This is a genomic window from Streptomyces sp. NPDC003038 (genome assembly GCF_040611115.1).
GTDB lineage: Bacteria > Actinomycetota > Actinomycetes > Streptomycetales > Streptomycetaceae > Streptomyces.
Genome location: NZ_JBEXNN010000004.1, coordinates 280,775 through 336,275 on the forward strand (window position 1 = coordinate 280,775; position 55,501 = coordinate 336,275).

At 71.4% G+C, this 55,501-nt stretch carries 52 protein-coding genes, 9 tRNA genes and 1 other RNA gene (1 of these 62 only partly in view); 29 read left to right on the top strand and 33 right to left on the bottom strand.

Going from position 1 to position 55,501, the window contains the following annotated elements:
- Positions 1-927: the 5' portion of an MDR family MFS transporter gene (locus tag ABZX75_RS07880; protein ID WP_355408975.1), read on the bottom strand. It extends 762 nt beyond the left edge of the window; 927 of the gene's 1,689 nt are visible here — the first part of the coding sequence; its start codon is at positions 925-927; its stop codon lies beyond the left edge, outside the window.
- 17 nt (positions 928-944) lie between these two features.
- Positions 945-1,367 carry a MarR family transcriptional regulator gene (locus tag ABZX75_RS07885; protein WP_355408977.1) on the bottom strand — a complete coding sequence of 141 codons (423 nt, stop codon included), beginning with the start codon at positions 1,365-1,367 and terminating at the stop codon, positions 945-947.
- Between the two features lie 176 nt (positions 1,368-1,543).
- On the opposite strand from ABZX75_RS07885, the gene ABZX75_RS07890 reads away from it, so the two are divergent.
- Positions 1,544-1,786, top strand: a complete 243-nt coding sequence (locus ABZX75_RS07890; RefSeq protein ID WP_355408979.1) for a hypothetical protein — start codon at positions 1,544-1,546, stop codon at positions 1,784-1,786.
- Between the two features lie 16 nt (positions 1,787-1,802).
- Here the strand turns inward: ABZX75_RS07890 and ABZX75_RS07895 are convergent, their stop codons facing one another.
- The 10 genes from ABZX75_RS07895 to ABZX75_RS07940 all read right to left on the bottom strand — a co-directional run bounded on the left by ABZX75_RS07895 (position 1,803) and on the right by ABZX75_RS07940 (position 9,022).
- On the bottom strand, positions 1,803-2,567 hold the full coding sequence (locus ABZX75_RS07895; protein WP_355408980.1) for a hypothetical protein: 765 nt from the start codon (positions 2,565-2,567) through the stop codon (positions 1,803-1,805).
- Between the two features lie 64 nt (positions 2,568-2,631).
- Positions 2,632-3,471: an RNA polymerase sigma factor SigF gene (locus ABZX75_RS07900; protein WP_355408982.1), complete on the bottom strand. Its 840-nt coding sequence runs from the start codon at positions 3,469-3,471 to the stop codon at positions 2,632-2,634.
- Between the two features lie 220 nt (positions 3,472-3,691).
- Positions 3,692-4,558: an RNA polymerase sigma factor SigF gene (locus ABZX75_RS07905; protein WP_355408984.1), complete on the bottom strand. Its 867-nt coding sequence runs from the start codon at positions 4,556-4,558 to the stop codon at positions 3,692-3,694.
- A 205-nt stretch (positions 4,559-4,763) separates the two neighbouring features.
- A complete protein-coding gene (locus ABZX75_RS07910; RefSeq protein ID WP_355408986.1) occupies positions 4,764-4,925 on the bottom strand; it encodes a hypothetical protein in 162 nt (53 codons plus the stop codon).
- A gap of 399 nt (positions 4,926-5,324) precedes the next feature.
- On the bottom strand, positions 5,325-5,612 hold the full coding sequence (locus ABZX75_RS07915; protein ID WP_355408988.1) for a hypothetical protein: 288 nt from the start codon (positions 5,610-5,612) through the stop codon (positions 5,325-5,327).
- A gap of 249 nt (positions 5,613-5,861) precedes the next feature.
- Positions 5,862-5,948 (bottom strand) — tRNA-Ser (locus tag ABZX75_RS07920).
- Between the two features lie 60 nt (positions 5,949-6,008).
- Positions 6,009-6,437, bottom strand: a complete 429-nt coding sequence (tadA, locus tag ABZX75_RS07925; protein ID WP_355409100.1) for a tRNA adenosine(34) deaminase TadA — start codon at positions 6,435-6,437, stop codon at positions 6,009-6,011.
- 59 nt (positions 6,438-6,496) lie between these two features.
- A complete protein-coding gene (locus ABZX75_RS07930; RefSeq protein ID WP_355409102.1) occupies positions 6,497-7,048 on the bottom strand; it encodes a hypothetical protein in 552 nt (183 codons plus the stop codon).
- Between the two features lie 636 nt (positions 7,049-7,684).
- A complete protein-coding gene (locus tag ABZX75_RS07935) occupies positions 7,685-7,879 on the bottom strand; it encodes a hypothetical protein (protein ID WP_355408990.1) in 195 nt (64 codons plus the stop codon).
- Between the two features lie 168 nt (positions 7,880-8,047).
- A complete protein-coding gene (locus ABZX75_RS07940) occupies positions 8,048-9,022 on the bottom strand; it encodes a universal stress protein (protein ID WP_355408992.1) in 975 nt (324 codons plus the stop codon).
- A gap of 190 nt (positions 9,023-9,212) precedes the next feature.
- On the opposite strand from ABZX75_RS07940, the gene upp reads away from it, so the two are divergent.
- Positions 9,213-9,848 (top strand): uracil phosphoribosyltransferase, encoded by a 636-nt coding sequence (gene upp, locus ABZX75_RS07945; protein WP_355408994.1) that lies wholly within the window; start codon positions 9,213-9,215, stop codon positions 9,846-9,848.
- Between the two features lie 67 nt (positions 9,849-9,915).
- On the opposite strand, the gene ABZX75_RS07950 is transcribed toward upp, so the two are convergent.
- Both ABZX75_RS07950 and ABZX75_RS07955 read right to left on the bottom strand, forming a co-directional pair.
- Positions 9,916-10,596: a LytR C-terminal domain-containing protein gene (locus ABZX75_RS07950; RefSeq protein WP_355408996.1), complete on the bottom strand. Its 681-nt coding sequence runs from the start codon at positions 10,594-10,596 to the stop codon at positions 9,916-9,918.
- Positions 10,597-10,770: 174 nt separating this feature from the next.
- Positions 10,771-11,067: a type II toxin-antitoxin system VapB family antitoxin gene (locus ABZX75_RS07955; RefSeq protein WP_009067182.1), complete on the bottom strand. Its 297-nt coding sequence runs from the start codon at positions 11,065-11,067 to the stop codon at positions 10,771-10,773.
- 88 nt (positions 11,068-11,155) lie between these two features.
- On the opposite strand from ABZX75_RS07955, the gene ABZX75_RS07960 reads away from it, so the two are divergent.
- Positions 11,156-12,763: a helicase HerA-like domain-containing protein gene (locus tag ABZX75_RS07960; protein WP_355408997.1), complete on the top strand. Its 1,608-nt coding sequence runs from the start codon at positions 11,156-11,158 to the stop codon at positions 12,761-12,763.
- 159 nt (positions 12,764-12,922) lie between these two features.
- Positions 12,923-13,855, top strand: coding sequence for a glucose-6-phosphate dehydrogenase assembly protein OpcA (opcA, locus tag ABZX75_RS07965; protein ID WP_355408999.1), 933 nt, complete (start codon positions 12,923-12,925; stop codon positions 13,853-13,855).
- Here opcA and ABZX75_RS07970 read toward each other — a convergent pair.
- Positions 13,804-14,277, bottom strand: coding sequence for a cupin domain-containing protein (locus ABZX75_RS07970; RefSeq protein WP_355409001.1), 474 nt, complete (start codon positions 14,275-14,277; stop codon positions 13,804-13,806). The genes opcA and ABZX75_RS07970 overlap by 52 nt on opposite strands.
- 77 nt (positions 14,278-14,354) lie before the next feature.
- Positions 14,355-15,065, bottom strand: a complete 711-nt coding sequence (locus ABZX75_RS07975) for an HhH-GPD-type base excision DNA repair protein (protein WP_355409003.1) — start codon at positions 15,063-15,065, stop codon at positions 14,355-14,357.
- A 102-nt stretch (positions 15,066-15,167) separates the two neighbouring features.
- Between ABZX75_RS07975 and ABZX75_RS07980 the strand changes: the two genes are divergently transcribed.
- Positions 15,168-15,986 (top strand): VOC family protein, encoded by an 819-nt coding sequence (locus tag ABZX75_RS07980; RefSeq protein WP_355409005.1) that lies wholly within the window; start codon positions 15,168-15,170, stop codon positions 15,984-15,986.
- An 88-nt stretch (positions 15,987-16,074) separates the two neighbouring features.
- Here ABZX75_RS07980 and ABZX75_RS07985 read toward each other — a convergent pair whose 3' ends face one another.
- Positions 16,075-16,776 (bottom strand): hypothetical protein, encoded by a 702-nt coding sequence (locus ABZX75_RS07985; protein ID WP_355409007.1) that lies wholly within the window; start codon positions 16,774-16,776, stop codon positions 16,075-16,077.
- Positions 16,777-16,854: 78 nt separating this feature from the next.
- Between ABZX75_RS07985 and ABZX75_RS07990 the strand changes: the two genes are divergently transcribed.
- Entirely contained in the window at positions 16,855-17,040 is a 186-nt protein-coding gene (locus ABZX75_RS07990) for a hypothetical protein (protein WP_355409009.1), read from the top strand.
- Between the two features lie 355 nt (positions 17,041-17,395).
- Here ABZX75_RS07990 and ABZX75_RS07995 read toward each other — a convergent pair.
- A tRNA-Ser gene (locus ABZX75_RS07995) sits at positions 17,396-17,483 on the bottom strand.
- A gap of 107 nt (positions 17,484-17,590) precedes the next feature.
- Here ABZX75_RS07995 and ffs point away from each other — a divergent pair.
- The 6 genes from ffs (at position 17,591) to ABZX75_RS08025 (ending at position 26,037) form a co-directional block, all read left to right on the top strand.
- Positions 17,591-17,689: signal recognition particle sRNA small type (ffs, locus tag ABZX75_RS08000), an RNA gene on the top strand.
- 63 nt (positions 17,690-17,752) lie between these two features.
- Positions 17,753-19,930, top strand: coding sequence for a DNA polymerase III subunit gamma and tau (locus tag ABZX75_RS08005; RefSeq protein WP_355409011.1), 2,178 nt, complete (start codon positions 17,753-17,755; stop codon positions 19,928-19,930).
- 60 nt (positions 19,931-19,990) lie between these two features.
- Entirely contained in the window at positions 19,991-21,244 is a 1,254-nt protein-coding gene (purD, locus tag ABZX75_RS08010; protein ID WP_355409013.1) for a phosphoribosylamine--glycine ligase, read from the top strand.
- A 416-nt stretch (positions 21,245-21,660) separates the two neighbouring features.
- Positions 21,661-23,325 (top strand): hypothetical protein, encoded by a 1,665-nt coding sequence (locus ABZX75_RS08015; RefSeq protein ID WP_355409015.1) that lies wholly within the window; start codon positions 21,661-21,663, stop codon positions 23,323-23,325.
- A 204-nt stretch (positions 23,326-23,529) separates the two neighbouring features.
- Entirely contained in the window at positions 23,530-25,017 is a 1,488-nt protein-coding gene (locus ABZX75_RS08020) for a N,N-dimethylformamidase beta subunit family domain-containing protein (RefSeq protein WP_355409017.1), read from the top strand.
- Positions 25,018-25,116: 99 nt separating this feature from the next.
- Positions 25,117-26,037, top strand: coding sequence for a phosphoribosylaminoimidazolesuccinocarboxamide synthase (locus ABZX75_RS08025; RefSeq protein WP_355409019.1), 921 nt, complete (start codon positions 25,117-25,119; stop codon positions 26,035-26,037).
- 112 nt (positions 26,038-26,149) lie between these two features.
- Here ABZX75_RS08025 and ABZX75_RS08030 read toward each other — a convergent pair.
- The 8 genes from ABZX75_RS08030 to ABZX75_RS08065 form a co-directional block, all read right to left on the bottom strand.
- Positions 26,150-26,222, bottom strand: a tRNA-Gly gene (locus ABZX75_RS08030).
- Positions 26,223-26,244: 22 nt separating this feature from the next.
- A complete protein-coding gene (locus tag ABZX75_RS08035; RefSeq protein WP_355409020.1) occupies positions 26,245-26,856 on the bottom strand; it encodes a response regulator transcription factor in 612 nt (203 codons plus the stop codon).
- Complete coding sequence (locus tag ABZX75_RS08040) at positions 26,853-28,214, bottom strand: histidine kinase (protein WP_355409022.1); 1,362 nt, start codon at positions 28,212-28,214, stop codon at positions 26,853-26,855. Before ABZX75_RS08040 ends, ABZX75_RS08035 begins: the two co-directional genes overlap by 4 nt.
- 21 nt (positions 28,215-28,235) lie before the next feature.
- Entirely contained in the window at positions 28,236-29,000 is a 765-nt protein-coding gene (locus tag ABZX75_RS08045) for an ABC transporter permease (RefSeq protein WP_355409023.1), read from the bottom strand.
- On the bottom strand, positions 28,997-30,001 hold the full coding sequence (locus ABZX75_RS08050; RefSeq protein ID WP_355409025.1) for an ABC transporter ATP-binding protein: 1,005 nt from the start codon (positions 29,999-30,001) through the stop codon (positions 28,997-28,999). The genes ABZX75_RS08045 and ABZX75_RS08050 overlap by 4 nt, the downstream gene beginning before the upstream one ends.
- Before the next feature lie 164 nt (positions 30,002-30,165).
- Positions 30,166-30,238, bottom strand: a tRNA-Gly gene (locus ABZX75_RS08055).
- Between the two features lie 68 nt (positions 30,239-30,306).
- Positions 30,307-30,378 (bottom strand) — tRNA-Gly (locus ABZX75_RS08060).
- 88 nt (positions 30,379-30,466) lie between these two features.
- Positions 30,467-30,784: an Lsr2 family protein gene (locus ABZX75_RS08065; RefSeq protein WP_355409027.1), complete on the bottom strand. Its 318-nt coding sequence runs from the start codon at positions 30,782-30,784 to the stop codon at positions 30,467-30,469.
- Between the two features lie 322 nt (positions 30,785-31,106).
- Here ABZX75_RS08065 and purS point away from each other — a divergent pair, with 322 nt between their 5' ends.
- The 8 genes from purS (at position 31,107) to purM (ending at position 40,435) form a co-directional block, all read left to right on the top strand.
- The gene (purS, locus tag ABZX75_RS08070; RefSeq protein WP_008740952.1) at positions 31,107-31,358 is read left to right on the top strand and encodes a phosphoribosylformylglycinamidine synthase subunit PurS; all 252 of its coding nucleotides are present in this window, start codon (positions 31,107-31,109) and stop codon (positions 31,356-31,358) included.
- 2 nt (positions 31,359-31,360) lie between these two features.
- The gene (gene purQ / locus ABZX75_RS08075) at positions 31,361-32,041 is read left to right on the top strand and encodes a phosphoribosylformylglycinamidine synthase subunit PurQ (protein ID WP_355409030.1); all 681 of its coding nucleotides are present in this window, start codon (positions 31,361-31,363) and stop codon (positions 32,039-32,041) included.
- Positions 32,038-34,311, top strand: coding sequence for a phosphoribosylformylglycinamidine synthase subunit PurL (gene purL / locus ABZX75_RS08080; RefSeq protein ID WP_355409032.1), 2,274 nt, complete (start codon positions 32,038-32,040; stop codon positions 34,309-34,311). The genes purQ and purL overlap by 4 nt, the downstream gene beginning before the upstream one ends.
- Before the next feature lie 186 nt (positions 34,312-34,497).
- On the top strand, positions 34,498-35,694 hold the full coding sequence (locus ABZX75_RS08085; RefSeq protein WP_355409033.1) for a hypothetical protein: 1,197 nt from the start codon (positions 34,498-34,500) through the stop codon (positions 35,692-35,694).
- Between the two features lie 10 nt (positions 35,695-35,704).
- Positions 35,705-36,496: a sterol carrier family protein gene (locus ABZX75_RS08090; protein ID WP_355409035.1), complete on the top strand. Its 792-nt coding sequence runs from the start codon at positions 35,705-35,707 to the stop codon at positions 36,494-36,496.
- A 76-nt stretch (positions 36,497-36,572) separates the two neighbouring features.
- The gene (locus ABZX75_RS08095) at positions 36,573-37,400 is read left to right on the top strand and encodes an META domain-containing protein (protein WP_355409036.1); all 828 of its coding nucleotides are present in this window, start codon (positions 36,573-36,575) and stop codon (positions 37,398-37,400) included.
- Between the two features lie 378 nt (positions 37,401-37,778).
- On the top strand, positions 37,779-39,296 hold the full coding sequence (gene purF / locus ABZX75_RS08100; RefSeq protein WP_355409038.1) for an amidophosphoribosyltransferase: 1,518 nt from the start codon (positions 37,779-37,781) through the stop codon (positions 39,294-39,296).
- 68 nt (positions 39,297-39,364) lie between these two features.
- Positions 39,365-40,435, top strand: a complete 1,071-nt coding sequence (gene purM, locus ABZX75_RS08105) for a phosphoribosylformylglycinamidine cyclo-ligase (protein ID WP_355409040.1) — start codon at positions 39,365-39,367, stop codon at positions 40,433-40,435.
- Positions 40,436-40,510: 75 nt separating this feature from the next.
- Here purM and ABZX75_RS08110 read toward each other — a convergent pair whose 3' ends face one another.
- Both ABZX75_RS08110 and ABZX75_RS08115 read right to left on the bottom strand, forming a co-directional pair.
- Positions 40,511-40,771, bottom strand: coding sequence for a DUF3073 domain-containing protein (locus ABZX75_RS08110; protein WP_355409042.1), 261 nt, complete (start codon positions 40,769-40,771; stop codon positions 40,511-40,513).
- 297 nt (positions 40,772-41,068) lie between these two features.
- A complete protein-coding gene (locus ABZX75_RS08115; protein WP_355409044.1) occupies positions 41,069-42,163 on the bottom strand; it encodes a Glu/Leu/Phe/Val dehydrogenase dimerization domain-containing protein in 1,095 nt (364 codons plus the stop codon).
- 231 nt (positions 42,164-42,394) lie between these two features.
- Here ABZX75_RS08115 and ABZX75_RS08120 point away from each other — a divergent pair, with 231 nt between their 5' ends.
- Both ABZX75_RS08120 and bldC read left to right on the top strand, forming a co-directional pair.
- Complete coding sequence (locus ABZX75_RS08120; RefSeq protein WP_355409104.1) at positions 42,395-43,225, top strand: hypothetical protein; 831 nt, start codon at positions 42,395-42,397, stop codon at positions 43,223-43,225.
- Positions 43,226-43,756: 531 nt separating this feature from the next.
- A complete protein-coding gene (gene bldC / locus ABZX75_RS08125) occupies positions 43,757-43,963 on the top strand; it encodes a developmental transcriptional regulator BldC (RefSeq protein ID WP_003949541.1) in 207 nt (68 codons plus the stop codon).
- Between the two features lie 655 nt (positions 43,964-44,618).
- Here the strand turns inward: bldC and ABZX75_RS08130 are convergent.
- Both ABZX75_RS08130 and hrpA read right to left on the bottom strand, forming a co-directional pair.
- Positions 44,619-44,692 (bottom strand) — tRNA-Asp (locus ABZX75_RS08130).
- Positions 44,693-44,761: 69 nt separating this feature from the next.
- Entirely contained in the window at positions 44,762-48,685 is a 3,924-nt protein-coding gene (gene hrpA, locus ABZX75_RS08135; RefSeq protein WP_355409046.1) for an ATP-dependent RNA helicase HrpA, read from the bottom strand.
- A 110-nt stretch (positions 48,686-48,795) separates the two neighbouring features.
- On the opposite strand from hrpA, the gene ABZX75_RS08140 reads away from it, so the two are divergent.
- Genes ABZX75_RS08140 through ABZX75_RS08150 form a run of 3 tightly spaced genes read left to right on the top strand, consistent with a single transcriptional unit; the run spans position 48,796 to position 50,921 of the window.
- Positions 48,796-49,221, top strand: a complete 426-nt coding sequence (locus tag ABZX75_RS08140; protein ID WP_355409048.1) for a hypothetical protein — start codon at positions 48,796-48,798, stop codon at positions 49,219-49,221.
- A gap of 51 nt (positions 49,222-49,272) precedes the next feature.
- On the top strand, positions 49,273-50,049 hold the full coding sequence (locus ABZX75_RS08145; RefSeq protein WP_355409050.1) for a thioredoxin domain-containing protein: 777 nt from the start codon (positions 49,273-49,275) through the stop codon (positions 50,047-50,049).
- Positions 50,046-50,921 carry a cytochrome c biogenesis CcdA family protein gene (locus ABZX75_RS08150; protein WP_355409051.1) on the top strand — a complete coding sequence of 292 codons (876 nt, stop codon included), beginning with the start codon at positions 50,046-50,048 and terminating at the stop codon, positions 50,919-50,921. Before ABZX75_RS08145 ends, ABZX75_RS08150 begins: the two co-directional genes overlap by 4 nt.
- A 36-nt stretch (positions 50,922-50,957) precedes the next feature.
- On the opposite strand, the gene ABZX75_RS08155 is transcribed toward ABZX75_RS08150, so the two are convergent.
- The 3 genes from ABZX75_RS08155 to ABZX75_RS08165 all read right to left on the bottom strand — a co-directional run bounded on the left by ABZX75_RS08155 (position 50,958) and on the right by ABZX75_RS08165 (position 51,272).
- A tRNA-Phe gene (locus ABZX75_RS08155) sits at positions 50,958-51,034 on the bottom strand.
- A gap of 52 nt (positions 51,035-51,086) precedes the next feature.
- A tRNA-Asp gene (locus ABZX75_RS08160) sits at positions 51,087-51,160 on the bottom strand.
- Between the two features lie 39 nt (positions 51,161-51,199).
- Positions 51,200-51,272, bottom strand: a tRNA-Glu gene (locus ABZX75_RS08165).
- A gap of 104 nt (positions 51,273-51,376) precedes the next feature.
- Between ABZX75_RS08165 and ABZX75_RS08170 the strand changes: the two genes are divergently transcribed.
- From ABZX75_RS08170 to ABZX75_RS08185, 4 genes are all read left to right on the top strand, one after another.
- Positions 51,377-51,727 (top strand): metallopeptidase family protein, encoded by a 351-nt coding sequence (locus ABZX75_RS08170; protein WP_355409053.1) that lies wholly within the window; start codon positions 51,377-51,379, stop codon positions 51,725-51,727.
- The gene (locus ABZX75_RS08175; RefSeq protein WP_355409055.1) at positions 51,724-52,188 is read left to right on the top strand and encodes a CrcB family protein; all 465 of its coding nucleotides are present in this window, start codon (positions 51,724-51,726) and stop codon (positions 52,186-52,188) included. The genes ABZX75_RS08170 and ABZX75_RS08175 overlap by 4 nt, the downstream gene beginning before the upstream one ends.
- On the top strand, positions 52,185-52,559 hold the full coding sequence (locus ABZX75_RS08180; RefSeq protein ID WP_355409057.1) for a CrcB family protein: 375 nt from the start codon (positions 52,185-52,187) through the stop codon (positions 52,557-52,559). Before ABZX75_RS08175 ends, ABZX75_RS08180 begins: the two co-directional genes overlap by 4 nt.
- A gap of 1,004 nt (positions 52,560-53,563) precedes the next feature.
- Positions 53,564-55,501 (top strand): DEAD/DEAH box helicase (locus ABZX75_RS08185; protein WP_355409059.1); only part of this gene is annotated, 1,938 nt, incomplete at its 3' end.

Genomic DNA, 55,501 nt, shown 5'->3' on the forward strand with positions numbered 1-55,501 from the left:
GGTCCCCGAGAACATCGCGACGCCTACGAACAGCGAGGCCGCCGAGGCGAGGGTGATGGTCTTGTTGCGGAACAGCCGCAGCGGGATGATCGGGTCGCTCGCACGGGACTCGACGAGGACGAAGAGCAGGCCGAGCGCCACCGAGCCGCCGGTCATCGCCCAGGTCTGCCAGGAGATCCACTCGTAGGAGTCGCCGGCCTGCGTGACCCAGATCAGCAGCAGTGAGACGGCCCCGCTGATCAGGAAGGCGCCCAGCCAGTCGACCTTGACGTCGCGGCGCACGACCGGCAGCCGCAGCGTCTTCTGGAGGACGATCAGGGCGATGACCGCGAAGGGTACGCCGACGTAGAAGCACCAGCGCCACCCCAGCCATTCGGTGTCCGTGATGACTCCGCCCAGCAGGGGGCCGCCGACGGTGGCGACCGCGAAGACCGCGCCGAGGTAGCCGCTGTACCGGCCGCGCTCGCGCGGGGAGATCATCGCGGCCATCACGATCTGGGCGAGTGCGGAGAGGCCGCCGACGCCGATGCCCTGGACCACGCGGCAGGCGATGAGCATGCCGGTGCTCTGCGACATGCCCGCGACCACGGAGCCGAGGACGTAGATCACGAGGGATATCTGGACCAGCAGTTTCTTGCTGAACAGGTCGGACAGCTTGCCCCACAGGGGGGTCGCGGCCGTCATCGACAGCAGGGCCGCGGTGACCACCCAGGTGTACGAGGACTGGGTGCCGCCGAGATCGCTGATGATCTGGGGCAGGGCGTTGGAGACGATCGTGGAGGACAGGATCGCCACGAACATGCCGAGCATCAGCCCGGACAGCGCCTTCATGATCTGCGGGTGGGTCATGGACATGGACGTGCCGTCGGACTTCGTCTCCGACTGGCCGCCGCCTCCCCGCGCGCCGGTGGGCGTGGTCGAAGCCATGTGTTTCCTTTGTCTGTCTAGAAGCTCGATCGGAGTCGGGCCAGCAGGGTGTTGAGTCCATCGATGTCCTCGGCGGACCAGTCGGCCAGCGCCCTTTCCAGTGCGACCGTGTACCGGGCGGCGAGCTCGGTGAGGAGCGTGCGCCCGGCCGGGGTGAGCCGCAGGATCCGGGAGCGGCCGTCGCCCGGATCGGTCTCGCGCTCGATCCAGCCGCGGTCCGCGACGTGGGCGACGTGCCGGCTGGTCACCGACATGTCGATGGCCATGAACTCGGCCAGTCGGCTCAGCCGCATCTCGCCGTGCCGGTCGAGCACGGTGAGGACGGCGGCGGAGCCGGGCGGGCACTCCGGGGGCAGGATCCGGGCGAGGTCGCGCTTGACCGCGCCGATTCCGGTGAGCTGGCGGGCCAGCTCCTCGTACCGAGCAGGAGCCGTTCTCACGGTTCTCGGCGTTCCCTTCGGCGTTCTCGGCGTGGTCGGAGTACTCGGATTGGTCACCGGGCTGCCTCCCCATCTTGTTGCTTAGAGCAACCATAGAAGCGGATGGTTGCTACAAGCAAATGAATCTGGGGGGTGGGGCGGTAAAGGAATGGGAAAACCCGCTAGGGTCCTGACCCATGGCTGCGAACCACAACTCACAGGGCCCCGAGGGCAACTACGACCCCGCGGGCAGCACTCAGATGTTCCGGGCGTTCGTGGAAGAGGCCGCGCCGGCGCGGCAGGCAGGGCCGGGAGCCCGCCAGCAGCGCCGTGCGCAGCAGCAGGAGCAGCAGGCCGGCTCCAAGAAGGGCCTCTGGCTGGGCCTGGCGCTCGGCCTGGTGCTGGTGGTCGGCGCGGTCCTCTGGTTCGCGACGCGCTGAGGCCCGGCGACCGGGCTCAGCTCCAGGTGGCGGTGACCTTCCGCGTCTCGACGTGCATGCCCAGCGGCACCCGCCAGGACTCCACGCACACCGTGTAGGTCTGCGTCCTCGCGCCCCCGCCCGGGATCGGCGCCGGCAGCGGCTGGGTCGTGGTGATCGTGGCCCAGTCGACGCCGAGGGCGCCGATGATGTGGGTCGCGAAGCTGACCGTGCCCGCACGGGCGGCGGTGCTCCCGGTGTTGGTGAAGGTCACGGTGACCCGCTCGCACCAGCGGTCGGCCGCGGCCGCCGTCGAGGGCGCGGACAGGGTCAGCCGCGCCGCCGTGGGCTGAGTGGGCGGGGTGGCCGGGGGTGTCGGCGGCGGAGCGGGGGTCGTCGTGCCGGGCCTGGCGGCCGGGCCAGTGGGTGTGCCGGGTGTGCCGGGCGCGGTGGTGGTGCGCCCGGGTCCCGGCTGGGCGGCGCCGGGGGCGGATACGGAGTCGCCGGGCGCGGTGTTCGTCGCTCCGCCCCGGGCGGAGCCGCCGGGGGCCTTGGATCCCGGAGCGCTGGTCGACGTACTGGACGACGCGGAGGATCCGCCCGTCGCCGACGGGCCGCCGAGCTGCTGGAACTCCACCCGGTCTTGCGGCGCCACGTTCTCCCCCGCGCCCCGTTCGGGGCCCGGGGCCGCGGCGCCCACGGCGGCATAGCCGTCCGGCGCGGGGCCGCCGCAGCCGGTGAGGCCGGCGGCGGCCGTGCAGCACAAGGCAAGGAGGGTGGCCGCTCTCGATCCCTTTCGCATCGCGCCAGTGTTCCTGACGCTTCGTCAATTGGGAAGCGGGAGCGGCGCTTCGGGCGGCCGCCGGTTACTCGCCGATGAGCCCCACGCGCAGTTGTGCCAGGGTGCGGGTGAGCAGCCGGGAGACGTGCATCTGGGAGATGCCGACCTCCTCGCCGATCTGGGACTGCGTCATGTTCGCGAAGAACCGCAGCATGATGATCTGCCGTTCCCGGGGCGGGAGTTTGGCGAGCAGCGGCTTGAGCGACTCGCGGTACTCGACGCCTTCGAGCGCGGTGTCCTCGTAACCCAGGCGGTCCGCGAGCGAGCCCTCGCCGCCCTCGTCCTCGGGGGAGGGCGAATCGAGCGAGGAGGCGGTGTAGGCGTTGCCGACGGCGAGACCGTCGACGACGTCCTCCTCCGAGACCCCGAGCACGGCGGCGAGCTCCGGCACGGTCGGCGAGCGGTCCAGTTTCTGGGCGAGCTCGTCGCTGGCCTTGGTCAGCGCGAGGCGCAGCTCCTGGAGCCTGCGCGGGACGCGGACGGACCAGGAGGTGTCCCGAAAGAATCGTTTGATCTCGCCCACGACGGTAGGCATCGCGAACGTCGGAAACTCGACACCGCGTTCGCAGTCGAACCGGTCGATCGCCTTGATCAGGCCGATCGTGCCGACTTGGACGATGTCCTCCATCGGCTCGTTGCGGCTGCGGAAGCGGGCCGCGGCGTACCGCACGAGGGGCAGGTTCAGCTCGATCAGGGTGTCGCGTACGTACGCCCGGTCGGGGCTGTCCGCATCCAGAGCGGCAAGTCGCTGGAAGAGGGAGCGGGAGAGGGTGCGGGTGTCGATGGCTTCCGAGCGGTCGGACACTGCCGGAGTCGCGCTCGGAACGAGCGTGAGCACCTTGGAGCTGCCCTGGTCTACGGACATGCCACCCCCTTGAGGTCGCGGACGGTCGCGTGCGGCGCGCCCGTCGGAGGAACGCAGCCTCCACCTGAATACCGGAGGCGGGGCTGCGGCAAACGCGGTTCCAGCAGAATGTCACATGTCGGCAACACGCTGTAGCGCCAAGTCGACATATATCTCCAGCGACAGAAGGGGAGGAGTCCGGTCTGTCGGGAAACGCGTGGGCGATCTACACCCGTTCCGGTTACGCCTCGATCCTGTTTGCGGATCGCAGTCGGGCGAAGCTCCGGGCCAGCAGCCGGGAGACATGCATCTGGGAGACGCCGAGCTCGGCGCTGATCTGCGACTGCGTCAGGTTGTTGTAGTACCGCAGGAGCAGGATCCGCTGCTCGCGTTCGGGCAGTTGTACGAGGAGATGGCGGACGAGGTCGCGGTGTTCGACCCCGGCCAGCTCCGGGTCCTCGTAGCCCAGGCGGTCCAGCAGTCCGGGCAGCCCGTCGCCCTCCTGGGCGGCCTCCAGTGAGGTCGCGTGGTAGCTCCGCCCGGCCTCGATGCAGGACAGCACCTCGTCCTCCGAGATCCGCAGCCGCTCTGCGATCTCGGCGGTGGTCGGGGTGCGCCCGTGGAGGGTGGTGAGGTCCTCGGTGGCGGCGTTGACCTGCACCCACAGCTCGTGGAGGCGGCGCGGCACGTGGACGGTGCGGACGTTGTCGCGGAAGTACCGCTTGATCTCGCCCACGACGGTCGGCATCGCGAAGGTCGGGAACTGCACTCCGCGGTCCGGGTCGAACCGGTCGATGGCGTTGATCAGGCCGATGGTGCCGACCTGGACCACGTCCTCCATCGGCTCGTTGCGGCTGCGGAAGCGGGCGGCCGCGTACCGGACGAGCGGGAGGTTGGCCTCGATCAGGGCCCCGCGGACCCGGGTGTGCTCGCTGGTGCCCCGCTCCAGGTCCTTCAGCTGCCCGAAGAGGACCTGGGTGAGGGCCCGGGTGTCCGCGCCGCGGCTCTGTGGTCTCGGCGCGGCCGGTGGCTCCTCCGGGGACTCCTGCTGGGGCGGAACCTGGGGGTCCTGCTGGGGTGGCACCTGAGGCGCAGTACTGGCCGGCACGGTCACGCCACCCCTTCAGTCAACTCATCCGTCAAAAGCGGTCATAGCATCACAAGACATGTGCACTGTGTGCAAGCACCGTATATCGCCGTGTTGAGGGCAAGTTGAGCATTCCGGGGCATTATGGTCGGCGGTGGAGCGCAAAAAACCCCCACCCGTCGGAGTGGGGGGCCGGTAAATCCGGAAGCCGCTTCAGCGTACGGGTTCAGCGCACCAGTTCGGTCATGAACTCGCCGATGCCGGAGGCGGCGTCCGATATGCCTTGGAAGCCTATTTCCACGATCTCGGCCGCCCGCTTCGGCTGGGTGATGATCACGAAGAGGACGAACACGGTGAGTAGACCCGTAATGAGCTTCTTGGTGTCCACGTGCGGTTTCGGCCTCCCCAACCGGTCCTGCAAAGTCGGGTGAGTCTAACCGGTCGGGTTTGGACACTCACCCGGCCTTTAAGGACCAATGACCCGGCACTCCGGGCCCTTTGCCGCTCGGCGGGCGGTCGAGGGGGACGCAGGATGGGGGTGAGCCCGCCGGTTCTGGCAGGAAATCGGCGGGTGAGGGACAGGGCCTCGCTGCGGGGTCCGAGCCGCATTGCTTCCCCCTGACTGCGGCTCGGACGGGCAGGTCCCGTCCGCATCGGGGGAAGTGGCTTGTCCCCCCGAGGCCACTTCCCCCGTCCCCACGGTGAAGGTCCCGACCCCGGTCGGGGCCTTCTTCGCGTGGGCCGGAGGCGGTGGGCGGAGGGCGGAGGGGCGGGTCGAGGGAGGGAGTTACTCGATGGCGCCGGCCAGCCCCAGGATGGGCTGTACGGGGTCGATCACGGGGGACAGCTGGTTCGGCAGGTCCATCAGCTGGTTGAGCTGGTTCAGCTCGGTGAGCTTCGCGCCGATCTCCTGGACGGAAGCCGGCTGGGACCCCGCCGGCATGCCCGGAGCCGCCGTCGGCAGGTCCGGGAGGGTGATGGGGGTGATCGGGGCTGCCGAGGCGGCGGGTGCGGCGAGGCCCGCGGCGGCCCCCGCGAGGGCGAGGGCGGCGAGCATGCGCTGGGTCTTGGTCATGCCGTGACAACGGCCGAAGGGGCGGGCGGTCACGCGGCGCTGCTCCGGAAGAACCGTCCAGGAAGGACCGGCCGAGGAAGCACGGGTCAGGAGGACGGGCCGGAACGCCCGGTGGAAAGGACGGGTGAGAAGGACCGGTCGGAAGGGACGGGTGAGAAGGACCGGTGGGAAGGACCGGTCGGAAGGGACGGTCCGGGCGGGCAGACGCCGAGAGCCCCGACCCTTGCGGGGCGGGGCTCTCGGTCAGAGCGGTAGCGGTGGGATTTGAACCCACGGATAGCTTGCACCATCACACGCTTTCGAGGCGTGCTCCTTCGGCCGCTCGGACACGCTACCGAGAGAGAGCTTAGCCCAAGGTGACCCGTGCGCCGAAATCCGTATCCTCGGCGGTTCCGGTCACAGGTCGCGGAAGAAGTCCGTCAGCTGCCGCGCGCACTCCTCGGCCAGCACGCCGCGGATCACCTCGGGCCGGTGGTTGAGCCTGCGGTCCCGTACGAGGTCCCAGAGGGACCCCGCCGCGCCCGCCTTCTCGTCCCCCGCCCCGTAGACGACCCGGGCCACCCGCGACTGCACGAGCGCGCCCGCGCACATCACGCACGGCTCCAGGGTCACGACCAGCGTGCATCCCGGAAGCCGCCATTCCCCGAGCTTCGCGGCCGCCCGGCGCAGCGCCAGTACCTCGGCGTGCGCCGTCGGGTCGCCGGTCGCCTCGCGCTCGTTGTACCCGGTGGCGAGGAGCTCGCCGTCCGGGCCGAGCACGACGGCGCCGACCGGCACATCGCCGGCCGGCACCGCCCGGGCGGCCTCCTGGAGCGCCAGGCGCATGGAGTCCCGCCACGGGTCCCGTACGGGATCGGGGCCGTGCGCGTCGTGCGTGTCGTTCACTAGCGGACGGCCTCCAGGACCTCGGTGGCGCCGAGGGAGTCGGCGATCTCCGAGAGGGCGTCCCCGTCCAGCGTCATCAGCTGCTTGTGGGTCACCCCGAGGTCGTCCAGCAGCCGGGGGTCGCCGAGCGGACCGGCCGGTACCGGCTCCGCGCCGGCCCCGATCACCTCGTCCTCGTCGGTCTCCTCGTCAGTGAACGAGACGATCGCCTCCTCTTCGCCGTCCTCGGTGCCGTCCAGGTCCAGTTCGTCGAGTTCGTCGTCGTCCTCCTCGTCGCTGCCCAGCAGCTCTTTGGTCAGCATCGAGCCGTAGGAGCTGCGGGCGGCCGCGGAGGCGTTCGATACGAAGTACCGCGGGTCCTCCTCGCCGTCCACGCGGACGACGCCGAACCAGGCGTCCTCCTGCTCGATGAGGGCGACCACCGTGTCGTCGTCGACAGCGGCGGAACGGGCGAGATCGATCAGATCACTGAGGGACTCGACGTCGTCGAGTTCCATGTCGCTCGCTTCCCACCCGTCTTCGGTGCGCGCGAGCAGTGCGGCGAAATACACCGTGACTCTCCCACTGGTGTTAGGCATGCCGGTTGGAGGTCCCCCCGGCCGGAGGTTGGGGTGGAACGGCCTTCGTGCCAGCCGTCCGTACCCCGCCCAATCGGCATCGTGGCAGAAACAGCGGCTTCGCGAGAGGTCTTCCGCGCTTGCGTCGTGCCGCGCCGTGCGGTTCGCGTGCCGGGTGCGGGGCGTGGGGCGGTGGTGCCACGCGGGTGCGGGGTCCCTGGCGGAGGCCGGACCGGGGACTTCGCGGGAGGGGGTGCGGCCCGGCCGTGTCGCGCGCGTGCCCGCCTGCGACGGGGCGTACGGGCGCCGGCCCGCTCGGACGAACGGGCGCCCGCGGGGTCGGCCCGCGGTCGGCGGGGGAGGCGAGTACGGGCCGCGGCGGGCCAGTGTGCGGGGACGCGGAGGTCGGGCGGCCCGCGGTGCGATCCCGCTCCGGCCTCTGGCGTGTCCCGTTCACCCGCCCGGCCTTCCCGCGGCCCGCGCACCGCTGGGCGACCGGCCCTGCGGCGTGCGGCGCTCAGGCTGCGGCGGTGGGCCGTTGCGGCGTACGCGGTGGCTCGGGGAGGGCCGGTCTGCCGGGCCGTTGCGGGGCCTGGGGGACTCGCCGACGGGTTGCGGGGCCTGGGGGACTCACCAGCGGAACGTACGCATCCGCATCTGTTGCCGCATGCGGGCCGCGCGGGCCCGCCGGGGCTGGACCCGGTCGCGCAGCTCGCGCGCTTCGTTCAGGTCGCGCAGGAACTGGGCGCGCCGCGCCCTGCGCTGCGCCGCGGTCTCCGGCGTTTCGTACGCCTCGCTGTCTTCGCTCGGCTGAATCATGGGCATCGGCCACCACCCCGGCTGGTCCGGTCGTCCTCCTTCGCCGGCGCGAAGCAGACCCCCCGCACTCACCTTCCCCCGGACGGCCCGATTGATGCCACCCCACCGCCGATGAGCTGCCGGATCGTCCCAGGTCAGCTCGTCAGCTCGTCCGCTGGCCGGCTGGTCGGCTGGTCAGCTGTCCTCGGTGAGCGTGGGGACGACGGCCACCGGGCCGTGCGCGTGCTGGAGGACCGCGTTCGCCACCGAGCCCATGTGCAGCGACCTGGCGCTGCGCCGCGGGTGGCGCCGGCCCACCACGACCAGGGCGGCCGACCGGGAGGCGGTGACCAGCCGGCCCGCCGCGTCCCCGGGTACGGCGGCCTGCTCGACCGGGACGTCGGGATAGCGGGCGCGCAGCGGTGCCAGCCGCTCCGTCTGCGAGCGCAGCATCTCCCGCTCGGCCGGTACGGCGTCCCCGTCGTCGGCCAGACCCTCCGGCGGGATCACCACGAACGGGCTGTCGATCACCATGGTCGGCGAGGGCGGGATGGCGTACGCCGAAACCACCTGGACGGTGGTCCCCCGCGCGGCCGCCTCCTCGAACGCGAAGGCCAGTACGTCGTCCGGGGTCTCGGAGGCGTGCAGCCCGAGCACCACCCGGCCGGCGGAAGTCTCCGTGGCGGCGTCGGCACCCCGCTCCACGCCCCGCTCCACGCCCCGTTCCACGCCCCGCTCCGCGTGCGGGACCACGACGACCGGGCAGGGCGCGGTGGTGGCGACGGCGCGGCTGTTCGAGCCGAGCAGCAGGCTGGCGAAGCCGCCGCGCCCGCGCGATCCCATCACCAGCATCCGGGCCCCCGACCCGATCACCCTCAGGGCCTCGGGCACGGAGCCCTCCAGCGACTCGTACCCCACTTGCTCCGGCAGTTCGGCGCCGCTGTCCAGCAGTGCCCGGATCCGCTCGATCACGGGGTCGGTGAACTCCTCCGGATCGGACGCGTGGTCGAGGGCGGCCCGGCGTCCCGCGTACAACTGCGCGTGGTCGGGCAGCACATGGGCGACCAGCAGTCCGGCGTGGTGCCGCACGGCTGCGGCCCTTGCCCACTCCAGGGCCTTGAGGCTGTGTTCGGATCCGTCGACCCCCGCGATCACCCGTCCGTTGCTCATCAATCCAGCGTGCTGCGTGTGCGTGCGACCCGCATCCCCAGGTCGCCGGGGCGCGGTCGAGCCCAAGGACGTCCAGGGGCCGCGTCACCGCGTAGCCTCTTGGGTGTGGGTCGCGCCGTGCGGCCGTTTTCGCAGGCAGCGGGGCCGCAGGTCGCAGGTCGAGCCCTGAAGCTGAGTCTTGGAGGATGTTGTGCGTTTGCAGGTCGTCGATCACCCCTTGGTGGCGCACAAACTGACCGCCCTGCGCGACAAGCGCACCGACTCCCCCACCTTCCGGCGCCTCGCCGACGAGCTGGTGACGCTCCTCGCGTACGAGGCCACCCGGGACGTGCGCACGGAGCAGTCGGACATCGAGACCCCGGTCGGCCCCACCACCGGTGTGAAGCTCTCGCACCCGCGCCCGCTGGTCGTGCCGATCCTGCGCGCCGGCCTCGGCATGCTCGACGGCATGGTGCGGCTGCTGCCGACCGCCGAAGTGGGCTTCCTGGGCATGGTCCGCAACGAGGAGACCCTGGAGGCCTCCACGTACGCGACGCGCATGCCGGAGGACCTCTCCGGACGGCAGGTCTACGTCGTCGATCCGATGCTCGCCACCGGCGGCACGCTCGTCGTCGCGATCCGGGAGCTCATCAAGCGCGGCGCGGACGACGTCACCGCCGTGGTGCTGCTGGCCGCGCCCGAGGGCGTCGCGATCATGGAGCGCGAGCTCGCGGGCACGCCGGTGACGGTGGTGACCGCCGCGGTGGACGAGCGGCTCAACGAGCACGGCTACATCGTGCCGGGGCTGGGCGACGCGGGCGACCGCATGTACGGCTCGGCCGAGTAGAGCCGGACGCGGCCGCGTTCAGCCGAGCGGGCACGCGGCCGGCCGTTACGGGGTCCCCCGCGGGGGATCAGCAGGTCTTGGCGGGCGCGGGCTGGGGGTTGGCCAGCAGGGCCAGCGCCTTGTCCGCGTCCTCCTTCGTGGAGAGCGCCTTGAAGGCGTCGCCGAGGATCAGGTCGATGTCCGCGGTTTCACGGGTGTCGGTCTGCTGGGTGACGCCGGCCAGCTGGGTGCCGAGGACGGAGTAGGCCGCCTTGTCGGTCTTGGGTGAGCCCAGCAGTATGCCGGTGCCGGGGACCTTCTTGTCGAAGTCGGCGGGGGCGTTGCCGACGCTGCCGATGATGAAGCCGCGCGCCTTCAGTTCGTCGCCGACGGCCTTGGCGAGTCCCGCGCGCGGGGTCGCGTTGTAGACGTTGACCGTGATCTGGCCGGGCTCGGGCAGCACGACCGCCGGTCCGCCGGTGGCGGCGACGGGTGCGACGGGCGCCGCGGGGCCGCCCTGGGGGGCCTTGGCGGCCTTCGGGCCCGCTGTCGGACAGTCCTTGCCCGCAGCCGTGTTCCGTTGCGAGGCGTTGCCCCCGAACACGTCGATGAGCTGCAGTGCCCCGTAGCCGAGGAGGGCGAGCGCGAGGACCGAGCCGAGCACGGCGAAGACGATCCGACGTCGGCTCCGTTTACGGCTCATGCGGGGGTAGGCGGCTCCCGTGACGCGGTACTTTCCGCCCATGCCGGGGGGAGTGAGCATGCTCATGAGCGCAGCGTAGTGCGGCCTGGTGGGGTTCCGCACTAAATGATCTGTTGATACGCCAAGGCCGACCCGAAAGGCCCAATCGGCGCGAAGCGGGAGTCCGCTTCCGCTGCCGCGCCGTACCGCTTCCGCTTGGCCTGCCGCCCGGAGTCGCCGTGTCGGGACGCCCGGGGGGTGTCAGTCCATTTCGAGGACGCGGGCGTGCAGCACCTGGCGCTGCTGCAGGGCCGCGCGCACGGCACGGTGCAGCCCGTCCTCCAGGTAGAGGTCGCCCCGCCACTTGACGACATGGGCGAAGAGGTCGCCGTAGAAGGTGGAGTCCTCGGCGAGCAGCGTTTCGAGGTCCAGCTGTCCCTTGGTCGTCACCAACTGGTCGAGCCGGACCGGGCGCGGCGCGACATCCGCCCACTGCCGGGTGCTTTCCCGGCCGTGGTCGGGGTACGGCCTCCCGTTACCGATGCGCTTGAAGATCACACGGAAAGCCTACCGGGCCGGTGCCTGCGGGCGCAGCCTCGTCGCGTTGGTGCAAAGGTGTCGAACAGGGCCAATTCGGGAGTGATGCATGAGCGAGAGCACCGACCCATCCGTTCCGGCGGACCGGGCGGACCGGGCGGACCCGGCGGACCGGATCGCCGCCGGGTACGCCTTCACCGGACCCGCTCTCGACCTGGGGGCCCTGCTCTGGGACGATCACGTGCTGCCCGACCACCAGATCCGTATCCCACTGGCGATGCTCAACCGGCACGGGCTGGTCGCGGGCGCCACCGGCACCGGCAAGACGAAGACCCTCCAGCTGATCGCCGAGCAGCTCTCGGCGAACGGCGTCCCCGTCTTCCTCGCGGACATCAAGGGCGACGTCTCGGGGATCTCGGCGCCCGGTGCGCGCAACGAGAAGATCGAGGAACGGGCCGCGGACGTCGCCCAGCCGTGGGAGGCCACCGGATGTCCCAGCGAGTTCTACTCGCTGGGCGGGATCGGCCCCGGCATCCCGGTGCGGTCGACCGTGACGAGCTTCGGCCCCGTGCTCATGTCGAAGGTGCTCCGGCTCAACCAGACGCAGGAGCAGTCCCTCGGCCTGATCTTCCACTACGCCGACACCAAGGGTCTGGAGCTGATCGACCTCAAGGACCTGCGGGCGGTGGTCGCCTTCCTCGTCTCCGACGAGGGGAAGGCCGAGCTCAAGGGCATCGGCGGACTGTCGACGGTGACGGCCGGGGTGATCCTGCGGGCCCTGACCGCCTTCGAGCAGCAGGGAGCCGCGCAGTTCTTCGGCGAGCCGGAATTCGATACCGGCGCCTTCCTCCGGACGGCCGCGGACGGGCGCGGAATGGTCTCCGTACTGGAACTCCCGGCGGTCCAGGACAAGCCGCAGCTCTTCTCCACCTTCCTGATGTGGCTCCTGGCCGACCTCTTCCACGACCTGCCCGAAGTCGGCGACCTGGAACGGCCCAAGCTCGTCTTCTTCTTCGACGAGGCGCACCTGCTGTTCAACGGCGCCTCGAAGGCCTTCCTGGAGTCCATCACCCAGACGGTGCGGCTCATCCGCTCGAAGGGCATCGGTGTCTTCTTCGTGACGCAGACGCCCAAGGACGTGCCGGCGGACGTGCTCGCCCAGCTCGGCAACCGGGTGCAGCACGCGCTGCGCGCCTTCACCCCCGACGACGCGAAGGCGCTGAAGGCGACCGTGAAGACCTTCCCCCACTCCCCTTACGACCTGGAGGAGTTGCTCACCCGGCTGGGCACGGGCGAGGCGGTGATCACCGTGCTCAGCGAGAACGGCGCGCCGACACCGGTCGCGGCGACCCGGCTGCGCGCCCCGCAGTCGCTGATGGGGCCGATCGAGCCGGCCGCCCTGGAGCAGGCGGTGAAGGCCTCGCCGCTCTACGCGCGCTACGCGGAGCCGATCGACCGCGCATCGGCGTACGAGAAGATCAGCGCCCAGCAGGCCGCGGCGGAAGCCGAGGCGGAGGCCGCCGCGGCCGCCGCCGCCTCCGCGAAACGGGCCAAGGAGGCCGAGAAGGCGGCGCGCGGTGCTCCGGAGCCGGATCGGTCGCTGGCCGAACAGGTGGTGGGGAGCGGGCTGTTCCGCTCGCTGGCCCGGTCGATCGGGACACAGCTGGGCCGGGAGATCTCCCGGTCGGTCTTCGGGACGGCCCGGCGGCGGAGGTGACCGTACGGGCGTGACGGGCCGCAGACGCGCCGGAGGCCCAGCGGAAGTGACACACCGTCCGGGCGGAGGTGACGGAGTCCGGGCGCCCGGGCACCGCTCCAGGCGGAATCGAGCGGACCGGGTGCCGGGAGTGCGGCAGGCGCTGACAGACTCGGGTCCATGCGGACCGAACTCACCGACACCACGTCCAGCAAGGTCAACCGGGCCCTGCTCGAAGCCCGCCGGGCCATCGGCAGCCCCACCATGGGGCTCGTGCTGACCCTTGTCGTCGTCACCGACGAGGAGAACGCGTACGACGCCGTCCGCGCGGCCTCCGAGGCCTCGCGCGAGCACCCGTGCCGCATCATCGCGGTGATCAAGCGGACCTCGCGGGGCCCGCACAAGCTCCGCCAGACCCGCCTGGACGCCGAGCTGCGGGTCGGTGCGGACGCCGGGACCGGCGAGATCGTGCTGCTGCGGCTGCACGGGGCGCTGACCGGCCAGGCGGGCTCGGTCGTCCTGCCGCTGCTCGTGCCGGACGCTCCCGTGGTGGCGTGGTGGCCGGCCGATGCCCCCGCCGACCTGGCGGGGGACCCGCTGGGCGCGCTGGCGCAGCGCCGGATCACGGACGCGGGATACGTCGCCGACCCGATCCGGGTGCTCGACGAGCGGGCCGGTGCCTACCAGCCCGGTGACACCGACCTGGCATGGACCAGGCTGACGCCCTGGCGGGCCCTGCTGGCGGCCGCCCTGGACCAGAAGCCGCTGCCGGTGACCGGCGCGACGGTGGAGAGTGAGAGCGACAACGCGAGCGCCGAGCTGCTGGCGCGCTGGCTGGAGGACCGGCTGGGGGTGGCGGTGGCCCGGGTGACGACCGAGGGCCCGGTGATCACCCGCGTCAGCCTCCAGACCACGGGCGGGGAGATCCGCGTGGACCGGCCCGAGGGGTCCCTGGCCACCCTGGTCCTGCCGGGCAGTCCCGACCGCAAGGTGGCCCTGAAGATCCGCAGCGGGGCCGAGCTGATCGCCGAGGAACTGCGCCGGCTCGACGCGGACGAGGTCTACGGCTCCGCGCTGCGGCGCCGGCCGCTCCACACGGCGCTCTCCGCGTAGTGGTTGTCGTACGTCTCCGAGCTGTCCTTGATGTCCTGCACGGTGGCCTCGCCGGCGCTGACCCGGCCGAGGAGCCGGTAGTACTCGAAGCGGCCCATGCCGGGGGTGAACCCGACGAAGACGCTCGCGCCGTGGCCGGGCGCGGGGGCGAAGGCGTGCGTGACACCGGGCGGCACCGCGAGGAAGTCCCCGGCGCCGAGGGTCCTGATGTGCTCGCCGACGAGTACGTCCAGCTGCCCCTCGGTGACCAGGAAGAACTCGGTCGCCTTGGTGTGGTAGTGCGCGGGGGCGCCGGTGGCGCCCTCCTTGAAGGTGGCGGTGTTGCACGTCAGCGGGGCCGTGTCGGCGAGCAGGGTGATCAAGCTGCCCGGGGCGTCGGAAACGGCCTCGGCGGTGGCTGCGCGGGTCAGGATCTCGTTCATACCGTTGAATCTACGGGGGTGGTTGACCGATAGCAGGGGCCAATCGGGTCCTGGTTACGCCGGTCAATTGGCGGGGGTCAGGGGCTGCCGGGGCTCTTCTCCGCCGCCTTCGCGCCCGCCTTCCCCGGGGTCTTGCCCGCGGTCTTGCCTCCTGTCTCCGCAGGGGTCTTCCCCGCAGTCCTTCCCGCGGCCCCCTCGCCCTTCCCCGCGGCCTTCGCGGCCGCCTTCATCTCCTGCTTGTGGGCCCGCACCTTGGCCAGCGACTCCGGGCCCGTGATGTCGGCCGCCGAGCGGTAGACGTCCGCCGGGCCGTACCCGCCGGCCGCCTCCCGCCAGCCCTTCGGGCGCACCCCCAGCCGCTTGCCCAGCAGCGCCAGGAAGATCTGGGCCTTCTGCTCGCCGAAGCCGGGCAGCGCCTTGAGCCGGCCCAGCAGCTCCGCACCGGTCTCCGCGTCGGCCCACACGGCCTCGGCGTCCCCGCCGTAGTGCTCCACCAGGTACGCGCACAGCTGCTGGATCCGCTTCGCCATCGAGCCCGGATACCGGTGCACGGCGGGCTTCTCTGCGAGGAGGGCGGCGAAGGCCTCCGGGTCGTACGCGGCGATGGCATGCGCGTCCAGATCGTCCGCGCCGAGCCGCCGGGCGATCGTGTAGGGCCCGGAGAACGCCCACTCCATCGGCACCTGCTGGTCCAGCAGCATGCCGACCAGCGCGGCGAGCGGGCTCCGGCCGAGCAACTCGTCGGCCTCCGGCTGCTGGGCCAGCCGGATGGTGATGTGCTTGTCCATGGCTCCAGCGTCCCCCGCGGCCGCGCTCCACGCGCGGTCGCCGCACCGCGCGCCTAGCGTGAGTACGAAAGGCAGGGCACACGACACAGGAGTCGATCGACCATGGCTGAGTTCCCGGAAGGCGCACCCTGTTGGGTAGACGCGATGTTCACCGATGTCGAGGGCGCCAAGAGCTTCTACGCCGATGTGCTGGGCTGGACCTTCGGCGAGGCCAGCACCGAGTACGGCAACTACACCCAGGCCTACTCCGACGGCAAGGCGGTCGCGGCCGTCGTTCCGCCGATGCCGGGCGGTGATTCCCAGTCCCAGTGGTGTCTCTACTTCGCGTCGCCCGACGTGGACGCCACCGCCGAGAAGATCAAGTCGGCGGGCGGCGACCTGCTGATGGAGCCGATGAAGGTCGGCGACTTCGGCTCGATGCTGATCGCGAAGGAGCCCAGCGGCGCGGTCTTCGGCGTCTGGCAGCCGGGCGAGCACAAGGGCTTCGAGAAGATGGGGGAGCCGGGCTCGTACGCGTGGGCGGAGGTCTTCACCCGGGAGCCGGACAAGGCGGACGCCTTCCTGCCGCAGGTCTTCCCCTTCAAGCCCCTGCAGATGGACATGGGTGACGACCCCGATGCGGCCGCGATGGACTTCAAGGTCTTCAGCCTGGGCGGGCAGGAGAACCCCGTGCTGGGCCGGATGAAGATGGACAAGGACTTCCCGCCGGACCTGCCCCCGTACATCCAGGTCTACTTCTCGGTCTCGGACTGCGACGAGGCCGTGGCCAAGACGACGCAGCGGGGCGGAAAGCTGGAGTTCGGCCCGATGGACAGCCCGTTCGGGCGGTTCGCGGCGGTCACGGACCCCCAGGGGGCGGCCTTCGCGATGATCGACATGTCGACGACGGTCGGCGAGATGCCGGAGATGACCGAGGAGTAGAGCCGGTACGGCCCGGAGGCCCGCCGGGTAGGCGGGGGAGGCCGGCCGAAACGGCTTCCCCCGCGCGGTGCCTGATCCCCGCCCGTGCTCAGCCGGCCGCGGCGAGGGCGGGCACGCCGACTCCGTCAGTGGCTCCGAACGGCGCGAAGTCGCGGTTGTTCTTGCAGCCGAGGTTCTCGTACGTGTTGACCTTGGTCACCGGGTCGGTCTTGACCAGGTGGTACTTGCACGCCTTCTTGATGTACCGGCCCGCGACCCCGCCCGGGAAGTCGATCTCCTTGTTCCACAGGTACGGCGACTCGTAGCCGTTGGCCCGGGCGGTGGCGTTCACGTCGATCCCGCCCGGTGCGTCGATCTCGTACACCCAACCGGTCTTCGCCTGGCCGTAGGTGGCGAACTTCTGGGCCACCCACTCCTCGCAACTGGTGCTGAGGTGGGCGGAGTTCTGGCCGCCGCCCTTGACGATGTACTCGGCCAGCGGGGTCACGTCTTCGCCGCGCGGCGTGAACCCGTCCTCGAAGAGGTCCTGCACGTTCTCCCGGGTGTCACCGCGCCACAAGGTGTTGGAGTCCTTGCGCCACTGCCACTTCTCGGCCCGTGCGGCCGCCTCGACCGCGAAGGAGATCAGCGGGTTGGTCGTCGTAAGCCACCAGTCCCCCGCGCGGTACTGGACGACGGGACCGCAGGGCCCGGTGTCGGGGGCGGGGGCGGGTGCGGCGACCGCGGGCGAGACGGCTGCGAGGGAGGCGAGGGAGGCGGCGGCGAGGACCTGCAGAGCGGCCTTCAGCATGGTGAGTGCCCATCAGTTGATCAACGTGACGGGCCCTTTTATAGCGAGATGTCACACCCTGATCGAGGACCGCGGAGGGTGATCACCCGGACGAGTGGCGGCGCGATCGGGTGGCGGCGCGAGCCCGCCGTGATCGAGGACGGCGCACCCGGGCAGGTCCTCATCCACGTCGAGGTGGCCCTTCTCCCCGGCCGCCCGCCGGAGGACGAGTCCCGCCTGAGTCGAGCCGTCATCGAACTGGTGAAGCGCCACACGGGCGGGTGACCGGCACGGTGATCCACGCCTCGGCGACGTACGCGATCAGCGAGGCGTACATCAAGCACGTGGCAGCCCCCTGACCGCTCCCCGGGGCGAATGCGGCGCGGTCGACATCGAGGGTCTCCGGTACGTGATCCGTCTCGGGCCGCGCGTACGTCACCTGCTCCACGAAGTGGCGACGGCCAGATGGTGCAGCGGAATGTCCTCGCCATTGCGGCCTGGGCGGAGCCGGTCGTCACTGGCGGGAGCGCCCCGCGGTGGGGCTCCTAGGGGCCAAATGAGACGGAACCTGAGACGGGGCAACGCAAAGGGCCCCACCGCAAGCGGTGGGGCCCTTCAACGTATTGCCCGGTGAGAGCAATGGCGGAGGATACGAGATTCGAACTCGTGAGGGGTTGCCCCCAACACGCTTTCCAAGCGTGCGCCCTAGGCCACTAGGCGAATCCTCCGCCGCAAACAATACAAGACGTTGAGGGGTGCTCGCGAACGTGATCCCTGGTCGGCACCCCGACCCGGGGGCGACTCGATTCCCGGGGCGTCCATCCGCTAGGGTGGGGTCAGCCCCTCACGTGGCGCTATCTCACCCAACTCCCCCAGGGCCGGAAGGCAGCAAGGGTAAGTGGGCTCTGGCGGGTGCGTGGGGGGCGCTTTGCGTTCCGGGGCGGTCGGGGTCGGCGGGGGCCGCCGTTTGTCGGTGGGCCCGGATAACCTCGTAGACGTGTCGTCCCTTGCGCTGTACCGCCGCTATCGCCCCGAGTCGTTCGCCGAGGTCATCGGTCAGGAGCATGTCACTGCACCGCTGATGCAGGCCCTGCGGAACAACCGGGTCAATCACGCGTACCTGTTCAGCGGGCCGCGCGGCTGCGGGAAGACCACCAGCGCGCGGATCCTCGCCCGCTGCCTGAACTGTGCGCAGGGGCCGACCCCGACCCCGTGCGGGGAGTGCCAGTCCTGCCGCGACCTCGCCAGGAACGGGCCGGGTTCGATCGACGTCATCGAGATCGACGCCGCCTCGCACGGTGGTGTGGACGACGCCCGTGACCTGCGCGAAAAGGCTTTCTTCGGGCCGGCCTCCAGCCGGTACAAGATCTACATCATCGACGAGGCCCACATGGTCACCTCGGCGGGCTTCAACGCCCTGCTGAAGGTGGTCGAGGAGCCGCCGGAGCACCTCAAGTTCATCTTCGCCACCACGGAGCCGGAAAAGGTGATCGGGACCATCCGGTCCAGGACGCACCACTACCCCTTCCGGCTGGTGCCGCCCGGCACCCTGCGGGAATACCTGGGCGAGGTCTGCGGGCGGGAGGGGGCCACCGTCGAGGACGGCGTGCTGCCGCTCGTCGTGCGCGCCGGCGCCGGATCCGTGCGTGACTCGATGTCCGTCATGGACCAGCTGCTCGCCGGAGCCGCGGCCGACGGTGTGACATACGCCATGGCCACCTCCCTGCTGGGGTACACCGACGGGTCGCTTCTCGACTCGGTCATCGACGCCTTCGCCGCCGGGGACGGCGCCGCCGCCTTCGAGGTCGTCGACCGCGTCGTCGAGGGCGGGAACGACCCCCGCCGGTTCGTCGCCGACCTGCTGGAGCGGCTGCGGGACCTGGTCATCCTGGCCGCCGTGCCCGACGCCGGGGAGAAGGGGCTGATCGACGCCCCCGTCGATGTCGTGGAGCGGATGCAGGCCCAGGCGTCCGTGTTCGGTGCCGCCGAGCTGTCGCGGGCCGCCGATCTGGTCAACACCGGGCTCACCGAGATGCGGGGCGCGACCTCGCCGCGGTTGCAGCTGGAGCTGATCTGCGCCCGCGTGCTGCTGCCCGCCGCCTTCGACGACGAGCGGTCGTTCCAGGCCAGGCTCGACCGGCTGGAGCGGAGCGGAGCGGCCTCGTTCGCGGGCGCGCCCGCGGCGCAGGCCGTGGCCGCGCCCGCCGCCGCGCCCGCCATGGGCTACGTGCCCGGGCCCGAGGCGCACGCCATGGCGCCCGCCGGTCCCGCTGGGGGTGTCGCCGCCGTGCGTGCAGCCGCCCGCGCTCCGGAGCCGGTACGGGCTCCCGAGCCGCCCGCGCCGGTCCAGTCCGCGCCGGTCCCGCCGACGCCGGTCGCCGCCCCCGTGGCTGCGCCCGAACCCGCGGCCCCGCCCGCACCTTCCGCCCCGGCCACCCCCGCCCCCGGTGCCTGGCCCGGAGCCGCGCAGCCCGGCGGCGGTGCCCCCGGCGCCTGGCCCAGCGCGGCCGCTCCCGGCCAGGGTGCGGCCACGCCCGCCGCCCCGGCCCCCCCGGCTCCGGCTCCGGCCCGGCACACCGCCCCGGCCGCAGCCGCGGCCCCCGCGCCCTCCCCCGGCATGGCGGCCGGCGTCGGCCAGGTCCAGGCGATGTGGCCGGGCGTCCTGGAGGCCGTCAAGAACCGCCGCCGCTTCACCTGGATCCTGCTCAGCCAGAACGCCCAGGTCACCGGCTTCGACGGCACCACCCTCCAGCTCGGCTTCCCCAATGTCGGAGCCCGCGACAACTTCGCGAGCAGCGGCAGCGAGGACGTGCTCAAGGCGGTCCTGGCCGAGCAGTTCCAGGTCAACTGGAAGATCGACGCCGTCGTGGGCGGGGGCGGGGGCGGCCAGCCCGCGCACCAGAGCTCCTCCTACGCGGCCCCGCAGGCCCCCGCCTACAGCCCCCCGCCGCCCCCTCCGGCCCCGGCGCGGCAGCCGTCCGCCCCGCACCAGCCGCCCCAGCAGTCGGCTCCGGCGCAGCAGCCCCCCGTACAGCAGGCGCCCCCGCCGGTCGCGCCGGAGGACGACGTCGCGCAGGACGACGACCCGGACCTGGTGGACAGCGCCCTGACCGGACACGAACTCATCGTGCGCGAGCTCGGAGCCACCGTTGTGGAGGAATATACGAATGAGTAGCCCCTCCGAGTTGGGTGGCCGCACGAAGGGGTACCGGCCGCGCGGGCTAGGCTGAGCAGCGTGAAGGTCCTCGTCATCGGCGGCGGCGCCCGCGAACATGCCCTGTGCCGCTCTCTGTCCCTCGACCCCGACGTCCCCGCGCTCTACTGCGCTCCCGGCAACGCCGGCATCGCCGAGGTGGCCGAACTCCGCCCCGTCGACGCCCTCGACGGTGACGCCGTCGCCCGCCTCGCCACCGAACTCGGCGCCGACCTGGTCGTCGTCGGCCCGGAGGCGCCCCTGGTCGCCGGCGTCGGCGACGCCGTACGCGCCGCCGGCATCCCGGTCTTCGGGCCGTCCGCGGAGGCGGCCCGGCTCGAAGGCTCGAAGGCCTTCGCCAAGGACGTCATGGCGGCGGCCGGGGTCCCGACCGCGCGCAGCTACGTGTGCACCACCCCCGAGGAGGTGGACGCGGCCCTCGACGCCTTCGGCGCCCCGTACGTCGTCAAGGACGACGGCCTCGCGGCCGGCAAGGGCGTCGTGGTCACCGATGACCGGGCCGCCGCCCGCGCCCACGCGCTCGGCTGCGACCGCGTCGTCATCGAGGAGTACCTCGACGGCCCCGAAGTCTCCCTCTTCGCCATCACCGACGGCGTCACCGTGCTCCCGCTGCAGCCCGCACAGGACTTCAAGCGCGCCCTCGACGGCGACGCCGGTCCCAACACCGGCGGCATGGGCGCGTACTCCCCACTGCCCTGGGCCGACCCGAAGCTGGTCGACGAGGTCATGCAGAGCGTGCTCCAGCCGACCGTGGACGAGCTCCGCCACCGCGGCACCCCCTTCTCCGGCCTGCTGTACGCGGGCCTGGCCATCACGAGCCGCGGCGTACGGGTCATCGAGTTCAACGCCCGCTTCGGCGACCCCGAGACCCAGGTGGTCCTGGCCCGGCTGCGCACCCCGCTCGCGAGCGTGCTCATGAGCGCGGCCAAGGGAACCCTGCACGCCGAGCCCCCGCTCAGCTGGCACGAGGACGCGGCCGTCACGGTGGTCATCGCCTCGCACGGCTACCCGGACACCCCGCGCACCGGGGACCCGATCGAGGGCCTGGCCGAGGTGGCGGCCGAGGACGCCCCCGACGCGTACGTGCTGCACGCCGGGACCCGGCGCGAGGGCGATGCGGTCGTCAGCGCGGGCGGCCGCGTGCTGTCCGTGACGGCGACCGGTTCCGATCTGGCGCAGGCCCGCGAGAGGGCGTATAAGGCGGTCGCTCGCATCAGGCTGGACGGCTCGCAGCACCGTACGGACATCGCGGCCAAGGCGGCCGAAGGCCGCTGACCCCGGGCCCCACCCCGGGCACTTCGGCCCGGCCCCTGCCTGGCCCCTGCCGACCCGGCCCGACGCCTGTCCGGCCCCGAGCTGACCCCTGGCCGATCCCGGGCTGACGTCGGCCGCCCCCGGCTGACCAGTGAGGCTGTCCGCGCCCGCGGGTCCGGTGCGCACGAGGTGCGCCCGGGCCCGCGGGCGCGTCCGCCTGCGACTGCATCCAGCCGCGTTCGAACGCACCCACCTTTACCCAAAGCCATTCCATCGGGTGATCGTCACCCCGTCTGCCTGACGACCGGGCGTACCCCAACTAGGGTGCGGCGCAAGCATTCCGGCACTTGGCTCACCGGCATTGCGATGTCGGTGGCGGGTGTCACAGTGGGGGAGTGAGCAAAGCCGCCGCAGGGCAGAGGGGGTGAGGTCCGGCCGTGTCCGGAACCGGTTCGATCATGGAAGTGGGCGTGCCGTCGGCGCGTTCCCGCGCCTTGGCCGTGCTGCGCGTGCGCAGCAGGGCGCTGGCCGTGGGACTGCTGCCCGCCGCCCTCGCGGTGGTGCTGCTGGCGGCCCTGATGACGGGCCGGCTGGCCGGGGACCCCTGGCCGGCGGTGACCCTCGCCGTGTGCGTGGTCGCCGCACTCGTCCTGCTCGTCGGCGGGGTCTTCGCCGCGGTGGTGCTGCGGGCGAGTCCCGCCGTGACACCGACGGTGCCGCTGGCCGAGGCCGCCGCGCCCGACCTTTACCGGCTGGTGCGGGACCTGGCCGACCGGATGGACGTTCCGGCGCCGTCGGCCATAGCGCTGACGCCCGACTGCGACAGCTGGCTGGAGGACCGCACGCATGCGGCCCACCGCCGCAGCGGTATATCCGCTGGTCCGGAATCCGAGCCCGGCGCCGCTCCGGTGCTGGTGATCGGATCGCCGTTCCTCTGGTGGATGCGGGTCGCGGAGCTGCGCGCGGTCCTCGCCCCCGTCGTCGCGGGTACGGGTCCTTCCGCACACCCGGACATAGCGGACGCCCGCGGTTTCGTGCGGGGCCTGGACGCCGCCGTGGACGTGGGCAACCGGCGCGGCCTCGGCTGGATCGCCCGGCCGGCGCGGCTGCTGCTGCGGCTGTGCCGGGTGGACGCCGCCGAGATGGAGCGCGGGGTGGCCGCGGCCGCCTCGGACCGTGCACAGGATGTGGACTACGGGCTGCGCATCGTCGCCCAGGAGCAGGTCGGCCTCGCCTACGCGGGCTGGGACCGGCTGCTGACCCGGGTCGCGCTGCCCGCGTGGCGGATGGGCCGCTGGCCGGCGCACCTCGACGCGGGGGTGGTCTCCGCGCTGACCGAGCTCTCCCGGCGGGACCGGCTGGCCGAGGGTTACGCCTCTCGGCTGGGCGAGCGCCCCGCCTGCGACCTGCTGGAGCAGCCCGGGGCGGTCGACGAGGCGGCTTCGCTGCTGGCCGCGCGGCTCTTCCACGGCGGTCCGGCCGAGCCCGGGCCGGACTGGTCCCCGGTGGACTGGACGGCGTATCCGGAGGAGGTCGTGGACCGCAAGTGGCGCACGGAGGCGGCTCGCCTGCACGCGGCGCTGGACGCCTTGGCCGTCCCGGCCCGCGACACCGACGGGCAGCGGCCCCTCACTGCACCCGCCGGGTACGGTTTCGCCGGACCCACGCTGGAGCGGGTGCTCGGGCACCTCACGGACGTTGCCGGTGACGGCGCGGCCGGGGAGGCACTGGCCGGACGGCTCAGCGCCGACCTCGCGCGGGAGGACCGGGCCGCCGGCCCGGACGTCGGAGCCGGGGCTGCGGCCGGTAAGGCGCGCGGCGCGGATGCGGTACCGCTGTTCCCCCTCCAGCCGCCGCGCAGCGGGCGGGATCTGCTGGCCGACCACGTGACGGCGATGGTGTGCTGCGCGGCCGTGGACTCGGCCGGAGCCGCTCCGGGGCTGGACTGGCTGGACGGCCCGGTCCTGCTGGTCGGCGGGGACCGCCGCTCGGACCTGGCTCCGCACGTGATGTGCCTGGTCGAGGACGGGAATCCGGAGCCTCTGCGGCACTGGCTCGCGGAGATCGGGGTCCGCGCGGAGGAGCCGGTCCGGCTCGTCTGACCAGCGGTTTCCGTGCCCCCTCACGGGTGACGGCTCGCACGAACAAGCGGATTCCAATGTTCCGCTCACGTCAATTCACGACGAACGGTGACGGAGTGCGTGCGTTATGTGATGTGCTGGGACCAGTCGCGGCGACAGCACGTACAGGTACCGCGCACCGGTACGACGTTGGATCCGTTCGGGGCACCGAGGGAGGGGAGCGGTATGGGCGGGGAGCAGATCAGGCGTTGGGAGTCGGGTGCGCTCGCGCACGCGGTGACCGACCCCTTCGGACAGGGACCCCTGCCGTGGTTCCGGGGCAGCGAGCTCTATTTCGACGACACCGGGCAGGTCGTGCCCTGGTACGTGGACCCGGCCGCGGCGGCCGCGGGCACCGGCCAGATCCCCCGCGCCCGCGGCAACGGCGGCCCCCGGACCGCCGACGACGTGCACCGCCAGATCAAGGGCTTCGCCTCCACCGGCGCCGTCACCCCCGGCGGGGCCATCGACTTCCACATCACCGTCGATCCGCCCCAGCAGTTCTCCGTCGACGTCTACCGGATCGGCCACTACGGCGGCGACGGCGCCTCCAAGATCACCACGAGCCCCCGTCTCTCCGGCATCGTCCAGCCAGCCCCGCTCGCCGCCGACCGCACCGTCTCCTGCCACCACTGGTGGCTGTCCTGGCGGCTCCAGGTCCCCTCCTACTGGAACATCGGCGCGTACGTGGCCGTCCTCACCACCGCCGACGGCTACCGCTCCCACATCCCCTTCACGGTCCGCGACGAACACCCCGCCGACCTCCTGCTCCTGCTCCCCGACATCACCTGGCAGGCGTACAACCTCTACCCGGAGGACGGCCGCACCGGCGCCAGCCTCTACCACGCCTGGGACGACGAAGGCCGGCTGCTCGGCGAGCGGGACGCGGCCATGACCGTCTCCTTCGACCGCCCCTACGCGGGCGCGGGCCTCCCCCTCCACGTCGGCCACGCCTACGACTTCATCCGCTGGGCCGAGCGCTACGGCTACGACCTCGCCTACGCCGACACCCGCGACCTGCACGCCGGCCGCGTCGACCCCACCCGCTACCGCGGCCTCGTCTTCCCCGGCCACGACGAGTACTGGTCGGCACCCATGCGCCGCACCGTCGAGCGCGCCCGCGAGCACGGCACCTCGCTCGTCTTCCTCTCCGCCAACACCATGTACTGGCAGGTCGAGCTCGCCCCGTCGCCCTCCGGCGTCGAGGACCGGCTCCTCACCTGCCGAAAACGCCGCGGCCCCGGCCGCCCCAGCCTGTGGCGGGAGGTCGACCGCCCGGAACAGCAGCTGCTCGGCATCCAGTACGCGGGGCGGGTCCCCGAGCCCGCGCCCCTGATCGTGCGCAATGCCACGCACTGGCTCTGGGACTCCACCGGCGCCGGTGAGAACGACGAACTCCCCGGCCTGGTCGCCGGTGAGGCCGACCGGTACTTCCCGCGCACCCAGCTCCCCGAGCACCAGGACCGGATCCTGCTCGCGCACTCCCCTTACCTGGACAGCGACGGCCACCGCCGCCACCAGGAGACCTCCCTCTACCGGGCGCCCAGCGGCGCGCTGGTCTTCGCCTCCGGCACCTTCGCCTGGTCCCCCGCCCTCGACCGCCCCGGCCATGTCGACGAGCGGGTCCAGCGGGCCACCGCCAATCTCCTCGACCGGATCTGCAAGCGGGACTGAGACACCGCCGACGCACGCCGGGCACACCCCTGGCGGGGCAGGCGGTGGCCCATACGGGAGAATCGGCAGTGCGCTCATACAGAACTACAGGGAGACCCCGTGTCCGGATTCGTCGAAAAGCCCGAGCCGGTTCAGGTTCCGGGACTCGTCCACCTCCACACCGGCAAGGTGCGCGATCTCTACCGCGACGATGACGGCCACCTCGTCATGGTCGCCAGCGACCGCATGTCCGCCTTCGACTGGGTGCTGCCCACCGAGATCCCGGACAAGGGCCGGGTCCTCACCCAGCTCTCCCTGTGGTGGTTCGACCAGCTCGCGGACATCGTCCCGAACCACGTCATCGGCACCGACCTCCCCGCCGGCGCCCCCGCCGACTGGGCCGGACGCACGCTGATCTGCAAGAACCTCGAGATGGTCCCGGTCGAGTGCGTGGCCCGCGGCTACCTCACCGGATCCGGTCTCGCCGAGTACGAGCAGACCCGTACGGTCTGCGGACTCGCCCTCCCCGAGGGACTCGTCGACGGCTCCGAGCTGCCCGGCCCGATCTTCACCCCGGCCGCCAAGGCCGCGGTCGGCGAACACGACGAGAACGTCTCGTACGAGGAGGTCGCGCGCACCACCGGCGTGGAGACGGCGGCGCTGCTGCGCCAGGCCACCCTCGCCGTGTACGGGCGCGCCCGGGACATCGCCCGCGAGCGCGGGATCATCCTGGCCGACACGAAGTTCGAGTTCGGCTTCGACCGCAGCCGGGACGGGGACGTCCTGGTCGCCGCCGACGAGGTGCTGACCCCGGACTCCTCCCGTTTCTGGCCGGCCGACCGGTGGGAGCCGGGCCACGCGCAGCCCTCCTTCGACAAGCAGTTCGTCCGCGACTGGCTGTCCTCCCCCGCCTCCGGCTGGGACCGGAAGGGAGAACTCCCGCCGCCCGCGCTGCCGCAGGAGGTCGTGGAGCAGACCCGCGCCAAGTACATCGAGGCGTACGAGCGGCTCACCGGCCTGACCTGGAAGAGCTGGTCCTGACGTGCTGACGTGCTCATGTGCGACGTGCTGACGCCCTGAGACATGAACTGAGACACGAACTGAGACACGAAGAAGCCCCCGGTCGCGATGACCGGGGGCTTCTCCACTACAGAGCGGACGACGAGACTCGAACTCGCGACATCCACCTTGGCAAGGTGGTGCTCTACCAACTGAGCTACGTCCGCAGGCGCCGTAGCGCGGGACCTACTATACCCAACCCCGCTCCCGTGCGAGACGCACCGCCGTGTGCCGGTTCCCGGCCCCCAGCTTCGACGCCGCCGAGGACAGGTAGTTCCGTACGGTGCCCTGCGAGAGCGCTGCCCGCTCCGCGATCTCCGCGACGGGCGCCCCGTCCGCCGCGAGTTCCAGCACCTCCGCCTCACGGGCTGTCAGCGGCGAGTCGCCCGCGCTGATCGCGTCGGCCGCCAACTCCGGATCCACATAACGCCCTCCGGCGTGCACGGTCCGGATCAGCTCCGCCAGCCGCTGAGCCGACACCGTCTTCGGCGCGAAGGCCCGTACGCCCGCCGTCAGGGCCCGCTTCAGGTGCCCGGGACGGCCGTGGCTCGTCACGATCATGGTCTTGCAGCCGGGGAGCTCGGCCCGCAGCGATGTGGCCACACTCACACCGTCCGCCCCCGGCATCTGCAGGTCCAGCACCGCCACGTCCGGCCGGTGCGCCCGCGCCATCGCGAGGGCCTCGGGGCCCGACGCCGCCTGCGCGACGACCAGCAGATCGTCCTCCAGGGCCAGCAGCGCGGCGAGCGCACCCCGGATCAGGTGCTCGTCGTCGGCCAGCAGCACACGTACGGGGCTCATGCCCGCGCCCCCTCTTCCCGCAAGTCCCACGTCTCCTTCGCCTCCCGTACGGCCTTCGCGCCCCGGCTCTCCTCCACGTCCCCCACGGCCGGGGTGCGCAGCCGCCGCGCGGGTATCTCGACCCGCACCCGGAAGCGGCCGCCGGGCGCCGGTCCGGCCTCCAGGGTGCCGTCCAGCGCGGCCAGCCGCTCCCGCAGCCCGGCCAGACCCGAACCCGGCCTCCCGTCCCGCGGCGGCGACTCCGCGGGCACGCCGTCGTTCTCCACGGTCAGCACCAGGCCGCCACCGGTCGCGCCACCAGCGCCACCCGCGCCGCCCTTCCCGTCCGCAGCCGCCAGCCGGATCACGCAGCTGCCCGGCTCCCCGTGCCGCAGCACGTTCGTGGTGGCCTCGCGCACCACCCAGCCCAGCGCCGACTGCACCGCCGGCGGCAGGGCGCGCCGCTCCCGCAACTCCACGCGGCAGTCGATGCCGGCGGCGCGCAGCACCCCGCGCGCGCCCTCCAGCTCCACCGCGAGGTCCGCCTCCCGGTAGCCGCGCACCACGTCCCGTACCTCCCGCTGGGACTCCTGGGCGATCCGCTGCACCTCGATCATCTGGTCCACCGCCTCCGGGCGTTCGCGCCGCGCCAGCTGGACCGCCAGCTCGCTCTTGAGCGCGATCACCGCCAGGTTGCGGCCCATCACGTCGTGCAGATCGCGGCCGAAGCGCAGCCGCTCCTCCGCCACCGCCAGCTGCGCCTGGAGCTCCCGCGACCGGTCCAGCTCCCGCACCGTGTTCAGCAGCCAGGCGGAGAACCCGCAGGCGGTGCTGATGAACAGGCCGCTGAGCAGCACGGCGAACAGGTACCCGAGGGCCTCGGCCGCCGACAGGCCCAGCGCGAGCACCGCCGCCCCCGTGGCGAGGGCCGCGCCCGGGGCGACGTACTTCATGTGCCCGACCTTCTTCAGGCACAGGACCAGCGATCCGCAGGTGAAGCAGGTCATGCCCGCGATCAGCGTCGGCGCCACGGACTCGTGGCCGGTCAGCTCGGCCTTGCGCAGGAAGAGGACGGCCAGGCAGGCGGCGGCGGTCAGAGCGGCCGTCGTCACCGCGAGCCGCACCGGGCGTTCGCGCCGCTCCACGACCCAGTCCAGCGCCCTGGAGGAGAGGAACCCGACCAGCACGGAGTGCGCGCACACGGTGAAGAAGAGCGAGACCGCCACCGGCTGCGTTGCCTTCTCGGTCGCCGCCCCCAGCGCGGCCAGCCCGAACGAAAAGATCTCGATGAGTACGAAGAGGTGGAACGACCAGCGCGTGTACAGCTCGACCTTCCCCGAACTGCTGCGGTTCTTCCACCACCCCGTCAGTTTCGACACGGTTCCCGTCCCCCGGCTCCTCTAGCGGCGCGGTTCCCAGCGGAACCACCGCTGGACAGCAAACACGGTGATCACGATCCAGGCCAGCGCGGGGACCGCGGCGCCCAGCAGGTCCCCGCCCTCCGCGCCGCCGCTCCAGCCGGCCCGCACCAGGAACATCACCCCGCTGAGCGGCAGCAGTTCGCAGACCGAGGCCAGCGTGTCCGGCAGCGTGTCCGCCGGCGCGAAGAGCCCCGAGCCGAGCGCGGTCAGCAGGAACAGCGGCAGCGTGGTGATCCCCGCGCTCTCCACAGTGCGGGTGACGGAGCTGGTCAGCGCCGACATCCCGGCCAGCATCACGATGCCCGCGAGGACGGCCGCGGCGAGCAGCAGCGGGTTGCGCGGCATCGTCACCTCCAGGACGGCCGCCCCGGCCACCGCGAGGACGGCGATCTGGGCGAGCGCGAGGACGGCGGCGGGCAGCGCGGTCCCGGCCAGGATCTCCAGGTCGTTGGCCTCGCCGGTACGGAGCCGCTTGAGGACGAGCTCCTCGCGCCGGGCGACGTAGGCGGAGACCAGGTTCATGTAGACGACGAGGATCAGCACCATGCCGATCCCGCCGGTCAGCGTGGCCTCGCCGACGGCTGCCGCGCCGCCCCGCCCGCCGAGCGTGGAGCGCAGGACGAACACCATCAGCAGCGGCATCAGCAGGGCCACGCCCAGCGCGGCCCGGTTGCGCACCAGCAGGGTGAGCTCGGAGCGGCCGAGGGCGGTCAGGCGGCCGGGGTTCAGGGTCAGCGTGTTCATCGGGTACCGGCCATCCGGTCGAAGCGGTCATCGAAGTGATCGTCGGCGGGGTCCTCGGCGGGGTCCTCGGCGCGGTCCTCGGCGCGGCCCTCGGCGCCGCGGCGGCCGCGCGCCGCGATCTCCAGGAACGCCTCCTCCAGGGAGGCGGACCGGGCGTCGAGCCCGGCCAGCTCGACGCCCGAATCGTCGGCCCAGCGCAGCAGTTCGGCGAGGGCGGCCTGGAGCCGTTCGGTACGGATCTCCACCCGCTGCCCGTCGGCCGCCGCGTGCAAAGCCAGCGGGAGCCGGGCCGCGGGCACCCCGGCCGGCAGGGTGAAGCGGATCCGGGACGGCCTGGTGGCGGTCACCTCGGCGGGGCTGCCGGTCAGGACCAGCTCCCCCTCGTGCAGGATCGCCAGCCGGTCCGCGAGCTCCTCGGCCTCCTCCAGGTAGTGCGTGGTCAGCAGCACCGTGGTGCCGTCGGCCCGCAGCTCCCGTACCAGCGCCCAGGTGTCCCGGCGCCCTTCGGGGTCCATGCCGGTGGTCGGCTCGTCCAGGAAGAGCACCTCGGGCCGCCCGAGCAGGGCCAGGGCCAGGTCAAGCCGCCGCCGCTCTCCGCCGGACAGTTGCTTGACGCGTACGGAGGCCCGCGCGGCCAGGCCGACCAGCTCCAGCACCTCCGCCGCCGGGCGGGCGCCGCTGGTGACCCCGCTCCACATCCGGACGGTCTCGGCGACGGACAGATCGGAGGGGAATCCGCCCTCCTGGAGCATGACCCCGGTGCGAGGCCGGACCCGGGCCCGCTGCGTGTAGGGATCGAGCCCGAAGACGCGGACGGCCCCGCCGCTCGGCGCGGCCAGCCCCTCCAGCAGTTCGACGGTGGAGGTCTTGCCCGCGCCGTTGGTGCCGAGCAGGGCGAAGATCTCGCCGGGCGCCACGCAGAAGGAGACGCCCCGGACGGCCTCGAAGCCCCCGGCATACCCGCGCCGCAGGTCCTCGGCCTCGATCACTGTGTGATTCATGACTCAAGCCTCGCGGCGGCCGGGCGCATGTGGCAGTGCGTGCTGTCACGGCCCCCGATGACATTTGTCAGGGCGGCCGGCTTCACCCAGCCGGGGAAACCTCACCCTTCCGGGAAACACGAAGAAGCCCCCGGTCGCGATGACCGGGGGCTTCTTCACTACAGAGCGGACGACGAGACTCGAACTCGCGACATCCACCTTGGCAAGGTGGTGCTCTACCAACTGAGCTACGTCCGCATGCCCTGCGCGGGCAATGCACGCATCACTCTACCTGATCCACGATGGTGGCCGGTAAAGCGATGCAGAGCGGGTGACAGGGATCGCACACTGCGCCTTCCTCCTGGAAGGAGGATGTTCTGCTACTGAACTACACCCGCACGACCGTCGGGGCGTTGACCTGTGGTCTGGCCCCTTGGCGTGATCCACACACTAGCCGACTGATGGGGGTGGATGGCAAATCGGCTCTCAGTGGGCCGCGTTGTAGGACTCGTAGATCCGCTTCGGGATGCGGCCGCGCGGCGGGACGTCGAGCTGGTTGGACCGGGCCCAGGCCCGCACGACCGCCGGATCGGGGGCGATGGCGGTGTGCTTGAAGGCCTTCCCGGAGCGGGACTGCCGACGGCCGGCCGCCACGTAGGGAGCCAGGACCTTCCGCAGTTTCTTTGCGTTGGCCTCATTGAGGTCGATCTCGTACGACTTACCGTCCAGAGCGAACGCGACCGTTTCCGCCGCTTCTCCGCCGTCGATGTCATCGGAGAGCGTAACCACTACGCGCTGCACCACGGATATCGGTCCCTTCGCGCGCCCTCACCACCACGTGCTGACGTGCGGTGATGTCGCCTGTGTGGATGTTTCGGAGCAATGCATCTTTCCGCCGGAATCCGGGGTGATTCCTTTGTACCCCGATTCTCATTGCATTGCGAAGCCCAGTTAATTCTCTCCGCGTGTCCCGCCGCAATCCCGGCCGCGTGTTTTTCCGGGTGATTTTGCGAAGCGTTGGTGAAGCCGAAACCGATCGGCGATCAAGCCACAGGATATCTACCCGCGTAGAAATTTTGGCCGGGTACGCTGAGGGAACCGCCTTCGCACCAACCACCACACGGGAGTGCCAGTGGCACGCGTCGTAGTCGACGTCATGCTCAAGCCGGAGATCCTCGACCCTCAGGGCCAGGCGGTGCAGCGTGCACTGCCGCGCCTGGGCTTCGAGGGAATCGCCGACGTCCGCCAGGGGAAGCGTTTCGAACTGGAGGTGGAGGGACCGGTCGACCAGGCCGCCCTCGACCGCATCCACAAGATGGCCGAAACGTTCCTCGCCAACACCGTCATCGAAGACTTCACCGTGAAGGTCGAGGCCTGAGGGTGACCACTCGCATCGGAGTCGTCACGTTCCCCGGGACGCTCGACGACCGTGACTCGCTGCGCGCCATCCGCCTCGCGGGTGCCGAGCCGGTCTCGCTGTGGCACCGCGACAAGGACCTGCACCAGGTCGACGCGGTCGTCCTCGCGGGCGGCTTCTCCTACGGGGACTACCTGCGCGCCGGGGCCATCTCCCGCTTCTCGCCCGTGATGGAGCCCATCATCGAGCAGGCCAGGGCCGGCATGCCGGTCCTGGGCATCTGCAACGGCTTCCAGGTCCTCACCGAGGCCCACCTGCTGCCGGGGGCGATGCTCCGCAACAACGACCTGCACTTCATCTGCCGCGAGCAGAAGCTGCGGGTGGAGAACGCGGAGACCGCGTGGACCGGTGACTACACCACCGGCCAGGAGATCTCCGTCCCGCTCAAGAACATGGACGGCCGCTACACCGCCGACGAGCGCACGCTCGACGAACTGGAGGCCGAAGGCCGCGTGGCCTTCCGGTACCTCGGCGGCAACCCGAACGGCTCGCTGCGCGATGTCGCCGGCATCACCAACGCCGCGGGCAACATCGTCGGCCTCATGCCGCACCCCGAGCACGCGGTCGAGCCGCTGATCGGGACGGGCCGCACCGACGGCCTCGGATTCTTCACCTCGATCCTGAAGAAGCTGGTCTCCGCATGACTTTGGACACCGTCAAGCACGCCACCGACACGCCGGACGCGGGCCAGCCGTGGAAGGAGCTCGGCCTCAAGGAGGACGAGTACGCCCGCATCCGGGAGATCCTGGGCCGGCGCCCCACCGGTGCCGAGCTCGCCATGTACTCGGTCATGTGGTCCGAGCACTGCTCGTACAAGAGCAGCAAGGTCCACCTGAAGCAGTTCGGTGAGAAGACCCCCGAGAACACGGCCATGCTCGTCGGCATCGGCGAGAACGCCGGCGTCGTCGACGTCGGCCAGGGCTACGCGGTCACCTTCAAGGTCGAGTCGCACAACCACCCCTCGTACATCGAGCCCTACCAGGGCGCGGCCACCGGCATCGGCGGCATCGTCCGCGACATCCTCGCCATGGGCGCCCGCCCGGTCGCCGTCGTGGACCCGCTGCGCTTCGGCGCGGCCGACCACCCCGACACCCGGCGCGTCCTGCCGGGCGTGGTCGCGGGCATCGGCGGCTACGGCAACTGCCTCGGCCTGCCGAACATCGGCGGCGAGGTCGTCTTCGACGCCTGCTACCAGGGCAACCCGCTCGTCAACGCCGGCTGCATCGGCGTGATGAAGCACGAGGACATCCACCTCGCCCAGGCCTCCGGCCCCGGCAACAAGGTCATCCTCTACGGCGCCCGCACCGGCGGCGACGGCATCGGCGGCGTCTCGGTCCTCGCGTCCGAGACCTTCGACGCCGCATCCGACAGTGCCTCCGGCACGGGCAAGCCGAAGAAGCGCCCGGCGGTCCAGGTCGGCGACCCCTTCCAGGAGAAGCTCCTCATCGAGTGCACCCTGGAGATCTTCAAGGAGAAGCTGGTCGCCGGCATCCAGGACCTCGGCGGCGCCGGACTCTCCTGCGCCACCTCCGAGCTGGCCTCCGCCGGCTCCGGCGGTATGCGCGTGGAGCTGGACACCGTCCCGCTGCGCGACGCGACGCTCTCGCCCGAGGAAATCCTCATGAGCGAGTCGCAGGAGCGCATGTGCGCGATCGTCGAACCCGCCCACGTCGACCGCTTCATGGCGATCTGCGAGAAGTGGGACGTCATCGCCACCGTCATCGGTGAGGTCACCGAGGGCGAGCGGCTGGAGATCTTCTGGCACGGCGAGCAGATCGTGGACGTCCCGCCGCGTTCCGTCGCGCACGAGGGCCCCACCTACCACCGCCCGTACGCCCGCCCGCAGTGGCAGGACGCGCTCCAGGCGGACGACGCGAACAAGCTGCCCCGGCCCCAGACCCCGGCCGAGCTGCGGGCGCAGGTCCTCGCGCTGGTCTCCTCCCCGAACCAGGCCTCCAAGTCCTGGATCACCGACCAGTACGACCGCTTCGTGCAGGGCAACACCGTCCTGGCGCAGCCCGAGGACGCCGGCATGGTCCGCATCGACGAGGAGTCCAACCTCGGCGTGGCCATGGCCACCGACGGCAACGGCCGCTTCGCCAAGCTCGACCCGTACACGGGCGCGCAGCTCGCGCTGGCCGAGGCGTACCGCAACGTCGCCGCGACCGGTGCCAAGCCCCTGGCCATCTCCGACTGCCTGAACTTCGGCTCGCCCGAGGACCCCGACGTCATGTGGCAGTTCGCCGAGGCCTGCCGCGGTCTCGCCGACGGCTGCCTCGAACTCGGCACCCCGGTGACCGGCGGCAACGTCTCCCTCTACAACCAGACCGGCGCCGTCGCGATCCACCCGACCCCGGTCGTGGCGGTCCTCGGAGTCATCGACGACGTCAACCGCCGCACGCCGATGGCCTTCGCGGAGGCCGGCCAGCTGCTCTACCTGCTGGGCGACACCGCCGAGGAGTTCGGCGGCTCCGCCTGGTCCGAGGTCGTCCACCGCCACCTCGGCGGCTTGCCGCCCAAGGTCGATCTCGGCCGCGAGAAGCTGCTCGGCGAGATCCTGATCTCCGCCTCCCGCGACGGCATGATCGACGCCGCGCACGACCTCTCCGACGGCGGCGTCATCCAGGCACTCACCGAGTCCTGCCTGCGCGGCGGCAACGGCGCGCGGATCGTCGTACCGGAGGGGTTGGACGCCTTCACCTTCCTGTTCTCCGAGTCCGCGGGCCGGGCCATCGTGGCCGTGCCGCGCAGCGAGGAACTCCGCTTCACCGACATGTGCGGAGCACGCGGCCTGCCGGCCGCCCGCATCGGCGTGGTGGACGGCGATGAGATCGAGATCCAGGGCGAGTTCACCCTTCCCCTGAGCGAACTCCGTGCGGCCCACGAGGCGACGATCCCGGCCCTGCTGGCCTGATCCCCCCTCTCGACGAGCCCCCGTCCGGATCCTTCCGGGCGGGGGCTCGGTCGTCACCGCATCCGGTGGGTAACGTCCGTGTGGTCATCGCAGGTGCAAGACCGGGGGGTGGGGATGTTCGAACCGCTGGAACCGTCTACGGGCGGACCGCTTCCAGACCGTGGCCGATGGCGCAATGCGGTCAACTTGCTGCTGTGTATCGCCGGTGCGGGCGGGCTGGTTCTCGGCGGCTGGGCCCTGCACGACTCGTACGAGTCCCACCAGGACCGCGAGGCCAGCCGCGCCCTGATCACCGAGGCGTGCGCCGGCCTGGTGGACGCGGACACGGTCATGGGCCTGGACGGGGGCACGGACCGGGTGGTCATGGGTGGCGAGGGCCCGAGCACCGTCGACTTCGAAACCGTCCCGGGCGGCTGTGTGCTGAGCCGCCTGGAGGAGCGCAAGGGCCGGGACGTGAAGCTGAGCCAGTTCACGCTCACGATCCAGGGGCTGCCGCAGCAGAGGGACCTGCACGTGATCGACGACGTGTGGGACAGGCCCTTCGAGGGGCTGGAACGGGGGCGGCCGGGAGACGCCACCGCGCGGACCACGCACCCGGACCGCGTCCCGCTGGGGGACGGCAGCCTCGGCGACTACGGAGCCGAGGACGCGACGGTCACCGCCCGTTGCGATCAGCCGATCGCCTCCGGGGCGACGTCCCTCGTGGTGACCGCGGCCTCCCCGAGCACGCGGGACCAGGCCCGTGACCGCACGGCACTGGTCCGCCTCGCCCACCGGGCCGCGGAGGGCGCGGCGCGGAAGCTCGGCTGCCGCGCCCGGCTGCCGGAGCTCCCCACTGCCCTGCCCGCTCCCGCCGTCGACCTCACTCCCGTGGCGAACCGGCAGGACAGCTGCGACTGGTACGCCGCCCACCTGCGCGGGCCGGACCGGGAGCGGCTGCCCGACCGGGCCCTCGGGGTCCCCCGCGTGAGCGGGGCCCGGATGGAGGGCTGCCTGCTCGCGGTGAGCCCGGAGCGGGCCGAGCGGGTCTTCCCGCTGCTGGCCAGGGAGGAACGAGGACACCAGCGGCTCGACGACGTGCTGGGGAGGTACCCCTGGTGGATCCGGACCCGGACGTATGTCGGTGACGACGCGGCGGCCGTGGCCGTCAAGGTGCGCCGCGCCTCCCCGAACCCCGTTCTCACCGGCAGGGCCGGTCGGATCGGCCAGGTCCGCTACGCCTCCGCGACCTGCCAGGGCAGGCCCGGCACCTTCACGATGAGCGTGCCCGAAACCTACGCGGGGGTGCTCGGTGCCCGTCTCGACGCGATGTTCACGACGTACGCCACCGGGGCCGCGACCCGTCGCGGCTGCACCGGGCTCGTGCTGCCCGGGCCCGAGTAGGGTCGGGGCCATGCCGCCCGCCAGGAAGAAGCCGCGCACCTACGACCCCGAGAAGATCCGCGCGGCCGTCACCGCGCAGTTCGGGCATGTCGCCCGAGCCGTGGGCGAGTTGAGTCCCGAGCAGCTCGCGCGGCCGAGCGGGCTCGGTGACTGGACGGTGGCCCACCTCGCCGCGCACATCGCGTGGATCGCCGACTCGCTGGCCACGGGCCTCGCGCGGCCGCCCGCCGCCATCCCCGAGCTGACGGCCGTCGAGTGGCCCTTCGCCACCGCGTCCCTCGCCGGGAAGATCTCCGAGGCGGCCCGGGAGACCCTCGGCGGCGCTCCACTGCCCGAGCTGTACGACACCGCGGCCGCCCGGATGGCCGAGGCGCTGGCGGCGCACCACGGCAGCCGGGTGCTGAACCTGTGGATCGGTGACATGACCCTGGCCGATTTCCTGGTCACGCGGACCGTGGAGCTGGTGGTCCACACCGACGACCTGAACCGGGCCGCCGGACTGGCCGTTCCCGTCGAGCGCCAGGCGCTGGCCGCCTGCACCCGGCTGCTGGCCGACGCCCTCGCGGTCAAGGCGCCGGGCGGGTCGGTGGAGGTACGGGTCCCGCCCTTCGCGGTGGTCCAGTGCATCGAGGGGCCGCGCCACACCCGCGGCACCCCGCCGAACGTGGTGGAGACCGACCCGCTGACGTGGATCCGGCTCGCGACGGGCCGTACGGGATGGGCCGAGGCGGTATCGGGGGCGCTGGTCAGGGCCAGTGGTGAGCGGGCCGACCTGTCGGCGCTGCTCCCGCTCATGAGCTGAGCGGGAGCGGCGCCAACAGGTCGAGGCAGGTCGGGGCCGGGCGGAACCGCCGCGGCGGCCGGTTCGTCACAGGAACATGCGTACTCACCGGCACGTCCGCGTCCGCGCCCGCCTCCGCCTCCATGCCCCGGTCGGCCTGGCCCTCGTACTGGCCCTCGCCGCCTGCGGCGGCGGGGCGACGAACATCGGCACCGACCCGCTCCCCGGCGCGACCGGGTCCTGGTCCGTCGCGTCCCTGACCACCGGCGGCCGGACCCTGCACGCGCCCGACGCGGCCCGGATGGACCTCGGCGAGGACGAGGCCACGGGCAACTACGGCTGCAACGCCTTCACGGCGAAGGTCGTCTTCGAGGGGACCTCCGCCCTGACCGTCACGCCCGGCGCCACGACCACCATGGCCTGCGAGAACATGGACTTCGAGACAGCGTTCGCCAAGCTCTTCCAGGGGCGGCTGACCATCGACAAGGGACCGGACCGGCTCACCCTGAAGGCCGCCGACGGGAGCACCCTCGCCATGACCTCGAAGCCCCCCGTCCCGGACGCCCCGCTCACCGCGACCGAGTGGACCGTCGACTCCCTGATCAGCGGCGAGACGGTGTCCTCCGTACCCGCCGAGGCGGCCGGGAAGGCGCGGTTCACCCTCGCCGCGGACTCCACCGCGAGCGGCAGCCTCGGCTGCAACCGGTTCAACGCCAAGGCCGCCGTCGACGGCCCCTCGGTGACCTTCGGGCCGCTCACGACGACCCGCATCGCCTGCGCCGGCCCGGCGGGCGAGGTCGAGCAGGCTCTGACCGGCCTCTTCGGCAGCGGCCCGCTCACCTGGAAGATCCAGGGCCGGACCCTGACCCTGACCGCGCCCGACGGCAAGGGTCTGACGGCTCAGGCAGCCTCCGCCGCGGAGTGACAAGGGCGGCGGACCGGCCGCGCCGACGAAGGGCGGAACCGCCCACATCGGGGCTCGTACGAATCCACAAGTGCGCCCCGGCGCGGCCGGGCCCGCCACCCGCCTCAGGCAGGCGGCGGCAGTCCGCGAGAGCAGCCGGGCCGACCGAGGAAGGGCAGGCGTGTCGCCGTACGCGCACTCGATGAAGGGGGCGGCGCGAGCATCGAGAGCCGGACTGGCGCGAGGGTTCGTATGAAAGCACAGGGATGGAGCGGCCGACGCACTCCATACGGGGCGAAACAGTCACCCTCCGCAGGGGTTACCCGACTGTCCGCACTGTGACTTTTACGGGCCGTCCCCAATTCGGACCAGTGGTCGATCTCGCCTACACTCGGAAGCGTGCCTCGTGGTGATGGACGACTCAACCACGACCTGCTCCCCGGCGAAAAGGGCCCCCAGGACGCTTGTGGCGTCTTCGGTGTCTGGGCTCCGGGTGAAGAGGTCGCCAAGCTCACCTACTTCGGACTGTATGCGCTGCAGCACCGCGGACAAGAGTCCGCGGGAATCGCTGTGAGCAACGGTTCCCAGATCCTCGTCTTCAAGGACATGGGCCTCGTTTCCCAGGTCTTCGACGAAACCTCTCTCGGCTCGCTCCAAGGTCATATCGCGGTCGGTCACGCCCGCTACTCGACCACCGGAGCCTCCGTCTGGGAGAACGCGCAGCCCACTTTCCGCGCGACCGCCCACGGCTCCATTGCCCTGGGTCACAACGGCAACCTGGTGAACACCGCCGAGCTCGCCGAGATGGTCGCCGACCTCCCCCGTCAGGACGGCCGCGCCACTCAGGTGGCCGCCACCAACGACACCGACCTCGTGACGGCCCTGCTGGCCGGGCAGACGGACGACGAGGGCAAGCCCCTGACCATCGAGGAGTCGGCCTTCAAGGTCCTCCCGAAGGTCAAGGGAGCCTTCTCCCTCGTCTTCATGGACGAGGGAACCCTCTACACCGCCCGTGACCCGCAGGGCATCCGCCCGCTGGTCCTCGGCCGCCTGGACCGCGGCTGGGTGGTCGCGAGTGAGACCGCCGCCCTCGACATCTGCGGCGCCAGCTTCGTCCGCGAGGTCGAGCCGGGCGAGCTCATCGCGATCGATGAGAACGGCCTGCGCACCTCCCGATTCGCGGAAGCAAAGCCCAAGGGCTGTGTCTTCGAGTACGTCTACCTGGCGCGCCCGGACACCGACATCGCCGGCCGGAACGTCTACCTCTCGCGCGTCGAGATGGGCCGGCGCCTGGCCAAGGAAGCCCCGGTCGACGCCGACCTCGTGATACCGACGCCGGAGTCCGGTACTCCGGCCGCCGTCGGATACGCCGAGGCCAGCGGGATTCCGTACGGCTCCGGCCTGGTCAAGAACGCCTACGTCGGCCGGACCTTCATCCAGCCCTCGCAGACGATCCGCCAGCTCGGCATCCGGCTGAAGCTCAACCCCCTCAAGGAAGTCATCCGGGGCAAGCGCCTGGTGGTCGTCGACGACTCGATCGTCCGCGGCAACACCCAGCGCGCCTTGGTCAAAATGCTTCGCGAGGCGGGCGCGGCGGAGGTCCACATCCGGATCTCCTCGCCTCCGGTGAAGTGGCCGTGCTTCTTCGGCATCGACTTCGCCACCCGGGCCGAGCTCATCGCCAACGGCATGTCGGTCGACGAGATCGCCGCCTCCCTGGGCGCGGACTCGCTCTCGTACATCTCGCTCGACGCGATGGTCGAGGCGACCACCATCCAGAAGCCCAATCTCTGCCGTGCCTGCTTCGACGGCGAGTACCCGATGGAGCTGCCCGACCCGCAGCTCCTGGGCAAGCAGCTGCTGGAGACCGAGCTGGCCGGCGGCACGGACGCCGCCGACGCGCTCCGCCGCCCGTAACCCTGTTCCTCCACGGGCCCCGCAGCCCCGCACTCACCGCAGTAACGACACGAAAGCTCTCTCCTGTCATGACAGAGAAGACCACCGGTGCCAGCTACGCAGCCGCGGGCGTCGACATCGAAGCGGGAGACCGCGCCGTCGAGCTGATGAAGGAGTGGGTGAAGAAGACGCAGCGCCCCGAGGTCCTCGGCGGCCTCGGCGGTTTCGCCGGCCTCTTCGACGCCTCCGCCCTCAAGCGCTACGAGCGCCCGCTGCTCGCCTCCGCCACCGACGGAGTCGGCACCAAGGTGGACATCGCCCGCCGGCTGGGCGTGTACGACACCATCGGCCACGACCTCGTCGCGATGGTCATGGACGACATCGTGGTCTGCGGCGCCGAGCCGCTCTTCATGACCGACTACATCTGTGTCGGCAAGGTCCACCCGGAGCGGGTCGCCGCCATCGTCAAGGGCATCGCCGAGGGCTGCGTCCTCGCCGGCTGCGCCCTGGTGGGCGGCGAGACCGCCGAGCACCCGGGCCTGCTGGGCCCGGACGACTTCGACGTGGCGGGCGCCGGCACGGGCGTGGTCGAGTACGACCGGCTGCTGGGCGCGGATCGCATCCGTAAGGGTGACGCCGTCATCGCGATGGCGTCGTCCGGCCTTCACTCGAACGGGTACTCGCTGGTCCGGCACGTCCTCTTCGACCGGGCCGGGATGTCCCTGGAGAGCCACATCGAGGAGTTCGGCCGCGCCCTCGGCGAGGAGCTCCTGGAGCCCACCAAGATCTACTCGCTCGACTGCCTGGCTCTCACCCGTACGGCCGAGGTGCACGCCTTCTCGCACATCACCGGCGGCGGCCTCGCGGCCAACCTGGCCCGGGTGATCCCGGACCACCTGCACGCCACGGTCGACCGTACGACCTGGGCCCCCGGCGCGGTCTTCGACCTGGTCGGCAAGGCCGGCGCGGTCGAGCGGCCGGAGCTGGAGAAGACCCTGAACATGGGCGTCGGCATGATGGCCGTCGTGCCCGCCGAGTCGGTGGACGTGGCCCTGACCGTGCTCGCCGACCGGGGTGTCGAGGCCTGGGTCGCCGGTGAGATCGTCGACCGCGGCGCCCACACCGAAGGTTCGGCCCTGACCGGTTCCTACGCGAACTGAGGCAGCACGAAACCCGGTCCGGGGCGATGCCCTGGACCGGGTTTCGTGTTTCGACCTGGTCAGACGGTCAGCGCGTCAAGCGCCGCGACGCTGTGCCGACGGACCGGACTCTTCGTCCTCGTCGTCGTCATCGCCGTTGTACAGATCCGCGTACTTGGCGTACGGGTCGTCGTCATCCTGATCGTCATCGACTTCGACCGGCTCGCTGATAGGCAGCGGTTCCGTCGGCGATGCGCCCAGCTCATTGGCCAGACGCGAGAGGTCAGTCCCGCCGCTGTTGTACTTCAGCTGGCGGGCGACCTTTGTCTGCTTGGCCTTGGCCCGGCCGCGCCCCATGGCTCGACCCCCTCGGTGACGGGGCTCGACGGCCCCAGAGTCTGACACGCGTTCATGGTTCGGAGCGGGCTCTCCGTGGAGAGACCGTCCGTAGGGGTTTAACGGTACCTGCTTCCGCGGCCATACGGTACGCCGACCGCATGACGCGCCCCGGTGCAGAACCAACAAGGCGCCCCGTCCTCGCTGGTCAGCTGCGATTTTAACCCTTTCCTGACGGGCGACCCGCCGAAGCGCAGTGAGTTCCGTCTCGCCGCGCCCCGGCGGGGCGCCTCCACGGTGCCCCGAAGGTTCGTAGACCTAGACCGCGCGGCGGGCGCGGGCGTCCGCCATCCGCTGCTCGGCGATCCGGTCGGCCGCGGCGGCCGGCGGGATCCCGTCCGCCTTCGCGCGGGCAAATATGGCCAGGGTCGTGTCGAAGATCTCCGACGCCTTCGCCTTGCACCGGTCGAAGTCGAAGCCGCGCAGCTCGTCGGCGACCTGGATCACGCCGCCCGCGTTGACCACGTAGTCCGGCGCGTAGAGGATCCCGCGGTCGGAGAGGTCCTTCTCGACGCCCGGGTGGGCGAGCTGGTTGTTGGCAGCGCCGCACACGATCTTGGCGGTCAGGGCGGGCACGGTGTCGTCGTTCAGGGCGCCGCCGAGCGCGCAGGGCGCGTAGATGTCCAGGCCGGGCACGCGGATGAGCGCGTCCGTGTCGAGGACCGCGGTGACCTTGCCCGGGTGCTGCTCCAGGATCCGGCGTACGGACTCTTCCCGCACGTCCGTGATCACGACCTCGGCGCCGTCCTCCAGCAGGTGCTCGACCAGGTGGTGGCCGACCTTGCCGACACCGGCCACGGCGACCTTGCGGCCGCGCAGGGTCGGGTCGCCCCACAGGTGCTGGGCGCTGGCGCGCATGCCCTGGAAGACGCCGAAGGCGGTGAGCACCGAGGAGTCGCCGGCGCCGCCGTTCTCCGGGGAGCGGCCGGTCGCCCAGCGGGTCTCGCGGGCCACGACGTCCATGTCCGCGACGTAGGTGCCGACGTCGCAGGCGGTCACGTAGCGGCCGCCGAGGGAGTCCACGAAGCGGCCGTAGGCCAGCAGCAGTTCTTCGGTCTTCAGGACCTCGGGGTCACCGATGATCACGGCCTTGCCGCCGCCGAGGTCGAGACCGGCGAGGGCGTTCTTGTACGACATGCCGCGCGAGAGGTTCAGCGCGTCGAGGACGGCCTCCTCGTCGGAGGCGTACGCGTGGAAGCGCGTGCCGCCGAGGGCGGGGCCCAGGGCGGTGGAGTGGATGGCGATGACGGCCTTCAGGCCAGTGGCTCGGTCCTGGCACAGCACGACTTGCTCGTGGCCTCCCTGTTCCGTACGGAACAGGGTGTGCAGGACGCCGTCGGTCATTTCGGTCACGGTGGTGACTCCCATGGGAGAGATGCGGCGGAGTGACGCCCGCCCTGCGGGTGGGGGAGGGCGTGCTGGGAGCAGAGTAAGACCTGTTGGGCGGGCGCGGTCCACCCGTCCGTGGATCGGAACCCTCCCGGAGTACGGGCGCCCGCCCGGGCCGGCCGGCGGCCGGTGTGCGGAGTACCTCCGGGCGGGGCGGGGGAGTACGAGAGCGTGAGCGAATCCCCTGATACCCCGCTGCCCTCCGCGTGCTCGGCGCCGGTCGTCCCGTACGCCTCCTACCTGCGCGTCTACGAGCCGCTGACGGCCTTTCCGGAGCCGGAGCGCGCGCACTGGGCCGACTACGCGCGGCGGGGGGTGACGCCGACCGCCCAGGACGAACTGCGCCGGTCGCTGGCGGACTTGGTACGGGTGCCGGTGGTGGCGGTCCCGGCGCACGAGAGCGCGGACGCCTTCACGGCTGAGGTGGACGGGGTGCTGCTGGTCTGCCCGTGGCGGACGAGGCTGCGCGGCTGGCTGGCGCTCCAGGAGCTCGTGGAGTGGTTCCCGCGCCCGGTGCTGGACGCGGCGCTCCCGCCGGCGATGCGGCGGCAGGCGGCCGAGGACTACGAACACTGGCGCGAGCGGAACCCGGACGCGCGCCCGTGGATCCGTACGGGCGTGTGGCAGGTGCCGCTGCGCTGGTTCGTGCTGGTGTCCGACGGGGAGCGGGAGTACGTGCCGGGCGAGCGGCTGCGCTACCGGACGCCGATGGTCCAGGCGCGGCGGCGGCTCGCACGGGGCCTGCGGACCCTGCGCGAGGCGGAGGGGTACGGGCTGCTGGCCGACGGGCTGGTGGAGGTCGGGAGCTGGCTGGAGGAGTTTCACCCGCGTTCCATGGTCGAGCTGGACTACGGAGGGCTGCTGCACGCCCTGCCGGCGGACGGGCTGGCGGCCGACCGCTCGGCCCGGGACCTGGCGGCGGGGATCGCCGCGCTGCGGGCCGGGGACGCGGAGGGCGCCGCCGAGGCGTACGGGGAACTGGCGGAACGCTGGCGGTCGGTCCGGGAGAGGCTTTTCGCGAACTAGGCGTCCCGCACGTACCCCCGCGTATCGTCCGATCAGCCATAAGTGGCTGATCAGGGCAGTGATCACCGTATTTGGGCCGTTGTTCCGGGACCTACGTCCCGATACGGGCCATTGGCCCAAGCGTGACGGACCGCACTATCTACACCCTTGCGCCCTTCCCCTACCCTCGTGCCAAAATAGGACAAGGAGTCCGGGGAGGGTTCCTTCCGTCCAAGTAAAGGCGGAATGCTCGGCATTGTGCTCTACGGGGGGTCTGTTGGCTCCTGATCGCTCTGTGACTGATCGTTACAGTGGGGTGACTGTCCGTTATGGGACGGTCCATCGGCTTCCGCCGCTGATGAACACCTCGGAGGGCAATTCCGTCGGTTTGGCCGTCGAGGCTGGACGGATGGTGTAGTTGTAGTGCCGAGGACAAGCCGTTCGTCCTATAACCGACTCGGCCCGCGTATGTCCATTTCGGGCAACGCGGGCCAAGGTGCAGAATTTAGAGGAAAGAACCGAGATGGTTCGGTTCTCCCGAGGAGGCCGCTCATGACCGCTCGCACCCCTGATGCCGAGCCGCTGCTGACCCCGGCTGAGGTTGCCACGATGTTCCGCGTGGACCCGAAGACGGTCACCCGCTGGGCCAAGGCTGGCAAGCTCACGTCCATCCGCACCCTGGGTGGACACCGCCGTTACCGCGAGGCTGAGGTTCGCGCACTGCTTGCGGGAATTCCGCAGCAGCGCAGCGAGGCCTGAGGTTCGCAGCACCCCTGCTTTAACGGGTCTATATCGGGTCCCCCAATCCGATGAAACCCACATGCTTCATGCGGCTGAACCCGCCCCAACGGGCTCATGGTCGTTCGATCGCGCTGGACTCCGCCGGGTCCAGCGCGATCTTTTTTATGCCCAGGTCGGAGCGATATCGCGCTGATGTGGGGCATCGAAGGAGTGGGTGCCATTGCACATATTAAATCGAGCGAGCGTATGAGTGCGATAAATGTATGAGTCTCAAAAACTCATGCGGTGACTCCCGTCACAGATGATCACTCTTGTACGACAGGCAATGCACCCGTAAGGGGACGTGCGTCGCAGTGTGCCTCATGCGAAAGGTGGATTCTGCGGCGCGAACGGGGCCGGCGGCGCCGCGTCCTCCGGTCCGGCGCTCGGCAGCGGATGGCCGGTACGGCCTCCCGGGCGTCGAGAAGGCCGCGTACGGGGCTCAGGAGGGCTCAGAGGGCCTCAGGCGGGCTCCGGACGCGCCCCCAGGGCAGCGCTCGGCCCCGACGCCGGACCCGGCAGCGAGCCCGAGGCGGTCCGTCCGTGGGACGGGCGGCCCGGGAAGGGCCCGCGGGCGAGGCCCCAACGCGTCAGGGCCCGTATCCCCTGAGGGATACGGGCCCTGACGTTTCTGCGAACCTGACGGGACTTGAACCCGCGACCTCCACCTTGACAGGGTGGCGAGCTAACCAACTGCTCCACAGGTCCTTGCTCGCGGCCGATTTCCCGGCTGCGAATCAGACTGTACAGCAGCTCCGGGGGTGAGGTCGAACCCGATCACGGCGCCGCCGCATCCACCGCCTTCACGATCCTCTTGTCGGAGATCGGATACGCCGTCCCGAGCGCGTGGGCGAAGTAGCTGACCCGCAGTTCCTCGATCATCCAGCGGATCTCGGTGACCGAGGACGGGACCGGCCGGCCCTTCGGCAGCTGCTCCAGCAACCAGGCGTACTCGTCCTGCATCTCGTGGACCTTCTCCATGCGCGTGGTGTCGCGCTGGACGCCCGTGGGCATCTGCTGGAGCCGCCGGTCCACGGCCACGAGGTAGCGCATGAGGTCGGGCAGCCTGCGCAGTCCGGTCAGCGTCACGAAGCCGGCCGGCATGAGGGCCGCCAGCTGCGTCTTGACGTCCAGGAGGTTCGCCACCAGTGCCGGACTGCTCGTCGCCTTCAGACGGCGCTCACAGGCCTGCCAGGCGGCCAGCACCTGCTCCACCTGCCCGACGGTGCGCACGGTCGTGTCCACCAGGTCGGCGCGGACCGCCTCGTAGAGCTTGCGGAAGCCCGCCTCGTCCCACGCGGGGCCGCCGTGGTCGGCGATCAGCTTGTCGGTGGCCGCGGTCGCGCAGTCGTCGAACAGCGCCTGGATGGAGCCGTGCGGGTTCCTGGACAGGGCCAGCTTCTGCTGGTTGGTCAGGTGGTCCGACGCGAACTTCGCCGGATTCACCGGGATGTTCAGCAGGATCAGCTTCCGGGTGCCCAGCCACATCGCCTGCTGCTGCTCGGCCTCGGTGTCGAAGAGGCGTACGGAGACGGTCGTTCCCGCGTCCACCAGCGCCGGGTACGCCTTCACCGGCTGGCCGGCCCTGCGCGTCTCGAAGACCTTGGTCAGCGTGCCGATCGTCCAGTCGGTCAGCCCGGAGCGCTCCACCGACTCCCCGCCCGCGCGCTCGGCGGTGGCCGCGGCGGCCTTGGAGAGGGCCTGACGGGCCTTCGGCTTGAGGCGCAGCCGCAGGGCTTCGAGGTCCTTGTCCTCGGCGAGGTTCTTGCGCCGCTCGTCGACGATCCGGAAGGTGACCTTCAGGTGCTCCGGGATCCGGCTGAGATCGAAGTCCTCGGCGGAGACCGGCACCCCGACCATCCGCTGGAGCTCGCGCGCGAGCGTCACCGGCAGGGGCTCCTGCAACGGCACCGCCGTGTCCAGGAAGCGGCTCGCGAAGTTCGGCGCGGGCACGTAATGCCGGCGGACCGGCTTGGGCAGCGACCGGATCAGCTCGGTGACGACCTCTTCCCGCAGACCCGGGATCTGCCAGTCGAAGCCCTCGTCGGTGACCTGGTTCAGGACGTGCAGCGGGATGTGCACGGTCACACCGTCCGCGTCCGCGCCCGGCTCGAACTGGTAGGTCACCCGGAACTTCAGCTGTCCCTGCCGCCAGGTGTCCGGGTAGTCGGCCTTCGTGACGCCGACCGCCTTCTCGGTCAGCAGCATCTCGCGCTCGAAGTCGAGGAGTTCGGGCTCCTCGCGCTTCTTGTGCTTCCACCACGAGTCGAAGTGCGCCCCCGAGACCACGTGCTCGGGGATCCGCTGGTCGTAGAAGTCGAAGAGCGTCTCGTCGTCCACCACGATGTCGCGGCGCCGGGCCCGGTTCTCCAGCTCCTCCACCTCGGTGAGGAGCTTGCGGTTGTCGGCGTAGAACTTGTGGTGGGTCCGCCAGTCGCCCTCGACCAGCGCGTTGCGGATGAACAGCTCGCGCGAGACCTCGGGGTCGATCCGGCCGTAGTTGATCTTCCGCTGGGCGACGATCGGTACGCCGTAGAGCGTGACCTTCTCGTACGCCATCACGGCCGCCTGGTCCTTCTCCCAGTGCGGCTCGCTGTACGTGCGCTTGATCAGGTGCTGGGCCAGCGGCTCCACCCACTCGGGCTCCACCTTGGCGTTCACCCGGGCCCACAGCCGCGAGGTCTCCACGAGCTCGGCCGACATCACGAACTTCGGCTGCTTCTTGAAGAGGGACGAGCCCGGGAAGATCGCGAACTTGGCGCCGCGGGCACCGAGGTACTCGTTCTTGTCGGTGTCCTTGAGCCCGATGTGCGAGAGCAGACCGGCCAGCAGCGAGACGTGGACGACCTGCTCGGGGGCGTCGGCCTCGTTGACGTGGATGCCCATGCCCTTGGCGACCGTGCGCAGCTGCGAGTAGATGTCCTGCCACTCGCGGATCCGCAGGTAGTTCAGGTACTCCTGCTTGCACATCCGGCGGAAGGAGGAGGAGCCGCGCTCCTTCTGCTGCTCGCGGACGTAGCGCCACATGTTCAGGAACGAGAGGAAGTCGCTCGTCTCGTCCTTGAAGCGGGCGTGGTTCTGGTCGGCCTGCGTCTGCTTGTCCGAGGGCCGCTCGCGGGGGTCCTGGATCGACAGGGCCGCCGCGATGACCATGACCTCGCGGACGCAGTTGTTCTTGTCGGCCTCGATGACCATGCGGGCCAGGCGCGGGTCCACCGGGAGCTGGGAGAGCTGGCGGCCCATCGGCGTGAGCCGCTTCTTCGGATCCTTCTCCGTCGGGTCCAGGGCCCCGAGCTCCTGGAGCAGCTGGACGCCGTCGCGGATGTTGCGGTGGTCCGGCGGGTCGATGAAGGGGAACTTCTCGATCTCGCCCAGGCCGGCCGCGGTCATCTGGAGAATGACGGAGGCCAGGTTCGTCCGCAGGATCTCGGCGTCGGTGAACTCGGGACGGGCGTCGAAGTCGTCCTCGGAGTACAGCCGGATGCAGATGCCGTCGCTGGTACGGCCGCAGCGGCCCTTGCGCTGGTTGGCGCTGGCCTGCGAGATCCGCTCGATGGGCAGGCGCTGCACCTTGGTGCGGTGGCTGTAGCGGGAGATCCGGGCGGTGCCCGGGTCGATCACGTACTTGATGCCCGGGACGGTCAGGGAGGTCTCGGCGACGTTCGTCGCGAGGACGATGCGGCGGCCGGTGTGCTGTTGGAAGACGCGGTGCTGCTCGGCGTGCGAGAGGCGCGCGTAGAGCGGGAGCACCTCGGTGAATCTCAGGTTCCGCTTGTTCAGGGCGTCCGCCGTGTCGCGGATCTCGCGCTCGCCGGAGAGGAAGACCAGGATGTCGCCGGGGCCCTCGGACTGGAGTTCGTCCACGGCCTCGCAGATGGCCGTGATCTGGTCCCTGTCGCTGTCGTCGCCCTCTTCCTCCAGAAGGGGCCGGTAGCGGACCTCCACCGGATACGTGCGCCCGCTGACCTCGACGATCGGGGCGTCCCCGAAGTGCCGGGAGAAGCGCTGCGGGTCGATGGTCGCCGAGGTGATGATCACCTTGAGGTCGGGACGCTTGGGCAGCAGCGTGGCGAGGTAGCCGAGCAGGAAGTCGATGTTCAAGGACCGCTCGTGGGCCTCGTCGATGATGATCGTGTCGTAGGCGCGCAGCTCGCGGTCCGTCTGGATCTCGGCGAGCAGGATGCCGTCCGTCATCAGCTTCACGAAGGTCGCGTCCTGGTCCACCTGGTCGGTGAAACGGACCTTCCAGCCGACCGTCTGGCCGATCTCGGACTTCAGCTCCTCGGCGATCCGCTCCGCGACCGTGCGGGCCGCGATCCGGCGGGGCTGCGTGTGCCCGATCATCCCGCGGACGCCGCGGCCCAGCTCCATGCAGATCTTGGGGATCTGCGTGGTCTTGCCGGAGCCGGTCTCGCCCGCGACGATCACGACCTGATGGTCGCGTATCGCCTCGGCGATCACGTCCTTCTTCTGGCTGACGGGCAGGTTCTCGGGATACGTGACCTCCGGCATCCGCGAGGCGCGCGCGGCCAGACGCCCGGCGGCCTTCGTGGCCTCCGCGGCGATCTCGTCGAGTACGGCCTGCTTGGCCTCGGGCTTACGGATACGGCGGGCGCCTTCAAGGCGGCGGCCGAGGCGGTGCGCGTCGCGGAGGGAGATCTCACCGAGAAGCGTCTGCAGGGCGGCGAAGGAAGTAGACATACCTGGTCGAGGATCTCACCTGGTCCCGTCGGGTGGCGAACGCATTTGCCGGTGGACCCGTACCATTTCGGGACGACTGCCCCGTCCGCCGTTGGTGAGAGGCCCCACGTATGCCCAGCAGCCCGCTCCGCGGCGTGTGGCGTCTGCCCGCCGCAGTGCTGGCGGTGCTGTGCTGCGCCGTCGCGTGGGCAGGGGCCGGAGCCGGGGCGGATGCCGGTGCCGGTGCCGGTGCCGGGAGCTTGCCGTCGGCTCACGTGGCCGGGGCCGCCGCCGTCCAGGCCGCCGTCGCCCACGCGGCCGACCGCGCCGCCGAGGGCGGCACGCGGCGATGCGACCCCGCGCCGGGAGCACCGGACAACGTCCCCGCCGTCCCCGCGCGCGCGTCCGCGTCCGCCGAACACGGCACGCCCGCGGGGACCCGGCCGGCGCTCACCTGGAGCGGGGTCCCGTTCGCCGTCCCGCGCGCGATGGTGTGTGTACGGGGGCCGGACCGGCCGGCGCCGGGGCCCGTGGAGCTGTCGGTCATGCGGGTGTGAGGAGACCGGTCGACCCGGTCCCTTTCCCTTCCCTACCGCTGGAGCACCCGTATGTCCCCGTCCCCGACCCCGACCCCGACCAAGGCCTCCAAGACCTCCAAGGCCTCCAAGAGCGCGAAGACCTCTTTGACGCCCCTGCTGATCGCCGCCGGGGTCGCGGTGGCCGCCGTCACCCTCGGCCTCGTCTCCTGGCAGGCCACCGCCCCCGCCGACCGGGGCTCCGGCCAGGCCGGAGCCTCCTCGTCCGCCGCGCCCCGGACCGACGCCAACGCCGAGCTGATGAAACTCGCCCGCCGCGAATCCGGTGACAAGCTCGCCCTCGGCCGCGCCGACGCCCCCGTCGTACTGATCGAGTACTCCGACTTCAAGTGCGGCTACTGCGGCAAGTTCGCCCGGGACACGGAACCCGCGCTCGTCAAGAAGTACGTCGAGGACGGCACCCTGCGCATCGAGTGGCGCAACTTCCCGATCTTCGGCGCCGACTCCGAGGCCGCCGCCAAGGCCGCCTGGGCGGCTGGGCAGCAGGACCGCTTCGCGCAGTTCCACGCGGCCGCGTACGCCGACGGCGCGAAGGAGAAGGGCTTCGGCGAGCCCCGCCTCCTGGAACTGGCGCAGCAGGCCGGAGTCCCGGACCTGGAGCGCTTCAAGCAGGACATGGCCGGGGAGCCGGCCTCGGCGGCCCTGCGCAAGGACCAGGAGGAGGGCTACCGCATCGGCGTCACCTCCACCCCGTCCTTCCTCGTCAACGGGCAGCCGATCGCGGGCGCCCAGCCGCTCGACGCCTTCACCGCGGCCATCGCCAAGGCGAAGGCGGCGGCGGAGCAGTGACGGACATCGGATACCTGGCCGCCCTGCTGGGCGGCCTCCTCGCGCTGCTCAGCCCGTGCAGCGCACTGCTGCTGCCCGCCTTCTTCGCCTACTCGATCGACTCCGCCTCGCGGCTGCTGGCGCGCACCGGGATCTTCTACGCGGGCCTCGCGAGCACCCTCGTACCGCTGGGGGCGGCCGGTTCGTACGCCGGGCGGTTCTTCCACGGCAACCGCGACCAGCTCGTCCTGGCGGGTGGCTGGCTGATCATCGCGCTCGGACTCGCGCAGATCCTCGGCCTGGGCTTCGCCTCGAAGCGGATCGCGGAGCTGTCGGGCCGGATCCGGCCGACCACGGCCCTGTCGGTGTACGCGCTCGGCGCGGTCTACGGGCTGGCGGGCTTCTGCGCCGGCCCGATCCTGGGCAGTGTCCTGACGGTGGCGGCGGTCAGTGGCAGCCCGGTCTACGGGGGCCTGCTGCTGGCGGTCTACGCGCTGGGGATGGCCGTACCGCTCTTCCTGCTGGCCCTGCTCTGGGAGCGGTTCGAGCTGGGCCGGCGGCGCTGGCTGCGCGGGCGGGCCTTCACCGTGGGCCGTTTCGAGCTGCACACCACCTCGCTGCTGTCCGGGCTGTTCTTCATCACTCTTGGCGTCCTGTTCCTCGTCTACGACGGGGCGAGCGCCCTCCCGGGGCTGCTGGACGTGGACGACTCCTTCGCCGTGGAGCAGCGGGTGCGGTCCGTCGCGGACGCGGTCCCGGACTGGGCGCTGCTCGGACTGGTCGCCGCGGGGGCATCGGCCGTCGGCGCGGTGCAGTGGCGCCGCAGGGCACGGGCGGCGGAGGCGGAGACGGCGGCGGCGCAGGGGGAGGAAGCCCCGCAGGCCGCGGAGTAACGCGGAAGGCCCCGTCCACCGGACGGGGCCTTCTTGTGGTGGCTGGGGCCGGGGTCGAACCGGCGACCTATCGCTTTTCAGGCGATCGCTCGTACCAACTGAGCTACCCAGCCAGGGGCATCCCCAGCTCGAAGAGCGAGGGGACGAAACCGTTTCCGGCTTCAGCGATCCTGACGGGACTTGAACCCGCGACCTCCACCTTGACAGGGTGGCGAGCTAACCAACTGCTCCACAGGACCTTGCAGTGTGCAAAACCAAGTCTTGCACACGGTAATGCGTACCCCCAACGGGATTCGAACCCGTGCTACCGCCTTGAAAGGGCGGCGTCCTGGGCCACTAGACGATGAGGGCTAAAGGCCCGCCTGGGCGCTTTCCAGCGCGTCGGGGACGTGAGAAGCATATGGGATCCGGGCGGCTATCGCCAAAACGGTTTCCCCCGGAGCGACAATGGCCCGGTGCTGGAGATGACGCGCGAGGAGTTCGAAGAGCTGGTAGCCGAGGCCCTGGACCGGATCCCCCCGGAGCTGACGCGGCTGATGGACAACGTGGCGGTGTTCGTCGAGGACGAGCCGCCCGCCGACGACCCCGAGCTGCTCGGTCTGTACGAGGGGACGCCGCTGACGGACCGCGGCGAGTGGTACGCCGGGGTGCTGCCGGACCGGATCACGATCTACCGCAATCCCACCTTGCGGATGTGTGTGGACCGGGAGAGCGTGGTCGTGGAGACGGAGGTCACCGTGGTCCACGAGATCGCGCACCACTTCGGGATCGACGACGACCGGCTGCACGCCCTGGGCTACGGATGACCCGCCCGGTACCGGGCGCCGAGGCGATCGACCCGGACGTCGATCTCCACGTGCCGGCCCAGCGCGCCGAGCCGCAGGGCCGGGTGCTCGCGGCGGTGGCGGCGGGCGGCGCGGCCGGGGCCTCGGCGCGGTACGGGATCTCCCTGCTGTGGCCGGCCGGGCCCGCGGCCTTCCCGTGGGCGACCTTCGGGATCAATGTGGCCGGATGCGCGCTGATCGGTGTCCTGATGGTGCTCATCAGTGAGGGCGGCCGGTCGGCGCATCCGCTGGTGCGGCCCTTCGTGGGCGTGGGGGTGCTCGGCGGCTTCACCACCTTCTCCACCTACGCCGTGGACTTCTCCCGGCTCCTGGACGAGGGGGAGGCCGGGACCGCGCTGGCGTACGCCGGGCTCACGGTGGTGGCCGCGGTGGGCGCGGTGTGGGCGGCGGCGGCGGTGACGCGGCGGGTGGTCGCCCGGTGAACTGGCTGTTCGTGGTGGCGGGCGCTGCCGTCGGGGCGCCGCTGCGCTACCTGGCGGACCGCGCGGTGCAGGCGCGGCACGACTCGGTCTTCCCCTGGGGCACCTTCGCGGTCAATGCGGCCGCCTGCCTGGTGCTGGGCGCGCTGACCGGCGCGGTGCTGGCGGGTGCCTCCTCCGCGCGGCTGAACCTGCTGCTGGGGACCGGGCTGTGCGGGGCGCTGAGCACGTACTCGACCTTCTCGTACGAGACGCTGCGGCTGGCCGAGCGCGGCTGGAAGTTCCTCGCGGCGGCCAATGTGGCGGCGTCGGTGCTGGTCGGGCTGGGCGCCGTCCACCTCGGGTCGCAAGTGGCGCGGCAGTTGTTCGCCTGAGCCCGGGGCGGCTGTTCGCCGGAGCCCGGCCGCCGGAGTGCGCCGAGGGCGTGTCTCTTACGGGTCAAAGGGAGTTGGGCACATTGACCCGCACATGCGGACTCGTCAATCGCCCATCCCCCGGCGCCCGTCCGGGTGGACCCCCAGGTTCCGGAGGTGCCCCGTGCGCCAGTTGTCCGCTTCCCTCCGACTGGCTGTCGCCGCGCTCGCGGCCGCGGCGACAGCGGGCTGCATGAGCGTCGGGGAGGACGCCGCGAAGCCCGGGCCCTCCTCCTCGGCGGACCGCCGAGGAGCCGCCGGGACGGACGGGGGTTCCGCTTCGGGGCGGGGCTCCGGGGTGCAGGGCAACGGGCACGGCGCGAAGGACGGTACGGGGAGCCAGGACGGCAAACCGCGCGAGGACGGCAAGGCCTCCGGCGCGACCGGAGCCTCGCCCGGCCCGGGGGCGCAGAGCGGCAAGCCGGGGGCCTCGCCGTCGGCGGGTCCGGGCGGTGGAGCGGGCGGCCAGGGAGCCCAGAATCCCCCTGCGGGCGGTTCGGGGGGAGCCGGTGGGCCGGGCGGGTCCGGTGGTTCCGGAGGGTCCGGCGGATCCGGCGGTGCGGGGGGCTCCGGCGGCGGCCAGCAGCCGCCCAGCCCGAACCCCGATCCGCCGACTCCGCAGCCCCCTGTGACGGAACCCACGCCGAGTCAGACACCCCCGGAGCCGGAGCCCAGCACCCAGCCCTCACCGCAGCCCTAGGGTCGCGGACGCGCACATCGTCCCAGGTCAGGGCGTTCTGGTCGGGGCGACTTGCCAGACCCGGGGGAGGGTGCGTATGGTTATAGATCGTTTGATCCCATTGCCCGGCGCCGACTCCGAAGAGCGCCGTGTGGCGCGTACTCTCCCTAGCCGTGGCTGACCGCATTGAGGCGGTCGATTTGCGATTCACGGAGTTTGGGCGCGTGCCGAGACTCCGGAAGGTTTCGCATTTCGCATGTCCATTTCCAGTTCTGACCGTGCCGTCATGCCCGAGAACGACTCGAACGAGATCGTCGACGCCGTCGACGCTGTCGAGACCCTTGTGGTCGACGAGGCCATCGAGGCCCTTGAGGCCGACGTGACGACCGACGAGTTCGACGAGTCCCTTGAGGACTCCGCCGATTCCACCGACTTCGACGACGACACGGCCGACGCCGACGCTGACGCCGAGCCCACGATCACCTTCACGGACCTCGGTCTGCCGGACGGCATCGTGCGCAAGCTCGCCCAGAACGGCGTCACCGCGCCCTTCCCGATCCAGGCCGCGACCATCCCGGACGCCCTGGCCGGCAAGGACATCCTCGGCCGTGGCCGCACCGGCTCCGGCAAGACCCTCTCCTTCGGTCTGCCGACCCTGGCCTCGCTGGCCGGCGGCCACACCGAGAAGAAGAAGCCCCGCGCCATCATCCTGACGCCGACGCGTGAGCTCGCGATGCAGGTCGCGGACGCTCTCCAGCCCTACGGCGACGTGCTCGGCCTGAAGATGAAGGTCGTCTGCGGCGGTACCTCCATGAGCAACCAGATCTTCGCTCTGGAGCGCGGTGTCGACGTCCTCGTCGCCACCCCGGGCCGCCTGCGCGACATCATCAACCGCGGCGCCTGCTCCCTGGCGAACGTCCAGGTCGCGGTCCTCGACGAGGCCGACCAGATGGCCGACCTGGGCTTCCTGCCCGAGGTCACCGAGCTGCTCGACCAGATCCCCGGCGGCGGCCAGCGCATGCTCTTCTCCGCCACCATGGAGAACGAGATCGGCACCCTGGTCAAGCGCTACCTGACCAACCCGGTCACCCACGAGGTCGACAGCGCCCAGGGCAACGTCACGACCATGACGCACCACGTCCTCGTCGTGAAGCCGAAGGACAAGGCGCCGGTCACGGCCGCCATCGCCGCCCGCAAGGGCCGCACGATCATCTTCGTACGCACCCAGCTGGGCGCGGACCGCATCGCCGAGCAGCTGCAGGACTCGGGCGTCAAGGCCGACGCACTGCACGGCGGCATGACGCAGGGCGCCCGTACGCGTGTCCTCGAAGACTTCAAGAAGGGCTACGTCAACGCCCTGGTCGCCACCGACGTCGCCGCTCGCGGTATCCACGTCGACGGCATCGACCTGGTGCTGAACGTGGACCCGGCCGGTGACCACAAGGACTACCTGCACCGCTCGGGCCGTACCGCCCGTGCCGGCAAGTCCGGCGTAGTCGTCTCGCTCTCCCTGCCGCACCAGCGCCGCCAGATCTTCCGCCTGATGGAGGACGCGGGCGTCGACGCCACGCGCCACATCGTCCAGGGCGTCGGCGCCTTCGACCCGGAGGTCGCCGAGATCACCGGTGCCCGTTCGCTGACCGAGGTCCAGGCCGACTCCGCGAACAACGCCGCGAAGCAGGCCGAGCGCGAGGTGGCCGAGCTCACCAAGCAGCTGGAGCGCCTGACCCGCCGTGCCGGCGAGCTGCGCGAGGAGGCCGACCGCCTGGTCGCCCGTTCCGCGCGTGAGCGTGGCGAGGACCCGGAGGCCGCTGTCGCCGAGGTGGCCGAGGCCGCCGAGGCCGAGGTCGCGGCTGCCGCCGCGGCCGCTGCCGCCGAGATCGCCGCACAGGAGCGCCGCGAGGAGCAGCGCGCCAGCCGCGACGACCGGGGCAACTTCGAGCGTCGCGACAACCGCGGTGGCGACCGTGGCGGCTTCCGTCGCGATGACCGCAGCGGCGACCGCGGTGGTGACCGTGGCGGCCGTGGCGGCTTCAACCGTGACGACCGTGGTGGCGACCGTCCGTCCGGTGGTGGCTTCCGTTCGGGTGGTGACCGTCCCTCCGGTGGTGGTTTCCGCTCCGGTGGTGACCGCCCGTCCGGTGGTGGTTTCCGCTCCGGTGGTGACCGTCCCTCCGGTGGTGGCTTCCGTCGCGACGACCGCCCCTCGGGTGGCTTCAACCGC

Bases quoted from the DNA above. Each gene is read 5' to 3' on its own strand.
- ABZX75_RS07890 (WP_355408979.1), top strand. From the start codon at position 1,544: ATGGCTGCGAACCACAACTCACAGGGCCCCGAGGGCAACTACGACCCC.
- ABZX75_RS07895 (WP_355408980.1), bottom strand. From the start codon at position 2,567: ATGCGAAAGGGATCGAGAGCGGCCACCCTCCTTGCCTTGTGCTGCACG.
- ABZX75_RS07900 (WP_355408982.1), bottom strand. From the start codon at position 3,471: ATGTCCGTAGACCAGGGCAGCTCCAAGGTGCTCACGCTCGTTCCGAGC.
- ABZX75_RS07915 (WP_355408988.1), bottom strand. From the start codon at position 5,612: ATGACCAAGACCCAGCGCATGCTCGCCGCCCTCGCCCTCGCGGGGGCC.
- tadA (WP_355409100.1), bottom strand. From the start codon at position 6,437: ATGCGCCTGGCGCTCCAGGAGGCCGCCCGGGCGGTGCCGGCCGGCGAT.
- ABZX75_RS07935 (WP_355408990.1), bottom strand. From the start codon at position 7,879: ATGCCCATGATTCAGCCGAGCGAAGACAGCGAGGCGTACGAAACGCCG.
- ABZX75_RS07940 (WP_355408992.1), bottom strand. From the start codon at position 9,022: ATGAGCAACGGACGGGTGATCGCGGGGGTCGACGGATCCGAACACAGC.
- ABZX75_RS07950 (WP_355408996.1), bottom strand. From the start codon at position 10,596: ATGAGCATGCTCACTCCCCCCGGCATGGGCGGAAAGTACCGCGTCACG.
- ABZX75_RS07960 (WP_355408997.1), top strand. From the start codon at position 11,156: ATGAGCGAGAGCACCGACCCATCCGTTCCGGCGGACCGGGCGGACCGG.
- opcA (WP_355408999.1), top strand. From the start codon at position 12,923: ATGCGGACCGAACTCACCGACACCACGTCCAGCAAGGTCAACCGGGCC.
- ABZX75_RS07970 (WP_355409001.1), bottom strand. From the start codon at position 14,277: ATGAACGAGATCCTGACCCGCGCAGCCACCGCCGAGGCCGTTTCCGAC.
- ABZX75_RS07975 (WP_355409003.1), bottom strand. From the start codon at position 15,065: ATGGACAAGCACATCACCATCCGGCTGGCCCAGCAGCCGGAGGCCGAC.
- ABZX75_RS07980 (WP_355409005.1), top strand. From the start codon at position 15,168: ATGGCTGAGTTCCCGGAAGGCGCACCCTGTTGGGTAGACGCGATGTTC.
- ABZX75_RS07985 (WP_355409007.1), bottom strand. From the start codon at position 16,776: ATGCTGAAGGCCGCTCTGCAGGTCCTCGCCGCCGCCTCCCTCGCCTCC.
- ABZX75_RS08020 (WP_355409017.1), top strand. From the start codon at position 23,530: ATGGGCGGGGAGCAGATCAGGCGTTGGGAGTCGGGTGCGCTCGCGCAC.
- ABZX75_RS08035 (WP_355409020.1), bottom strand. From the start codon at position 26,856: ATGAGCCCCGTACGTGTGCTGCTGGCCGACGACGAGCACCTGATCCGG.
- ABZX75_RS08045 (WP_355409023.1), bottom strand. From the start codon at position 29,000: ATGAACACGCTGACCCTGAACCCCGGCCGCCTGACCGCCCTCGGCCGC.
- ABZX75_RS08050 (WP_355409025.1), bottom strand. From the start codon at position 30,001: ATGAATCACACAGTGATCGAGGCCGAGGACCTGCGGCGCGGGTATGCC.
- purL (WP_355409032.1), top strand. From the start codon at position 32,038: ATGACTTTGGACACCGTCAAGCACGCCACCGACACGCCGGACGCGGGC.
- ABZX75_RS08090 (WP_355409035.1), top strand. From the start codon at position 35,705: ATGCCGCCCGCCAGGAAGAAGCCGCGCACCTACGACCCCGAGAAGATC.
- ABZX75_RS08095 (WP_355409036.1), top strand. From the start codon at position 36,573: ATGCGTACTCACCGGCACGTCCGCGTCCGCGCCCGCCTCCGCCTCCAT.
- purM (WP_355409040.1), top strand. From the start codon at position 39,365: ATGACAGAGAAGACCACCGGTGCCAGCTACGCAGCCGCGGGCGTCGAC.
- ABZX75_RS08110 (WP_355409042.1), bottom strand. From the start codon at position 40,771: ATGGGGCGCGGCCGGGCCAAGGCCAAGCAGACAAAGGTCGCCCGCCAG.
- bldC (WP_003949541.1), top strand. From the start codon at position 43,757: ATGACCGCTCGCACCCCTGATGCCGAGCCGCTGCTGACCCCGGCTGAG.
- hrpA (WP_355409046.1), bottom strand. From the start codon at position 48,685: ATGTCTACTTCCTTCGCCGCCCTGCAGACGCTTCTCGGTGAGATCTCC.
- ABZX75_RS08140 (WP_355409048.1), top strand. From the start codon at position 48,796: ATGCCCAGCAGCCCGCTCCGCGGCGTGTGGCGTCTGCCCGCCGCAGTG.
- ABZX75_RS08145 (WP_355409050.1), top strand. From the start codon at position 49,273: ATGTCCCCGTCCCCGACCCCGACCCCGACCAAGGCCTCCAAGACCTCC.
- ABZX75_RS08175 (WP_355409055.1), top strand. From the start codon at position 51,724: ATGACCCGCCCGGTACCGGGCGCCGAGGCGATCGACCCGGACGTCGAT.